The sequence below is a fragment of the Caulobacter sp. DWR3-1-2 genome (assembly GCF_049896225.1).
In the GTDB taxonomy this organism is placed as follows: domain Bacteria; phylum Pseudomonadota; class Alphaproteobacteria; order Caulobacterales; family Caulobacteraceae; genus Caulobacter.
The window spans coordinates 1-55,911 of record NZ_JAFCTW010000002.1; the positions used below are offsets into that span (position 1 = coordinate 1).

Genomic DNA, 55,911 nt, shown 5'->3' on the forward strand with positions numbered 1-55,911 from the left:
TCTGACGATGTCAAGGACGGCGCGAAGCGCCGCCGCGACGCGGCCGCCAGAGGCGGTCCTTGACATCGTCAGACGCCAGAGCAAGCTCGCCATCAAGGTTTTAAGGCGCGGCCTCGCCGATGCGGGCGGTTTGGGAAGGGGCTGGACGTTTCAAGCACGTTGGCGACCCGGCAGTGCTTGGCGCCCGCTGCGGTGCGCGCCAGCCTGTCGGCGCCTTCGCGCACCGGAAGTCCTCCCCCTTTGGGGGAGGTGTCGGCGAAGCCGACGGAGGGGGGAGTGATTAGCAGGTGGCCGAACCTCCGGATCGGAGACCCCAAAACTCCCCCCACCGATCGCTGCGCGATCGCCTCCCCCACGGGGGGAGGCGTTCTAGGCCGCCTCCGTGACCTTCGCCTTGGCCTTCGCCTTGCTGAACACCATCGTCCCGTCGTCCACCTTGCCCAGCCGCAGGGTTACCAGATCGAGCGCGTAGTTCTGGTAGGCCTTCCAGGGCTTTTGCGCGCCCTGCTTGGGGAACTTGCCGATGCCGCGCTGGACGTAGCCGGAGCTGAAGTCCAGCCACGGCTCGACCGGCATGTCGGGGTCGGTGACACGCGGGGTGCATTGGACGGTGCCGGTGCGGTCCATGTGGTTGATCAGCCGGCAGACATATTCGGCGGTCAGGTCGGCCTTCAGGGTCCAGCTGGCGTTGGTGTAGCCGAAGGTCGAGGCGAAGTTGGGCACATCGCTGAACATCATGCCCTTGTAGGACAGGCTCTGCGACAGGTCGGCCGGTTGGCCGTCGACCACCACCTTCATGCCGCCCGCCAGCTGCATCACCAGGCCCGTGGCGGTGACCACGACGTCGGCGTCCAGGGTCGCGCCCGAGGTCAGTTTCAGGCCGGTCGGGGTGAAGGCCTCGATATGGTCGGTGACCACCGACGATGTCCCGGCCTTCAGCGAGGCGAACAGGTCGGCGTCGGGCACCAGGCAAAGGCGCTGGTCCCAGGGGTTGTAGCGGGGCGTGAAGTGGGTGGCGACGTCGTAGTCGGGCCCCAGATGTTCGCTGACCAGGCCGATCAGCTGGGCCTTGGTCTTTTCCGGCTTCTTGCGGGCGATGTTGAAGAACAGCATCTGCATCAGCACGTTCTTCCAACGCGTGATGCGGTAGGCCAGCATGATCGGCAGCTTGGCCCGCAGCCAGTTGGCCAGGGCGTCCTCCGCCGGACGTGAGACCACATAGGTGGGTGAGCGCTGCAGCATGGTGACGTGGCTGGCGGTCTTGGCCATCTCCGGCACCAGGGTGACGGCGGTGGCCCCGCTGCCGATCACCACGACCTTCTTGCCGGTATAGTCGAGGTCGGCCGGCCAGTGCTGCGGGTGGACGATGCGGCCGCCGAACGTCTCGACACCCTCCCAGGGCGGCGTGTAGCCGGCGGCGTAGTCGTAATAGCCGCTGCACATCAGCAGGAAGTTGCAGGTCAGGGTGACGACCCGGCCGTCATGCTCGGCCTCGACGGTCCAGGTGGCGGTCTCCGAGGACCAGCTGGCTTGCTGGACCTTGTGATTGAAGCGGATCTTGCGGTCGACGCCGTGGTCCTTGGCCGTCTCGCGGACATATCTCAGGATCGACGGGCCGTCGGCGATGGCCTTGGCTTCGCGCCAGGGCCGGAACGAATAGCCCAGGGTGTACATGTCGCTGTCGGAGCGGATGCCGGGATAGCGGAACAGGTCCCAGGTGCCGCCGATGGCTTCGCGGCCCTCGAGGATTGCATAGGTCTTGCCCGGGCAGTGGGTTTGCAGGTGATAGCCCGCGCCGACGCCCGACAGGCCCGCTCCTACGATCAGGACGTCGAAATGCTCGATGGCCATGCGCTCGCTCCGCTCCCCGATGTGGTCCGGCGTGCCCGGACGTCTTGGTTATCTTATCGACGTTCATATAGAGGCGACCATTTTGACCGTCGGTCAACCGGTGGCGTACCGTCCTTTCGATTTCCGGCGGGTTTTCGTTTGCGCACCGCGGCTTTGGCCGCGTATTCGATCCGGCATGAACTTGCGCGATTTCGGTCTGCTGGTGCTGGTCTGCCTGGTCTGGGCCTGCAACAACATCATCTCCAAGATCGTGGTCGCCCACTGGGGCGTGCCGCCGTTGTTCTATGCGGCGGTGCGGTTCGCGATCGTCGCGGCGGTGACCCTGCCGTGGCTGCTGCCCGCGCCCCGGCCGACCTGGCGGATCGTGGTGGTCGGCCTGCTGATGGGCGTCGGCAACTTCGCCCTGCTGTTCATGGGCTTCAAGACGGCCTCGCCCTCGGCGGCGGCGGTGGTCATCCAGGTCGCCGTGCCCTTCACCACCATCCTGTCGGTGCTGCTGCTGGGCGAGAAGGTGCGCTGGAAGCGCGGGCTGGGCATCGCCCTGACCCTGTCGGGGGCGGTGGTGGTGATGTGGAACCCGCACGGCCTTCAGCTGTCGCCGGGCCTGTGGTTCATCGTCGGCTCGGCCTTCACCGGCTCGCTGGGCGCGGTGATGATGAAGCAGATCGAGGGGGTCAAGCCCCTGCAGTTCCAGGCCTGGGTCGGCTTCACCGCCGTCGCGCCCCTGGCGGCGCTGAGCGGGGTGTTCGAGCCCGGCGGCCTGGGCCTCGCCGCCCATGCCGGCTGGCCGTTCGTGGCCGCGGTGCTGTTCTCGGCCCTGGTGGTGTCGGTGCTGGGACACACGACCTATTATGGCCTGATCCAGCGTCACGAGGCCAATCTGATCGCGCCGCTGACCCTGATGACCCCGTTGATGACCATTGGCCTGGGCGTGCTGATCACCCACGATCACTTCGACATCCGAATGGGAATCGGCACGGCGCTGGCGCTGGTCGGCGTGCTGATCATCGCCCTGCGCAAGAACCAGGTCATGCCGCTGATCCTGCTGATGAGGAACCGTTTCCAATGACGCCCTCCCCTCTGAAGTTGGCCGACGCGCCGTCGCCGAACTTCGATGCCCGCAAGGCCATCCCCGACAGCGTGATCCTTCACTACACCGGCATGGAGACCGGCCCGGCGGCGCTGGAGCGTTTGTGCGATCCGGAAGCCAAGGTCTCGGCCCACTACCTGGTCGAGGAAGATGGCCGGGTGTTTCGCCTGGTGCCCGAGGAGCGCCGCGCCTGGCATGCCGGGGCCGCCTTCTGGAAAGGCGTCAAGGACATCAACTCGGCCTCGATCGGGATCGAGATCGTCAATCCGGGACACGAGTTTGGCTACCGCGCCTTTCCCGACGCGCAGGTCGCCGCCGTGATCAACCTGCTGGCCGACATCCGTTCGCGGTGGACCATCGACGATGACCGCGTCCTGGGCCATTCCGACATCGCCCCCGGCCGCAAGATCGACCCGGGCGAGCTGTTCCCCTGGAAGCGGCTAGCCGAGGCCGGCCACGGTCTTTGGGTCGAGCCGCCGCCGTCGCCCGGCGCGCCGCTGGGCGAGGGCGAGGAGGGGACCGGCGTCTTCGCCCTTCAGGCCGGCCTGACCCGCCTGGGCTACAACTGCCCGCCGTCCGGCAAGTACGACGCCTGGACCACCACCATCGTGGCCGCCTTCCAGCGCCACTGGCTGCAGACCCGCTTCGACGGCGTCGCCGACGGCGAGACCCGGGCAAGGCTGGTGGCCCTGCTGCGGGCCGCCGGCTGATGCATCCGGCCCAGCCGTTCCGGGTCGAGGATCGCGCGACCCTGCTGGGCTTCATCGCCGCCCATCCGTTCGTGACGCTGGCGGCGGCGGTGCGCGGCCGGCCGTTCACAGCCCAGGCGCCGGTGGTGATCCGCCATCTCGGTGACGGCGAGGTGGCCCTCGACTTCCACCTGTCGCGCGGCAACGTGCTATCGCCGTACATCGTCCAGGGCTTTCGTGCGGTGGCGCTGGCCACGGGTCCCGACGCCTATGTCAGCCCGGACTGGTACGCGGGCGAAGACCAGGTCCCGACCTGGAACTACCTGTCGGTCGAGGCCGAAGGCTCGGTCGCCGGGCTCAACGACGTCGAGCTGGTGGCCCTGCTCGACGACCTCTCCGCCCAGGAGGAGGCGCGCTTGCTGCCCAAGCCGCCCTGGACCCGCCACAAGATGAGCCCTGGCCGCTTCGAGGCCATGACCCGCGCCATCATCGGCGCGCGGTTGGTCGTCGATCGCCTGGAGGGGACGTTCAAGCTGTCGCAGAACAAGAGCGAAGCGGATCGGGCTGGGGTGGTCGCGGCGCTGGGGGAGCATCCGATCGCGGGATTGATGCGGAGCTAGGGTCGAATCTCGGGATTGGCCGTTTGGCTTCCGACCCTGGGCGGACATTGGGTTGCGCCTTAAAAAGCCCTCTCTCTTGGAGAGAGGGAGGGGCCCATGGCGAAGCCATGGGAGGGTGAGAGGTTACATTCTCACCGAATAGGGCATGGTCATCCAGCAGGTTGGGGCAGCTGCCAGATCCAGGATTTGTTGCCGTTGTGTGCTCCTCCGGACCTTCGAAGGCGGCTGGACGGATTCGGATTTTCCGGCCAGCGGTGAAACCTCTCACCCTCCCACCGCTTCGCGGCGGGCCCCTCCCTCTCTCAAATAGAGAGGGTTTTTCGCGTCCGCCAACCACCCTAAGCTGACGTGAGCAATGGCGGCTCCGGGGCGTTGCGCCGATCGATCGCATTTCGCTTCGGTGCGAAAGCGCGAGCGATGAAAGGACAGTGGGGGCTTTGTCTTCCCGACCTCCGTCGGAAACAGCAGACCGTCTTCAAGCATCGCGCGGATTTCATCCGCATCCATCGTGTCGAACTCGTCGGGAATGGCCAATTCGCCGTCCAGGAAGCCAAGGCGGCGTAGCTGACCGGGATGGTCCTCCGGGCGGTCGGGTGCGGCATGGAATTTCTCCGCCGAGCTAGGCGGTGAAGTCAGTCTACCTCATCGTGCCTCGATCTCCGATTGACCCGCCGTCACGGACCCGTCAAACACCCCCTCGGACCAGATGGTCGGGCGGCCGCGGTCTTCGCAAGAAGGTCGAGGAAAGTCCGGGCTCCACGGTGACAAGGCGGCGGGTAACGCCCGCCGGGAGCGATCCCAGGGATAGCGCCACAGAAAGCAAACCTCCTCCCCTCGGGGCGGGAAGGGTGAAAGGGTGGGGTAAGAGCCCACCGCGGACCTGGCAACAGGGACGGCATGGCAAGCCCCGCCTGGAGCAAGACCGAATAGGGACCCCGCGCCGGCCTCGCGTCGGATAGGCCGTCACTGGCTGAGAGGGTCCGGGTAGGTCGCGAGAACCGTCCCGCGAGGGGCGGTCCAGAGGAATGGCCGTCTCGCGGTCGTCTTTCTTTCGGGAGGGGCGGACGTCAGACAGAACCCGGCTTACAGACCATCTGGTCCATTTCGCGCGCCAGAATGGGGACCGGCGCATGCGCTGGTCCCCAGCCGCCACCTTTCGCGAAAGTGGGTTTTACCCCCGCTTGTCCACCGCGCGAGCCGGGTCGATGCGCTCATTCCCGTGTTCGCAAGGCGTTCAGCGAGTCTAGCGCCAGCCGAAGTCTTAACATGTTCTGTGTATGTTCTGTTGATAGATTCACGGGCTCTGTGAACACCCGCCGCGACACCTTTGTTTTCGCGGCGAAACGCCTGTTGGTGTCATTGTCTCCCAATCAATCCCATGTTAACCCAGTTCTGCCGGAGCGAGCGTGTCAGGGCGTCCGGCGGCGGGCTTTTCGATAGGGGTAGTGGGGTGTTTCTCTCGACGTTCGAGAAGCAGCTGGACAGCAAGCGGCGCATCGTTGTGCCGCAGGATTTCCGCGCCACGCTCTCGGGCCCGTTCGACGGGATCTTCTGCTTTCCTTCCATCGAAGCCGATTGCCTTGAAGCTGGCGGGAAAAGCTTGTTTGACCGTTACCAGGGCGTGATCGAGGAGCTGCCTTTCGGCGACCCGCTGCGTTCGGCCCTCGAGGTCAGCGTGCTGGGCGGCATGGCCAAGCTGTCGTTCGACACCGCCGGCCGCATCACGCTTCCCGACACCCTGTGCGAGATGTTCGGCCTGACCGACTGGGTCGCCCTGGTCGGCCTGGGCGAGCGGTTCCAGATCTGGTCGCGCGAGGCCTTCCAGGCCCACCGCGCCGAGCAGCGCGAACTGGCCCGCGACGGCTTGGCCGCCATGCGCGCCCAGCAGCGCACCGCGCGGATCGGCGGCGTCGCATGACCGAGCTTTCCGACACCCCTCCCGAGGTCGCGCCGCACGTCTCGGTGTTGCTGGGCGAAGTGGTCGGCGCCCTGGCGGCAGGCCCTGGCGACGTGGTCATCGACGGCACCTTCGGGGCTGGCGGCTACACCCGCGCCATCCTGGCCACCGGCGCGACGGTCATCGCCTTCGACCGCGATCCCAGCGTCCAGCGCTTCACCGCCGAATTCACCGCGACGGCCAATTCCGCGACGGCCAATTCCGCGACGGATAGTCGCTTTCGGCTGATCGAGGACCGTTTCTCGCAAATCACGGCGTATCTGGAGGATGCGTCGGTTGACGGCGTAACCCTGGATCTTGGCGTGTCTTCCATGCAGCTCGACGAGGCCGAGCGCGGCTTTTCCTTCATGCGCGACGGTCCGCTGGACATGCGCATGGGCGCCGACGGCCCCACGGCCGCCGACCTCGTCAACGACCTGGACCAGGTCGAGCTGGCGCGCATCCTCTACGTCTATGGCGAGGAGCACGCCTCGCGCCGCATCGCCAGCTTCCTGGTCAAGCGCCGGGCCGAGCGGCCCTTCACCCGCACCCTGGACCTGGCCCATGTGATCGAGCGCGCCCTGGGCGGACGCAAGGGCGCCAAGGCCCATCCGGCCACCCGCTCGTTCCAGGGCCTGCGGATCGCCGTCAACGCCGAGCTGGAAGAGCTGGAGGCCGGGCTGGTCGCCGCCGAGCGGGTGCTGAAGCCGGGCGGCCGGCTGGCCGTGGTCACCTTCCATTCGCTGGAAGACCGCATCGTCAAGACTTTCCTGGCCGAGCGGGCCGGGCGCACGCCCGGTGGCTCGCGCCACGCCCCGCCGGTCGAGGTGGGCGCGCCGGCCAGCTTCCAGCTGATCTCGTCCAAGGCCATCGCGCCGGGCGAGGCCGAACTGGCCGTCAATCCGCGCGCCCGCTCGTCGAAGCTGCGCGCCGCCGTGCGGACGCAGGCTCCGGTGTGGAGTGACGCCCGATGAGCCTGTCGAGCATGTTCGATCGGCGCATACGGGGCTTCCGGGTGGTGGAGCTGGTTTGCCTGTGCCTGCTGATCGCCTTGGTGTTGGGCGTCTACATGGCCAAGACCTTCGCCGGCCGCGAGCGCGCCGAGATCGCCTCGGTCGAGCAGCAGATCGTCGATGAGAAGGTCCGGGTTCGGTTGCTGAAAGCCGAGGTCGCCTACCTCGAGCGCCCGGGCCGCATCGAGCAGTACGCCGCGAGCCGAAACCTCGGGCCAATCAAGCCTGAGCACGAAACCACCGAGGACGCCCTGATCGACCTCGCGCGCAATGCGCCCGTCGCCCACGCCCCGGCCGCGCCGTCGGTCAGCGCGGCCGGGGCGGCGGCCACCGCCGAGGCGCCCGAGGCGACGCCCGACGACTATCCGCCGCCCCAGCTCTCGTCTCAGCCGGCTCCCGCAGAGGCTCCGCGATGAGCCTGTCCAATCTCGCCCCCGGCGGCGCACCCCGCGCCTGGCGCTGGCTGATCGAGCGGGTCTGGCGGCTGGAGCACGCCTTCGAGCGCTCGCGCGCCGCAGCCCGCCCGGAAGACGACACCCGCATCCGCATCTTCTTCGTCATGGCGATCTTCGGCCTGGCCTTCACCGTCCTGGCCCTGGGCGCGACCTGGGCGGCGGTGTTCTCCAAGGTCGGCGGCAACAGCTATCTGGCCTCGACCGCGGGCGCGCGCGGCGACCTGGTCGATCGCAACGGCCAGCTCCTGGCGGTGGATCTGACCCACTACGCGCTCTATGTCGATCCCAAGGAAGTCTGGGACGCCAAGGCCACCCGCGTCACGCTCGCCAAGGCCCTGCCGCAGGTGCCGGTCAAGCGGATCAACGAAGCCGTCTCGGGTCCGCGCCGCAGCTTCGTGCTGGGCGGCATGACGCCCGCCGAGAAGGGCGCGATCTTCGACCTGGGCCTGCCGGGCGTGCAGTTCGAGGAACAGGCGCGCCGGGTCTATCCGCTGGGCGCCAGCGCCGCCCACTTCATCGGCTTCGTCGACAAGGGCGGCCTGGGCCTGTCCGGGGCCGAGAAGGCGCTGGACAAGACCGTGCGCGACGCCGCCGCCAAGGGTCCGGACGGCGCCACGGCGCTGTCGATCGACCTGCGCGTCCAGGCCGCCCTGGAGGACGAGGTCCGCAAGGCCGCGATCGAGTTCCAGGCCAAGGACGCGGTCGGCATCGTGACCAACATCCATACCGGGGAGATCCTCGGCATGATCAGCTATCCGGATTACGACCCCAACCAGCTGAACCAGGCGTCCAGCGAGCAGATGACCAACCACGCCGCGGCCTCGGTCTATGAGATGGGTTCGACCTTCAAGGCCTTTACCGTGGCCATCGGCCTGGACACCGGGGCGGCGACGCCGGCCTCGACCTTCGACGCGCGCGAGCCGTTCAAGCTGGGCTACCGGACGATCCACGACTTCCACGCCGCCAAGAAGATCCTGACCCTGGTCGAGGTGTTCCAGCACTCGTCCAACATCGGCACCGCCATGCTGGCCGAGCGGATCGGCGGCGAGCGCCTGAGCCGTTATTTCAACGCCTTGGGCCTGACCAAGCCGGCCAAGGTGGAGCTGCTGGAATCGGCCCGCCCCCTGACCCCGAAGAAGTGGGACGACGACGCGGTGGCCTCCACCTCGTTTGGCCACGGCATCAATGTGTCGCCCCTGGCCCTGGCCCAGGCGATGGGGGCGCTGCTGAACGGCGGAACGCTTCAGCCGCTGACCATCCTGAAGCGCGCGCCGGGCGTGCGCCCCGAGGCGCCGCGCGCGATCTCGGAGGAGACCTCGCAACAGATGCTGCGGATCATGCGCGCCAACGTCACCGGCGGCAGCGGCAAGTCGGCCAACATCCCGGGCCTGACGGTGGGCGGCAAGACCGGCACGGGCGAGAAGTACGATCCCGCGCTCAAGGGCTATAACCACCAACGCCAGGTCTCGTCGTTCGCGGCGGTTTTCCCCACCGAGGGCCCGCTCGAGGCCGATCGCTATTTCGTGCTGGTCCTGCTGGACGAGCCCAAGGGCAACGCCAAGACCTCGGGCTTCTCGACCGGCGGCTGGGTGGCCGCGCCGGCCGCCGGCCGGGTCATCGACCGCATCGCGCCGTTCCTGGGCGTCAAGCGCCAGGCCGACATCTTCACTGTGGCCCAGTCGCCGAAAGCTGCACCGGAGGCGGGACTTTGAGCAAGACCCTTTCCCAGATCCTCAACCGGCCCTGCGTGGTCGATCCCGTCATCACCGGGGTCACCGCCGATAGCCGCAAGGTGGCCGACGGGTTCCTGTTCGCGGCCCTGCCGGGCAGCAAGGCGGACGGCCGCAGTTTCATCGACGGCGCCATCGCCTCGGGCGCCGCCGCCATCCTCGCTCCGGACGATGTCGACAGCCTGGCGGTCCCGACCGTCCACGCCGGCGACCTGCGCCGCGCCTATGCCCTGGCCGCCGCCCAGTTCTGGAGCGAGCAGCCGCAAACCTGCATCGCGGTGACCGGCACCAACGGCAAGACCTCGGTCGCCGGCTTCGCCCGTCAGATTTACGCCCGCCTCGGCCACAAGGCCGCGAGCATGGGCACGCTTGGAGTCGTGGTCAGCGCGCCGGGCGTCGCGGACCAGCAACTGACCCCGCCCGGCCTGACCACGCCAGACGCCGCCGATGTCGCCGAGATGATGGCCAGGCTGGCCGGCATGGGCGTGACCCACCTGGCGGTCGAGGCCTCGTCGCACGGCATCGACCAGCGGCGGCTGGACGGCGTGCGCCTGGCCGCCGCCGGCTTCACCAACTTCACCCAGGACCACCTGGACTACCACGGCACCATGGGCGCCTATCGCGCGGCCAAGCTGCGGCTGTTCGAGACCCTGCTGCCGCGCGCCCGCACCGCGGTGCTCAACGCCGACAGCGACGCCTTCCCGGCCTTCGCCTCGGCCGCCGTCACCTCCGGCCAGACGATCCTGTCGGTCGGCCATGATGGACAGGGGCTCAAGCTGGTCTCGCGCACCCCCGTGCCGGAGGGCCAGCGCCTGAGGATCGCCGCCCAGGGGCGGGAGTTCGACGTGCTGCTGCCGCTGGCCGGGGATTTCCAGGCCTCCAACGTGCTGGTCGCGGCGGGCCTCTGCCTTGCGACGGGCGAAGACCTCGAGGCGACGATCGCCGCCCTCGAACATCTCGAAGGCGCGGCCGGCCGGCTGCAGCGGGTCGGGACCGGCGCGCGCGGCGGCGAGGCCTATGTCGACTACGCCCATACCCCCGACGGCCTGGAGACGGTGCTGGCGGCCCTGCGCCCTCACACCCAGGGCAAGCTGATCGTGGTGTTCGGGGCCGGCGGCGACCGCGATCGCGGCAAGAGGCCCCTGATGGGCGAGATCGCCGCGCGCCTCGCCGACGTCGCCATCGTCACCGACGACAATCCCCGCTCCGAAGAGCCGGCCTCGATCCGCGCCGCCATCCTGGCCGCCGCGCCGAGCGCCCAGGAGTTTGGCGACCGACGCGAAGCCATCCGGGCCGGGGCGGCGCTGCTGTCTAACGGCGATGTGCTGGTGGTGGCTGGCAAGGGTCACGAGCAGGGCCAGCTGGTGGCCGGCGTGAACCATCCGTTCGACGACGTCACCGAAACCGCGAAGGCTTTGGAGGCGGCCCATGTCTAACGCCCTCTGGACGGCTGACGAGATCGCCGGCGCGACCCACGGCCAGGTGCTGGGGGCCTTCGAGGCCACCGGCGTATCGATCGACAGCCGCAGCATCGCGCCAGGCGACCTGTTCGTGGCCCTGTCGGGCGCCCGGGACGGTCATGAGTTCATCGTCCAGATCACTGACAAGGGCGCGGCCGGGGCCCTGGTCTCCAAGCCCGTCGCCACCCCGGCCGTGCTGGTCGAGGACACCTTCCTGGCCCTGGAGCGCCTGGGCGTCGCCGCCCGCGAGCGCGCGCCCCAAGTGCGGCGCGGGGCGGTGACTGGCTCGGTCGGCAAGACCAGCGTCACCCGCGCCGTCGAGGCGGGCCTGCGCCGCGCGGGCAAGGCCCACGCCTCGGTCAAGTCGTACAACAACCATATCGGCGTGCCCCTGACCCTGGCGCGCATGCCGCGCGACACCCAGCGCGCGGTGTTCGAGGTCGGCATGAACCACAGCGGCGAGATCATCCCGCTGTCGAACTTCATCCGTCCGCACGCGGTGGCCATCACCACGGTCGGCCCGGTGCATCTGGAGAACTTCGCCGACGGCGAAGAGGGCGTCGCCCGCGCCAAGGCCGAGATCTTCGCAGGTCTCGAGCCCAACGGCGTGGCGGTGCTAAACGCCGACAATCCCTGGTACAGCTTGCTCAAGGCCGAGGCCGAGAAGGCCGGGGCCGAGGTCTGGAGTTTCGGCACGGGCGAGGGCGTCACCGCGCAACTGACCGCGTTCGCCGCCAGCGCCCAGGGCGCGACCCTCACCGCCGTGCTGCGTGGCGAGACGATCCAGTTCCCGATCCTGCAGACCGGCGTCCATTGGGGCCTCAACAGCCTGTGCGTGCTGCTGATGCTGGAAGCTCTGGACGTCGATCGCGACACCGCCCTGGCGGCCCTGGCCGAGTTCGAGCCGATCGAGGGGCGTGGCGCCGAGCGGGTGGTCAAGATCCCGGGCGGAACCTTCACGCTCGTGGACGAAAGCTACAACGCCAACCCGATCTCGATGCAGGCGGCGCTGAAGACCCTGGGCGCGCGCCAGGTGGCCGGCCGACGCATCGTGGTGCTGACCGACATGCTGGAACTGGGCCCGCAGAGCGGTCGTTTTCACAGTGAGCTGGCCACGCCGATCGCCGCCGCCGACATCGATCTGGTGTTCTGCGCCGGACCGTTAATGAAATCTTTATGGGAAGCGCTACCGCCGACTCGACGCGGCGGCTATGCCGAAAGCGCCGCCGAGCTCGCGCCTCTGGTCGTCTCGGCGATGAGGGCGGGCGACGTGGTGATGGTGAAGGGTTCGAACGGGTCGCGCGCGGGGGCCGTGGCGGCCGCGCTCAACGCGCTCGACCTCGAAGGACGGGGCTGATGCTGTATTTCCTCTACGAGTTCCTGTCGCGAGGCGGGCACGAGCATGTGCCGGTCCTGAACCTGCTCAAGTACCTGACCTTCCGCACCGGCATGTCGATGCTGACGGCCTATGTGGTGGCCGTGGCCATGGGCTCGCGCTTCATCCGCTGGATGAAGGCCAAACAGGGCAAGGGCCAGCCGATCCGCACCGACGGCATCGCCCGCCACATCACCGAGAAGGCCGGCACGCCCACCATGGGCGGCTTCATGATCCTGGCCGGCCTGTTCGTCGGCTCGCTGCTGTTCGCCGACCTCAAGAACGTCCATGTCTGGGTCGTGCTGGTGATCACCGGCAGCTTCGGCGTGCTGGGCTTCATGGACGACTACGCCAAGGTCACCAAACAGACCACGGCGGGCCTCTCCAGCATTCAGAAGTTGATCGCCCAGTTCGTCGTCTCGATCATCGCCGCGGTCGTGCTCATCCTGTTCGCCCCCAAGGAGTCGATGACGCCCGGGCTCGAAACCTCGATGGTTTTCCCGTTCTTCAAGGCCCTGGTGATCAATATGGGCTGGTTCTACGTGGCCTTTGCCGCCGTCACGATCGCCGGCTTCTCCAATGCGGTGAACCTGACCGACGGCCTGGACGGCCTGGCCATCGTGCCGGTGATGATCGCCGCCTCGACCTTTGGCCTGATCACCTACCTCGTGGGCAACTACAAGTTCGCCGACTATCTGAACCTGCATTTCGTGCCCGGCGTCGGTGAGTTGGCCGTGGTCTGCGGCGCGATCATCGGCGGGGGCATGGGCTTCCTCTGGTACAACGCGCCGCCCGCCAAGATCTTCATGGGCGACACCGGATCGCTGGCCTTGGGCGGGGCGCTGGGCGCCATTGCCGTTTGCGCCAAGCACGAGCTGGTCCTGGGCATCGTCGGCGGCCTGTTCGTGGTCGAGGCGCTGAGCGTCATGATCCAGGTCGGCTACTTCAAGAAGACCGGCAAGCGTATCTTCCTGATGGCGCCGATCCATCACCATTTCGAGAAGCTGGGCTGGGCCGAGTCCACCGTCGTGATCCGTTTCTGGATCGTGGCGATGATGCTCGGCTTCCTCGGCCTCGCCACCCTGAAACTGAGATAGGAAGGGGCGCGCCATGATCCCGGTCCGCGGTTTCGAGGGCAAGACCGTCGCTGTGTTCGGCTTGGGCCGGACAGGGCTGACGGCTGCTCGCGCCCTGATCGCCGGCGGGGCCAAGGTGGCGCTTTGGGACGAGAAGCCCGAGAGCCGCCAGGCCGCCGTGGCCGAGGGCCTGAACGTCGTCGATCTGTCGACCGGCGACTGGAGCGACTACGCCGCCCTGATGCTGTCGCCGGGCGTGCCGCTGACCCATCCCAAACCGCACTGGACGGTGGGCAAGGCCAAGGCGGCCGGGGTCGAGATCCTGGGCGACATCGAGCTGTTCGCCCGGACGGTCAACGCCGCGCCCGAGCACAAGAAGCCGAAGATCATCGCCATCACTGGCACCAACGGCAAGTCGACAACCACGGCCTTGATCGGCCACATCTTCACACAGGCCGGCCGCGACACCCGCGTGGGCGGCAATATCGGCGAGGGCGTGCTGGGCCTGGAAGACATGCACGGCGGCGCCGTCTATGTGTTGGAACTCTCGTCCTACCAGCTCGACCTGACCACCAGCCTGCACGCCGACGCCGTGGTGCTGCTGAACATCTCGCCCGACCATCTGGACCGTCACGGCGGCATGGACGGCTACATCGCCGCCAAGCGCAAGATCTTCCAGAACCAAGGCAAGGGCGACACCGCGATCATCGGGGTGGATGATCCGTGGTGCCAGCAGATCTGCACCGAGATCACCGCCGCCAACCGCCGCACCATCTGGCCGATCAGCGCCGGCAAGGCCATGGGCCGGGGCGTCTACGCCCTGCAAGGCATGCTGTACGACGCCACGGGTGACCGGGTGACCGAGATGGTCGACCTGTTGCGCGCCCGCAGCCTGCCGGGCCGCCACAACTGGCAGAACGCCGCCGCCGCCTACGCCGCCGCCCGCGCCCTCGGCCTGACCACCCAGCAGGCCTGCGACGGCCTGATGAGCTTTCCGGGACTGGCCCACCGGATGGAGACCGTCGCCAAGATCGGCAAGGTCCGCTTCGTCAACGACAGCAAGGCCACCAATGCCGACGCCGCCCGCCAGGCGATGTCGAGCTATCCGAAGTTCCACTGGATCGCCGGCGGCGTGGCCAAGGCCGGCGGCATCGACGTTCTGGTCGATCTGTTCCCGCGCGTCGCCACGGCCTATCTGGTCGGCGAGGCGGCGGAGGATTTCGGCAAGGCCTTGGAGGGCAAGGCCCCGGTGCGCCAGTCCGGCGACATCGCGACCGCCGTCGCCGCCGCCTATGCCGACGCGGTCGCTAGCGGCGAGGAGGCCATCGTGTTGCTATCGCCCGCCTGCGCCTCGTTCGACCAGTTCGCCGATTTCGAGCAGCGGGGCGAGGCCTTCCGCGTCGCGGTGATGGGCCTGGGCAAGCCGGCCGCCAAGCGGGCCTGACGGCGTCGGCGGAACCAATCACGCCGCTTTACCGTTGCCTGCCGCATGTACCTTTGCGCGCCGGGGGGCGAATAGTGGACCCACAGTCCCACAACATCGCGTCGCAAGACGACGACGGGCGCTATAAGCTTCTCGTCGATGCAATCACCGATTATGCCGTCTACATGCTCGATCGGGACGGCCGCGTCAGTAGCTGGAACCCCGGCCCCGAACGGTTCAAGGGCTACCAGCCGCACGAGGTCATCGGCCAGCACTTTTCCCAATTCTACACCCCCGAGGATCGCGAGGCCGGTGTCCCCGCCCGCGCGCTGCACCAGGCGGCCACCGAGGGGCGGTTCGAGCAGGAGGGTTGGCGCCTGCGCAAGGACGGTGGCCGCTTCTGGGCCCACGTTGTCATCGACCCGATCCGCCTGCCGTCTGGCGAGGTGGTGGGCTTCGCCAAGATCACCCGCGACCAGACGGAACGCAAAGCGGTTGATGAGGCCCTGCGCGGCAGTGAGGCGCAATTCAAGCTGCTGGTCGAAGGCGTTACCGACTACGCCCTTTACATGCTGGATCCGGACGGCCAGGTCGCCAGCTGGAACGCCGGCGCCGCACGGATCACGGGCTACGCCGCCAATGAGATCATCGGTCACCATTTCTCGCGTTTCTACACCGAGGAAGACCGTCTCGCGGAGGGGCCCGAGCTCGCGCTGCGGACCGCCGTCGCTGACGGGAGGTTCGAAAAGGAGGGGTGGCGGCTTCGCAAGGACGGGAGCCGCTTCTGGGCGCATGTGGTCATCGACGCGATCCGTGACGACCGCGGGCGGGTGATCGGATTCGCCAAGAGCACCCGCGACATCACCGAACGGCGTAACACTCAGCGCGCCTTGGACCATGCGCGCGAAGCCCTGTTCCAATCCCAGAAACTGGAGGCGATCGGCCAACTGACCGGCGGCCTGGCGCACGACTTCAACAACCTGCTGATGGCGGTGCTGGGCAGTCTGGAACTGGTGCGCAAGCGATTGCCCGTCGATCCGCGGATCACGCCGCTGATCGACAACGCGATCCAGGGCGCCGAACGGGGCGCGGCGCTGACGCAGCGCATGCTGGCCTTTGCGCGAAAGCAGGAATTACAGCTGCGCGCGGTGGACATCGCGACCCTGGTGCAAGGCATGACGGGGTTGCTACAGCGATCCATAGGGCCGTCCATCCATCTGCAAACCCAGTTCCCGGACGACCTGGCCTGGGCGTTCACCGACGCCAACCAGCTCGAAAACGCTTTGCTGAACCTTGTGGTCAACGCTCGGAACGCGATGCCGACAGGCGGCTTGGTCAGGATCGAGGCCACCAATGAAAGGATCGACCAGCAAGTGCTCGCTGGCCTAGCGCCGGGTGGCTATGTCCGACTGACCGTGACCGACACGGGCGAGGGCATGGACGCCAAGACGGCCTCTCGCGCCACGGAGCCCTTCTATACGACCAAGGGCATAGGCAAGGGCTCGGGCCTGGGGCTTTCGATGGTCTATGGCCTGGTCGAGGAGTCCGGCGGCCGGTTGATCCTCCATAGCCAGCTCGGTGAAGGCACGTCCTTGGAATTGTGGTTGCGGCAAGCCAGCCCCGAAGACCAACAACGCGTCGTCACCGACAATCTGGAAGCGCTTCATCGCGACGAGATCGGCTCCCTGGTCGTTCTGGCGGTCGATGACGACGAACTGGTGCTGATGAACACCTCGGCCATGCTTGAGGAACTCGGTCATCGGGTTCTGAAGGCCTCGTCGGGCGAGGAAGCCTTGGCGACCCTGCAGCGCGAAGCGGTCGATCTGGTGATCACCGACTTCGCTATGCCACACATGACCGGAATCCAGCTGGCTGAAGCGATGCGCGCGCGGAACGCCCACATCCCCGTGTTGCTCACGACCGGATATGCTGAATTGCAGCCGGGAGCCGGGGCCAACCTGCCTCGCCTGGCCAAGCCGTTCGGACAGGACGACCTCGAACGCGCGGTCCGGCAGGCGGCCGGCTCCACAGGGCGCCGGGCGGCGGAATAGTCGCCGCGCGGCGTGGTGTCTCGGCCGATCGAAACACTCGCTTAACCCTAAACTCCGACCTTCCGACGATGACGTTCCAGACCGCCCACGCCTTTGCCCGCACTGACCGTTCGCGGCTCGGCGTCTGGTGGTGGACGACGGATCGCTGGCTGCTCGGCGCCACGGCGCTGCTGGTCACCCTGGGCGTGTTGTTGTCCTTTGCCTCGAGCCCGGCGGCCGCGGCGCGGATCGGCATCGACGACCAGTTCCACTTCGCTGTGCGCCAGTGCGTGTTCGGGGCGGCCTCGGCGGTGATCGTGCTGTCGGTGTCGATGCTGGGGCCAAAGGGTATCCGGCGCTCGGCCTTCTTCATCTACATCGCTGCCATCGGGGTGATGGCCGCCCTGCCGTTCATCGGCCACAGCGCCAAGGGCGCGGCCCGCTGGCTGCTGATCGGCGGCTTCACCTTCCAGCCGTCGGAGTTCATGAAACCGGCCCTGATCGTGCTGGTCTCGTGGATGTTCTCCGAGGGCCAGAAGGGCGAGGGCGTGCCGGGCGTGTCGATCGCCTTCTTCCTCTATTTCATCGCCGTGGGCCTGCTGCTGATCCAGCCCGACGTCGGCCAGACCGTGCTGATCACCATCGCCTTCGGGGCCGCCTTCTGGATGGCCGGGGTGCCGATCTCGTGGATCATGGGCCTTGGAGCGGTGGCCGTCGGCGGGTTGTGCTCGACCTATTTCCTGTTCGACCACGTCCATGCCCGGGTGCAGAAATTCCTCAGCCCCGACCAGGCCGACACCCACCAGATCACCCGCGCCGCCGAGGCCATCCACGCTGGCGGCCTGTTCGGACGCGGTCCGGGCGAGGGCGTGATGAAGCGCCACGTGCCCGACCTGCACACCGACTTCATCTATTCGGTGGCGGCCGAGGAATATGGCCTGGTCTTCTCCCTGGCCCTGGTCGCCATCTTCGCCTTCATCGTGGTGCGCGGGCTCTACAAGGCCATGAAGCTGACCGACACCTTCGAACAGGTGGCCGCAGCGGGCCTGTTCGTGCTGGTGGGCCAACAGGCCTTCATCAATGTGGCGGTGAACCTCAACATGATCCCGACCAAGGGCATGACCCTGCCGTTCATCAGCTATGGCGGCTCGTCGATGCTGGCCATGGGCCTGACCCTGGGCATGGCCCTGGCGTTGACGCGCAAGCGTCCGGGGGCCTATGGCGGGGCGGGAGAGTTCGACCAGGCGGGGGCCTTCGGCTGACGCTCCGGAGACCTGTCTTGCCCATGATCCGCTCGCGTTCTGGAGCCGCCCCGAAATGAGCAAGCTTGTCGTCGTCGCCGCCGGGGGCACCGGTGGACACCTGTTTCCCGCCCAGGCCCTGGCCGAGACCCTGAAGGGCCGAGGCTGGCGCGTGGTGCTGGCCACCGACGAGCGCGGCGCGCTCTATGCCGACAAGTTCCCGGCCGAGGAGCGCCTGGCCCTGTCGGCCGCCACCGCCAAGGCGGGCGACCCGATCGGCATGATCAAGGCCGGTTTCGCCGTCACCCAGGGCGTGCTGCAGGCCAAGGCGGCGTTCAAGCGCCTGAACCCGGCGGTGGTCGTGGGCTTTGGCGGCTATCCCGCCCTGCCGGCCCTGCTGGCGGCGGTGACCGAGGGCCGGCCCACGGTGATCCACGAGCAGAACGCCGTGCTGGGCCGGGTAAACCGCTTCCTCGCCTCGCGCGCCACCGAGGTGGCCTGCGCCTTCCCGACCCTGGAAAAGGCCAAGCCCCGCGTCAAGGCTCGCGCCCATGTGGTGGGCAATCCCGTGCGGCCCGAGATCCGCGCCCTCTACGACGTGCCCTATCTGCCGCCCGAGGTGCAACTGCGGCTGCTGGTCACCGGCGGCAGCCAGGGCGCGCGCCTGCTGTCGGAGCTGGTCCCCGAGGCCATCGCCAAGCTGCCCGAGGAGATGCGCGGCCGGCTGAAGGTGCAGCAGCAGTCGCGTCCAGAGTCGATGGAAAGCGCCCGCCGCATCTACGCCAACGCCATGGTCGATTGCGAGGTCGCGCCGTTCTTCCGCGACATGGCCGGCCGCCTGCGCCAGGCGCACCTGGTGATCGGTCGGGCGGGGGCCTCCACCTGCTGCGAGCTGGCCGTCGCCGGCCGCCCTTCCATCCTGGTCCCCCTGAAGATCGCCGCCGACGATCACCAGCGCTTCAACGCCCAACTGCTAGAGGAGGCCGGCGGCGCGGCGGTGTGCCTGGAAGACGAACTGACCGTCGACGCCATGGCCGGCGCGCTCAACGCCTTGCTGAAGGACCCCGCGCGGCTTGGCCGCATGGCCGTGGGGGCGCGGTCGGTGGCCACGCCGGACGCAGCGGAAAAGCTGGCGGACCTGGTGGAACGGACGGCGCGGTAGGCGCCATTTGCCAATCATCCAAAAAACCTATATCTTCTATAGAAGCTATAGGTTCGCCATGCCCAGCCGATCGACCCATCTCGACGAAGATACAGACCTTCTGGTCGCGGAGACCGCGAAGCTGGAGGATCGCAATCCATCCCAGATCATGGCGGCCGCCGTGCGGTGGTATCTGCATCTGACGCCGGGCGCGCGCGATGCGATGCGCCGCATCGAGGCGATCGGCGCGCCGGCCGTCGAGGAGATCGGCTGGACCTTGAGTCGCGCCCTGCTGGAACGCGAATACGCCACCCTCGTCCGGCAGGGCGCGCGGTCGTTGAAAACGACCCTGACCGCCGAGGCGTCCGAGGCTGAGATCATGGCGGAAGCGACGCGCATGACCCGGCGGCCGGCGCGTGCCGACTAGGCTCTGCCTGGACCTCAACGTCTGGCTCGGCGCGATCCTGTCCGAACGGTTGGAGCGGCGCGGTACGGCGGCCCTGACGCTGGTCGAGGCGGTGCGGTCCGGCCCTAGTGCGCGCGGTCCCGTCGCCCTGGTCATTTCGTGGGGCATGCTGAACCGGCTTCGCGAGGTTTTGATCCGCTTTGATTTTGGCGGCGCGGAGGCCGATCGCCTCATTCAGGTTATCGCGACCCTCGCCCGCGACGGCCCATCCCTGACACTCGGCGGCGTCGGCGTTTTGCCGCTGGACGACGAGGAGGATCGGCACGTGCTGGAGACCGCCTTGGCCGGCGGCGCCGACATGCTCGTCACTCAGAACTTGAGAGACTTCGCGGGCCACGACGTACGGACCTTGATCACGGACCGATGGCACGGTGTCGAAACCTCCGCTGGCAAGCTGCTGATCGCCCACACCTACGCCGCTGCCGCTTGGCTGCGGGGCGAGGATTTCCCCGCCGAAGTGCGGGCGTTCCTGCAGCGCTAAGGCTCCGCACCTGTTGCGATCACGGGCCGACCGAGGGTTACAGCGTCTTCGACGCTGGTCGCCACCGACACGCTCGCATAGGGCCGCCAGCCGTCGCAGACGACCTTGGCCACCGCGTCGTCGGCGCCGCCCGTCGGGATCGCCGCCGCCGGACGCTGGTCGCCGCTGATCGGCCCCTCCTTGCCGCCGACCCGGACGCTGGAGAACCCGGCATGGGCGATGGTGCGGGCGTCGCAGTCGATCACCTCGTAGCGCCAGCCGCCCCAGAAGGCCTCGGTCCCGGCGATGAAGCCGTCCTCGGCCACCTGCAGCACGCGCAAGCGCGCCGTGCGACCCGTCCAGGTGACGCCGCCCATGTCCACGAAGGCGGCGAAGCGGCCGACGTCGGCCAGGCGCAGCTCCAGCGGCGCCTGAGCCAGGGCGGGAGAGGCGAGGGCGATGACGCCTCCCCCGAGCAACGCGGCGAAACGGAGGAGGAGAAGAAAATCCACGGCGCCTGCACCAAACATCCCGTTCCACCCCGTCGCCAAATCGTCTAATCGAGCCGGATGATCCAGCGTCGACGCCCCGTACCCTTCGAACTTGGCCCCGTGCACTTCATCGGCATCGGCGGCATCGGCATGTCCGGCATCGCCGAGATCATGCTGCGCATCGGCTACACCGTGCAAGGCAGCGACGCCAAGGCCAGCGCCAATACCGAGCGGTTGGAAAAGCTGGGCGCGCGGATCTTCATCGGCCAGGACGCGGCCAATGTCGAAGGCGCGTCGGCCATCGTCTATTCCACGGCGATCAAGGCCGACAATGTCGAGATGGCCGCTGGCCGCGACAAGCGCCTGCCGCTGGTTCGCCGGGCCGAGATGCTGGCCGAGTTGATGCGGCTCCAGTTCTCCGTCGCCGTGGGCGGCACGCATGGCAAGACCACCACCACCTCGATGGTCGCGGCCCTGCTGGACGCCGGGGCTCTGGATCCGACCGTGGTCAATGGCGGGATCATCAACGCCTATGGCACCAACGCCAAGGTCGGCGAGGGCGACTGGATCGTGGTCGAGGCCGACGAGAGCGACGGGTCTTTCCTCAAGCTGAAGTCCACCGTGGCCATCGTCACCAATATCGACGCCGAGCACCTGGACCACTGGGGCACCTTCGACGCGGTCAAGAAGGGCTTCCAGGACTTCATCGAGAACATCCCGTTCTACGGCTTCGCGGCGGTCTGCACCGACCACCCTGAGGTCCAGGCCCTCACCGCCCGGATCGAGAACCGCCGGCTGGTGACCTATGGCGTCAACCCCCAGGCCGAGGTCCGGGTCAGCAATATCGAGATGGGTCCCGAGGGCTCGAAGTTCGATATCCTGGTGTCGCCGCTGGTCGGCGAGCCGGTGACCTATGAAGGTCTGAAGATGCCGATGGCCGGGCATCACAATGTGCTCAACGCCACCGCCGCCGTCGCCGTGGCCCGCGAGCTGGGCGTCAGCGCCGACGACATCCGGGCTGGCCTGGCCAGCTTCGGCGGGGTGAAGCGTCGCTTCACCACCACGGGCGTCGCCAACGGCATCCGCGTGGTTGACGACTATGGCCACCACCCGGTCGAGATCGCCGCCGTGCTCAAGGCGGCCCGGGCGGTCACCGAGGGCAAGGTCATCGCGGTGGTCCAGCCGCACCGCTTCACCCGCCTGCGCGACCTGATGACCGAGTTCAGCTCGTGCTTCAACGACGCCGACACGGTGATCGTCGCCGACGTCTACACGGCCGGGGAGGCGCCCATCGAAGGTGTTGATCGCGATCACCTGGTCGAAGGCCTCAAGAAGTTCGGCCACCGCCGCGCCCTGCCGCTGGAAAGCCCCGCCGCCCTCCCGGCCCTGATCGCCGCCGAGGCCCAATCGGGTGACCTGGTGGTGCTGCTGGGGGCGGGGGATATCACGAGTTGGTCCTACGCCCTGCCGGGGCAGCTGGAAGCGCTGGCGACGTGAGCCGACGGGCGTGGACCATCGCCAAGGTGGTGCTGATCGTCCTAGCGATCGGGGACATTGCCTTTGGCGCCTGGCTCTCGAACGTTCTAACGGTGGCCCGACCGCTTAGCCCGCAAGGATCCTTCGTCGTTCCTTTCGCGACACATGGCGGAACGACCTACATTTCGCAGATCGATCAAACCCAGCACCGGATCGCCTTCTTCGGCGGTTTCGTGATCGTGGTTCTGTACCAAATCACGCGACGCCTTTCCGCAAAGCGCTCGCCTGGACCTCGCCTTACGACATGACCTGGAAAACCCAACTCCCCACCGTTCGCGGCAAGCTGTTGTTCGATGAGCCGCTGGGGCCGTTCACCTGGTTCCGGGTCGGTGGTCCGGCCGACGTCTTGTTCCTGCCGGCCGACGCCGACGACCTGCGCGACTTTCTCAGCGCCCTGCCGGACGAGGTGCCGGTCCAGGCGCTGGGCGTCGGCTCCAACGTGATCATCCGCGACGGCGGCGTCGAGGGCGTGGTGATCCGCTGCGCCGGGCGGGCCTTTGGCGAGGTCACCGTCGACGTCGAGGAAAACCTGATCATCGCCGGTCCGGCGGCCTTGGACGCCTCAGTCGCCCGGGCGGCGGCCAAGGCGGGCCTGACGGGGCTGGAATTCTTCGTCGGCATCCCCGGCACGGTGGGCGGCGCCCTGACCATGAACGCCGGCTGCTATGGCCGCGAGACCAAGGACATCCTGGTCAGCGCCTGGGGCTATGACCGGACCGGCGAGATTCGGGTCTGGGACAATGCGGATTTCGGCTTCACCTATCGCCACACCCAGGTGCCTGCCAACAGCATGTTCTGGGTGCAGGCGATGTTCCGGGGCACGCCCGATGATCCGGCCGACGTGCGCGACCGCATGGCGGAAATTACCGCCCGCCGCGAGACCACCCAGCCGATCCGCGAGAAGACCGGCGGCTCGACGTTCAAGAACCCGCCCGGCCACTCGTCATGGAAGCTGGTCGACGAGGCCGGCTGGCGCGGCAAACGCTTTTCCGCGAGCGGGAAAGAGGGGGGCGGCGCGATGTTCAGCCCCCTGCACAGCAACTTCCTGATCAATACCGGCGAGGCCACCGCCGCCGACCTGGAGGGCCTGGGCGATACCGTCCGCGCCGACGTGCTGGCCAAGACGGGGATCCACCTGGACTGGGAAATCAAGCGCATCGGGCGGCCGGGGACTTAAAGGTCCTCCCCCTGTGGGGGGAGGCGGCGCGAAGGCGCCGGTGGGGGGAGTCATCCCACCTCACCAACACTCCCCCCTCCGTCGGCTGCGCCGACACCTCCCCCACAGGGGGAGGACCTTTTAGACTCCCCCCTCAAACGTTACCGATAGTTCATCCGGTTGTTGCCTATTCCCGGCGCGGAGCGATGCTATGAACCCTCCAACGAGGGAGTTTCCATGCGCCTGTTCCGCACGCTGCTGACCGCCGCCGCCACGACCGCCCTGCTGGTCGGTTCCGTTCACGCCCAAGACGCCGTCACCGCCGAAAAGCTGCGCGACAAGGCCCTGTTGGACCGCACCGCCTGGGATATCACCGAGGACCTGACCACCACGATCGGTCCGCGCCTCGTCGGCTCGCCGGCCATGGCCCGGGCCAAGGACTGGAGTGTGGCCAAGTTCAAGGCGCTGGGTTTCACCAACGTCAAGGTCGAGGAGTTCGCCAAGCCGTCCTGGACGCGCGGCGAGGAGTCGGCGCAACTGGTCGCGCCCTATCCGATGAAGCTGAACATCGTCGGCCTGGGCCGCACGGTGGCGACTCCGCCTGAAGGCCTCGAGGCCGAGGTGGCGTTGTTTCGCACCTATGATGAGATGATCGCCGCGCCGGAGGGGTCGCTGAAGGGCAAGATCGTCGTGATCACCCAGCCGATGGTCCGCGCCCAGGACGGCGCCGGTTACGGGGTCGCCGGGATCTCGCGCCGGGCCGGCCCGGTCGAGGCCGCCAAGCGCGGAGCCATCGCCCTCCTGATCCGCTCGATCTCGACCTCCGACTCCACCGTGCCCCACACCGGCGTCACCGCCTTTGGCGACGACGTGGTTTCGATCCCCTCGGCCGCCCTGGGCGTGCCGGAGGCCGAGCAACTGGAGCGTCTGGCCGCCAAGGGCGCGGTGCGCATCAAGCTGAAGCTGGCTTCGACCGTCGACCCCAAGGCAGTGGCCTGGAACATTTCGGGCGAGATCAAGGGCTCGCAGACCCCCGACGAGGTGATCGTCATCGGCGGCCACCTGGACAGCTGGGACGTTGGCACCGGGGCCCTGGACGACGCCACGGGCGTGGCCATCACCACGGCCGCCGCCAAGCTGATCGGCGACCTGCCCAAGCATCCCAAGCGCACCATCCGCGTGGTGATGTTCGGCTCGGAAGAGAGCGGCGGCTCGGCGGAAGCCTATGTCGACGCTCACAAGGCCGAGTTGCCCAAGATCGTCCTGGCCGGCGAGAGCGATACCGGCGCCGATCGGATCTACGCCCTGCAGATCCCCAAGGGTTCGTCCGGCCACCCGGCGATCAAGACCGCCGTCCGCGTGCTGACCTCGCTGAACATCTATCTCGACAGGCTTCCCTCGCCGCACGCCGGCTCGGACATCGAGGGCCTGGAGGCCGCCGGCGTGCCCGTGATCGGCCTCAAACAGGACGCCAGCCGCTACTTCGACTACCACCACACCATGGACGACACCCTCAACAAGGTCCGTCCGGGCGAACTGGCTCAGAATGTCGCGGCCTGGACCAGCTTCATCTACCTGATGGCCGACAGCGACATTGACTTCCGCGTGCTCAGCGCGGCGGCGCCGGCGGCGCCAAGCCATTGATCCAAGGCTGCGGAAGGTTCTCCTCACCCGCCAAGCGGGGGAGGTGGCGCGATGCGAATAGGCATCGTGACGGAGGGGGCGTCCTCCGGCGCCGCTGACGCCCCCTCCGTCACGTCGCTGCTAGCGACGCGCCACCTCCCGCGTTGCACGGGTGAGGACAAGAAGGCCCGCGTCGGACTCTTCGCCCGTGGGTCATTCCCGCGACCAAGTGATGCACGGACGGGCGGCGAAATTTGATCGTCCACAGGTTTCATGACCCCCGCCGCTATCCGACTGGAAAGCGCCTCTGATCACGCGTTTTTCACCCGAATTCCCCTTTGCGCGGGTTTCGCGCCCCGTCGCACCAAGCTTGACCATACCACTCTTGGTTGCCAAGGTGTGACCCGAAGTGACTTCCGTTATGACGACATTAACGACCTTCTGGTGTTGCTAGGGGTCAATACGCACCCCGGCATGACACCCACTTCGCTCGCTCTTGAGCAGGCGGACCAGGTTGGCGTCGCGTTTGATTGTTTAGTGTTCTGGATCGTGGAGGACGCTTATGCCCGCTGTAGTGCGGGGGGGACCGCGCAAGCCAGCGCGCCCCCGGGCCGAAGCGCCCGCAAGTCCGAATAAGGCCAGGCCGGCCGCGCGCAAGCCCGCGCCGCCGGTCGGGAAGCTGCACGCCGCTCGGAGCGGCGTGGGGGTATCGCCGAAACTCGCCCTCGGCGTGGCCGGCGCAGCCCTGGTCATCGCCCTGATCGCCACCCTGGCCACGGGCCACCGCCTCGAGCGCCTCGGTCAGGCCTTTGGCCGCGGGGTCGACGGCGAGTTCGCCGACCTCGGCTTCAAGCTGAAGACCGTGCACATCGAAGGCGCTTCGCCGATGGCTAAGGCCGACATCCTGGCCGCCTCGGCGCTCTATCTCGACCAGCCGACCCTGGGTTTGGACCTGGCGGGCCTGAAGGCGCGCGTCGAGACCGTGGGCTGGGTCAAGTCGGCCAAGGTCGCGCGCCTGTTGCCCGACACCGTGACCATCACCGTCGAGGAGCGCCCGGCCCTGGCCGTGTGGCAGCACTCCGGGTCCATGCGGGTCATCGACGCCGAGGGCCGGATCATCCGCGAGGCCGACGCCGCGCGCTTCCCGCAACTTCCGCTGGTGGTGGGGCAGGGGGCCGACCAGGCAGCCGGCGCCATCCTGCCCGCCGTCAACGCCCGGCCGCGTCTGCGTGACCGTCTTGAGGCGCTGGTGCGCGTCGATGACCGTCGCTGGGACCTGCGGTTGAAAGATGGGTCACTGATCCAGCTTCCAGCCATTGACGAAGAGTCCGCGCTGATTCAATTGGATCAGCTCGACCAAAGACAACGAATCCTCGATCTAGGCTTCGCGCGCATTGATTTGCGCGACCCCGAGATGGTGGCCGTGAGACCTCGCGACTCGGTGCTGCCTGGGCAGCCCGTGGCCGGCGGGGCGTAAAGTAAAAGATGGGCATGAGGTGGCTTTAACGATGTCCCGACTGGATGACCGGAAACAGGCCCGCGAAGGCCTGAAGGCGACGCTCGTGCGCCAGCCGGCGGTCGCTGCCGTCGACCTGGGCGCGTCCAAGGTCACCTGCTTCATCATGAAGCCGGATGGTATTCACCGCGACAACCGCACCCTGACCACGGCCGGCGTTGGCTATGTGCAGTCGCGCGGCGTGCGGGGCGGGGCGATCGTCAATCTGGACGAGGCGGCCCAAGCCATCGCCCAGGCCGTCGAGCGGGCCGAGACCGTGGCCGGCGTCAATGTCCAGGGCGTCAGCGTCTGCACGGCCGGCGGCCAGCTGGCCAGCCACCGCGTCACCACCCAGGTGTCGCTGGGGGCCCGGCCAATCGCTGACGGCGACCTGTCGCGCGCCATTGCTTCGGCCCTGGCGCAGGTTCGCATTCCCGGCCGCAAGCCGATCCACCTGCTGCCGATCGCCTGGTCGGTCGATGGCCAGAAGGGCGTGCGCGATCCCCGCGCCATGTTCGGCCGCGCGCTGGGCCTGGAGCTGCTGGTCGTCTCGATCAACGAGAACGTCTTCCACACCCTGGCCCACTGCGTCGAGCGCGCCCACCTGTCCTTCGAGGGCGTGGTCGCCGCGCCCTTCGCCTCGGCCCTGGCGGCCCTGGAAGAGGACGAGATGGACCTCGGCGCCGTCTGCATCGATATGGGCGGCGGCTCGACCTCAGTCGCCGTGTTCAACCAGGGCGCCCTGTGCCACGTCGACAGCCTGGCGGTCGGCGGCGGACACGTCACGCAGGACATCGCCCGCGGCCTGCAGACCTCGGTCGCCGGCGCCGAGCGCATCAAGACCCTGCACGGCAGCGCCATCGCCTCGGCCAACGAGGACCGCGAGATGATCGAGGCCCCGCCGCGCGGCGATGACCCCGGCGCTGGTCCGGTGATCGCGCCCCGCTCCCTGCTCAAGGGCATTATCCAACCCCGCGTCGAGGAGACGCTGGAACTGCTGCGCGAGCGCCTCAAGGCCTCGGGCGCGCCGGTCGAGCCGGGCGCCGGCATCGTGCTGACGGGCGGCGCCAGCCAACTGGCCGGCGTGCGCGAAGTGGCCGTGCGGGTGTTCGATCGTCCCGTCCGCCTGGGCCGTCCGCGCCGGGTGCCGCACCTGGCCGACGCCGCGTCGGGTCCGGCCTTCTGCGCCGCCGCCGGCGTGCTGCACCGCTCGGCCTTCGGTCCGCGCGAGGTGGTCTCGCCCAAGGCCCTGGCCGGCGCCGCGATCCGCAAGCGCCCGATGGACCCCAACGCCAGCGCCGTCGCCAAGGCGGCCGCCTGGCTGCGGGATAATCTGTAACCCTTAAATCCCTTCATCCCGCCGAAGGTCGGGACCCAAGCGGCTGATCCGGACCGGCGCATGCGCACGGGACTTCCGTGACCTTTATGGCCCGCCCGGCTTGGGTCTCGACTTTTGTCGGGATAAAAAGATAGAGAGTCGAGCGGTTTCAAGCTTCACCGAGCCCCGTTCGCCCGAACACGGCGCGGGCGACTGTAAATTTTTGTGACGGCGTAAATTATTTCGTCTTGTGGATAAGGCCCAAGAAGAACGGCCAAGTCTTACCGGGTCTTAAGCATAAACGTTTACGGTTTCGGCGTCTGAAACACCTAATGGCGTAGTTTCAACGCCTTCTGGAACCGGGTTTGGCAAGCTTTTCGGGTCAGCGTCGTTCCGTCGCATCGCCATTCGGAGCGTCCCCGAGCCCCCGCGAATCCCCTGTGATTCCTTGGGATAACTGGCCTTTTCCCGCGTGTTTGGGCTCGACCAAAGGCCGACTCACATTATGGAGTTAACCAGCGATTAAGGTTGCTGGTTGTTCTGTTAACCCGATCGTCGAGATCACTCCCAGCGTTTGATCTGTTCGGCTGTTGACGAATTCGGCGTTTAAGACGCGAGGCTCCCATGGCAATTTCTCTTTCCGCGCCGCGCACCACTGAACTGAAGCCACGGATCGTGGTGTTCGGCGTGGGTGGCGCAGGCGGCAATGCTGTCAACAACATGATCGAGGCGGGCCTCGAGGGTGTTGAGTTCGTGGTGGCCAACACCGACGCGCAGCAACTCCAGTTCGCCAAGACCGACCGTCGCATCCAGCTGGGCGTGCAAGTGACCCAGGGCCTGGGCGCCGGCGCTCACCCTGAGGTCGGCATGAGCGCCGCCGAGGAGAGCTTCCCGGAAATCGGCGAGCATCTCGATGGCGCCCACATGGTGTTCATCACCGCCGGCATGGGCGGCGGCACCGGCACCGGAGCCGCGCCGATCATCGCCAAGTGCGCCCGCGAACGCGGCATCCTCACGGTGGGCGTGGTCACCAAGCCCTTCCACTTCGAAGGGCGTCACCGCATGCGTCTGGCCGACGCCGGCATCGGTGAGCTGCAACGCTATGTCGACACCCTGATCGTCATTCCGAACCAGAACCTGTTCCGGGTCGCCAACGAGCGCACCACCTTCGCCGAAGCCTTCGGCATGGCCGACCAGGTGCTGCATTCGGGCGTCCGTTCGATCACCGACCTGATGGTGCTGCCGGGCCTGATCAATCTCGACTTCGCCGACGTCCGCACGGTGATGACCGAGATGGGCAAGGCGATGATGGGCACCGGTGAGGGCACCGGCGAAGACCGCGCCCTGATGGCCGCCCAGAACGCCATCGCCAACCCGCTGCTGGACGAGGTTTCGCTGAAGGGCGCCAAGGCCGTTCTGGTCAACGTGACCGGCGGCATGGACATGACCCTGCTGGAAGTCGACGAAGCGGCGAACGCGATCTCGGATCAGGTCGACCCGGAAGCCAACATCATCTTCGGCGCCGCCTTCGACCCGTCGCTGGACGGCGTGATCCGCGTGTCGGTGGTCGCCACCGGCATGGACGGCGCCTCCATCGCCCAAATCGAGCCCAAGCCGGTCTCGCGCAACATCACGGCCCCGCCGTTGGTGGTGGAGACCGCGCGTCAGTCCGCTCCGGCCCCCGCGACCGCCGAATCCACCCGCCCAGGCATGCGCTACGAGCCGCGCCCGATGGAGCGTCAGGCCGCCGCCCAGACCGCGTCCTACGCGCCGGAACCGGCCTATGAAGAGCCCGCGCCGATCGTCGAGGCCCAGAAAGACCTGCGCTTCGAAGAGCCGGTGATGGAAGAGCCCCGCGTCGCCGCCCCGGCCCCGCGCGTCACCCGCATCGTCGACCCGATGGTCGCCGAGGCCGGCGACGAGCCGCTCTACAGCGAAACCTATGACGATCGCCGGGCTCAAAAATCGAGCGGCTGGATGAGCCTGTTCGGTGGGGGTCGCCAGCAGCGTTACGAACCCCCGGCCGCCCCGGCGCCGCGCGCGACCGGCTCGGCCCGACCCGCCCTGCAGCCTCTCGACCAGCCGCAAGCGGAAGCGGGCGAGGATCTGGAGATCCCGTCGTTCCTGCGCCGTTTGGCCAACTAGGCCCACGAAAGTAAGCGTAACAGTAAGCGTAAAACGAAACCCCCGGGGCGCGAGCTCCGGGGGTTTTGCTTTGGGTCACGGATGCTGATGGGGACAGGCGCATGCGCCTGGCCCCATTTGCCGATTTAGTGGGTCTTGGCGGCCGCGTCGGCGGCGGCGTTGGTCTTGCGCTCCGCCGCGCCCACGGCGTCGGAAGCGTTGTCGGCGGCATGGTCGGCGGCTGCGGCGGTGCTGTCAGCGGCCTTGTGGGTGGCGGCGGCGGTGTTGGCGGCGGCCGTGCTGGCGTTGTTGGCGGTGTCCTGGGCGGCCGAGGCGGTGGCCTTGCCGGCCTGGTCGGCGGCGGCGGCGGTGTGGTCCTCGGTCTTCTGCGAGCAGGCCATCAACGACAGGGCGGCGAGCGAGGTCGTGAGGATGAGAGCAAGACGCATGGGGGTGTTCTCCGTGGCGGCGGGATGTGTTTTTCCATCCTCGCGGTGTCCAAGGCTCGGATTGGCGCTTGGGGGGTCAAGGCGATGGCCTCCAGATCCAAACGCACGGCTTGGCTTTAAGCTCCAGCGCGACGGGCGAGGGGTGCGCAAGGCGGGCAAAGCACGCTAGCCTGCCACAATCTGCCAAACCGCCGACGGATTCGGTCACGATGAAGCTCACCCGCGCCGATCGCAAGATCCTGGAGATCCTCCAGCAGGACAGCTCGGTCACCAATGTCGAGTTGGCCGAACGGGTCGGCCTGTCGCCCAGCCCCTGCTTGCGGCGGGTCAAGCAACTGGAGGCCTCGGGCTTGATCGCCGGCTACGTCGCCCTCCTAGACCGCCGCAAGGCGCGGCTCGACCTGCTGGCCTATGTCGAGGTCCAGGTCGATCGCCACAGCGAAACCGCCGCCGAGGCCTTCGCCGAGGCCGTGCGCCGAGAGCCGATGGTGGTCGGCTGCCACGCCATGACCGGCGGCTACGACTACCTGCTGCGGGTGGTGGCGCCCAACCTCGACGCCTATGCCGAGTTCACCATGAAGCGCCTGCTGAAGATGCCGGCGGTCAAGGACATCCGGTCGTCCTTCGTGCTGGAGACGATCAAGGACGCAACGGCCTTGCCGCTGGATTATGTGGAGTAGGGGGCTTTCAGCGCCAGGCGCTCCTACACGGCGCTCCCTGTGTCGGACTGCAGACTGGCGGAATACTATTTTTTCCCAATTCCACAACCAGGGCTAGGACGCGGGTGGAAGGGGCCGTCATGAGTGGGCCTCCATATTTTCCGGCTATGATCGTGAAGCGCCCACCAGATTCCCAAAACCACTCATTGCGGGGTTCGCCCTCAATCAACTCTCCAGCGCTTATCCAGCCGTCAGCCGCGAGGTGCTGTAGATAGCGATCGAATGCTTGAGGATCTCCCTGTACAGCGACGCCACAGCTCTTATCACCGTCTGGACCCTGCAGCGTGATGGTGATCTTGGCGGGACCGAAAGTCGCGGTCATATCTTCGCTGATACCAATCAAGCTCTCTTCTCGTGAAGCTTGATGGAAGCCCAGCCTTCGGGCTTGGTCCAACGCCCTCTCTCTGTTCACACTCGCGTTCCGCATATAGGGCTTGCAGACGTTTTCCACGGCGGCGGCGATCGCGCTGTCAGGGGTGTCGAAGGCTTCCGCCGACCGCGTTGCGCCCAATGAAAGTAGAAGTGCTGCGAACAGGCTGTTCAGCAGGTACCTTCCGCGTCGATGGAAAATGATCATTGGTCTTCATTACCTCTGTTTCGCTTGAAACCAAGTTTTGGCGACCGCTAGCATCCGCCCCGGATGCGGCCACGCCTTAAAGCCTTGGTGGATCGGAGCTCTGGCGTCTGGCCGAGTCAAGGACGACGCTCTCGCGTCGCCGCGCCGCGGCGGCCCTTCGGGCCGTCCTTGACTCGGCCAGACGCCAGAGCTCCGATCCACCAAGGCTTTAAGGCGTGGCCGCATCCGGGGCGGATGCGGGCTTTGTTGGGAAGCGGACGTTCTGAAGGTCAGCTAGGGTTGGTTGCGGTCATTGACGCCGGATCGTTTTGGCGGTCTTGGAGGCCATGTCTTGCTGTGACCGAATGGCTTTCGACCTCAACCAAGTGTGTGCGTTGCACCGCGATCGTGCAGCGTGCCCGAACGCCATGATCGCCGAGGTTCGTGGTGGTTACGGCCTATATGTTCGGACGGGCGAGAACGGTTACGGTTCAAGTGTCATCGAGATCGGCTTCTGTCCGTGGTGCGGAACGGCATTGGCCCCGATCGCACAGACCGACCTATCGCAACTAACTTCAGATGAAGACTAAGGTGCTCGGATGATCAAGCTTGGCCAAAGCGACAAGTTTGCTGACGTACGCTTCTCAAGCGACGAGCTTGCCCTCATCAGCAATGCGCTGAACGAAGTTTGCAACGGTATAGATATCGATGATGCAGAGTTCGCGACACGCTTGGGCGGACAGCGGCAGGAAGTGCGGCAGCTCCTTGACGACCTCGGGTCATTGATCGGATAGGCAACCTCAATGAGCACCACTCTGAAAGTTGAAAACGAGATCGTGCTTCAAGGCATGGCTGCTCGCGGCGACGACCTCAGCAAAGCGCGGGTAGTTGATTACACCGCCGTGTTCGTTGACGAGGCGTCCGCCTTGACCTTCGCCCAGAGGGTTCAAGCCCTAGGCTACACGATCGATATCGAACTGAGCCAAGCTGTCGCTAGCCATCCATGGGACAGCGTCGCTAGTCGCAAAATGATACCCTCGCTAGACGGGATAACCGATGCGGAAGTTAGCCTTAGCATTATCGCTAGAGAGCTGAATGGGAGAATGGACGGATGGGGCTGCCTTAAGCCCGATTAGAGTCCGACTAAGGCCGAAAGCGTCCGCCAATCCAACAGCCGATTTCGGACACCGCATCCCCACCGCAGGCAAAACGCCAGTCGTCGACGCGGACCCAACCCAGGAATAACGACATCCCCGCCCCGACGCGCTAAACCTCACCCATGCCTAAACCGCGCTCGCCCAAATCCTCGAAATTCCCCGCCGCCACCAAGACGGCCAAGCCTCCCGCCGGACTGCCTGATCGCGAGACGCTGATCGCCTTCCTGCGCGACGCCGGCGAGAGCGCCAAGGCCGACATCGCCCGTCACTTCGGCCTCAAGGGCGCCGACCGCCGGGCGTTGCGCGAAATGCTGCGCGAGTTGGAAAGCCAGGGCGCCCTGGGCAAGCGCGGGAGACGTGGTTTCGCGGAAGCGGGGGCGCTGCCCCCCGTCGGCGTGGCCGACGTGGTCGAGACCGACACCGACGGCGACCTGTTCGTCCGCCTGACCAAGGGCGGCGAGGACCTGTCGCTGGTGCGCCTGGCGCCCGGCAAGGGCGACAGCAACGCCGGCGGCGCGCCGGGCATGGGCGATCGCCTGCTGGTCCGCTTCGAGGTGCTTGAGAACGGCGAGACCGAGGCCCGGCTGATCAAGCGCCTGGGCCAGAGCGCCCACAAGATCCTGGGCGTCATCCGCAAGCACCGCCGCGAGACCCGTGTCGAGCCCGTCGACCGCAAGTCCAAGGAAAGCCTGCTGCTCAACGAGCAGGAGGCCAAGGACCTCAAGGACGGCGACCTCGTTCTTGCCCAGGTGGGCACGGCGTCTGGCCGCTACGGTCCCAAGTTCGGCAAGGTGCTGGAGGTGGTCGGCCGCGAGGATCACCCCCGCGCCGCCTCCTTGATCGCCATCTACAGCCACGGCATTCCGACCGGCTTCAGCGAGGAAGCCGAGGCCGAAGCCGCCGCCGCCAAGCCGCCGACCCTGGAAGGCCGCGATGATTTGCGCGACCTGCCGTTCATCACCATCGACCCCAGCGACGCGCGCGACCACGACGACGCCGTCTATGCCCATCCCGATCCGGACGCCGGCAATCTGGGCGGCTGGATCGTCTGGGTGGCCATCGCCGACGTCGCCGCCTATGTGCGCCCGGGCACCACCCTCGACCGCGAGGCCCGCGAGAAGGGCAACAGCGTCTATTTCCCCGATCGGGTGGAGCCGATGCTGCCCGAGGTGCTGTCCAACGGCCTGTGCAGCCTGCGCGAGGGCGAGAACCGCGCCACGCTGGCCGTGCGGATGGTGTTCGACAACCAAGGCCGCAAGAAGAGCCACCGCTTCGTGCGCGGCCTGATGCGCTCGGCCGCCAAACTCTCCTACGAGCAGGCTCAGGCCGCCATCGACGGCGTGGCCCCGCCGGAGGGCCAGGACCCGGACAAGGGCCCGCCCCTGCTGGATCCGATCCTGGCGCCGCTGTGGGCCGCCTTCCGCCTGATGGGCGTGGGCCGCGAGCAGCGCTCGCCGCTGGGCATCGAGAGCGACGAGCGCAAGATCATCATCACGAAAGAGGGCGAGATCGCCTCGATCACCCGCCGTCCCAGCCTCGAGGCCCACAAGCTGATCGAGGAAATGATGATCCAGGCCAATGTCTGCGCCGCCGAGAGCCTGGAAGCCAAGCGCACGCCACTGATCTACCGGGTGCACGATACGCCGAGCCAGGAAAAGGTCATGAGCCTGGTGGAGTTCCTGCAGACCCTGGAGGTCAAGTGGTCGAAGGGCGAGGCCCCAACCACGGCGCGCTTCAACAAGCTGCTGGACGACACGCGCGAGAGCCCGCACGCGGCGATCATCAACGAGGTTGTCCTGCGCACCCAGATGCAGGCGCACTATTCCAGCGACAATCTGGGCCATTTCGGCCTGAACCTGGCGCGCTACGCCCACTTCACCAGCCCGATCCGCCGCTACGCCGACCTGATCGTCCATAGAGCGCTGATCCGCGCCCTGAAGCTGGGCGACGACGGCCTGACCGACCAGGACATCTCGCAGATCAAGGACACCGCCGAGGTCATCACCCACGCCGAGCGCCGGGCCATGGCCGCCGAGCGCGACGCCACCGACCGCTACATCGCGGCCTTCCTGTCTGACCGGGTGGGCGCGACCTTCAGTGGACGGATCACCGGCGTCACCCGCTTTGGCCTGTTCGTGAAGCTGGACGAGACGGGGGCCGACGGCCTGGTGCCGGTCTCGACGCTGGGGGAAGAATATTTCGTCCACGACGACCGCATGCACGCCCTGGTCGGCGAGCGCACCGGGAAGCGCTTCCCGCTGGGACTGCGCGTCGAGGTCAAGCTGCGCGAGGCCACGCCAGTGACCGGCGGCCTGTTGTTCGAGATGTTGACCGACGCCCTGCCGAACGATCCCAAGGCTCCAAAGCCCAGGCTTGGCGTGCGATCGCGCCCGCCGGTCAAGCCGCGCGGGGGACTGCCCAAGGGGGTTCGACGGGGCACGCGGCGGTAGCTCTTCTTCCTTCTCCCCCTTGCGGGAGAAGGATTGCCATTATTTGCGTCCCAGATAATCCAGCGCCATCAGCACCTCGGCCTTCACGCCCGTCTCGAACACCGCTTCGTCCACATCGAAATAGGGCGAGTGGTTGGCCGGCGCCGTCGCCGCCGGCACAGACGCCGGCCGACCGCCCAGTTGGACGAACACCGCCGGGATCTTCTCGCCATAGCGGGAGAAGTCTTCGGCCCCGGTGACCAGGGCCGCCTGGTCGTCGACCTTGCCCGGCGAGGCCTTTTCCAGGCTGGCCTTGATGAAGGCCGACAGGGCCGGGTCGTTATAGGTGACCGGATAGGGCTGGGTGAACACGGCCTGGGCTTTGGCGCCATAGCGCTCGCCGATTGCGGCCACGGTCTTCTGGACCTTGTCGATGACGTCGGCGCGGCGTTGCGGGTTGAAGGTCCGCAGGGTGCCGGTCATCACCAGGTCTTCGGGGATGATGTTATTGCGCACCCCCATGTTGATGGTGGCGACCGTCAGGACGGTGGGCGAGGCGGCGACGTCGATCTGGCGGGCCGACAGCTGGTTGAAGGCCTGGATGATGTCGGCCGCGACGCTGGCCATGTCGACGCCGGCCCAGGGCCGCGCGCCGTGGGTCTGCTTGCCCTTGACGGTGATGGTCATCCGCTCGGACCCGGCATAGAACCCGCCGGCCCGGTAGTTCAGCAGGTTGGCGTCGGCGGGACCGATGTGCAGGCCGAAGATGGCGTCCACCTTGGGATGGTCCAGCGCCCCGTCGCGGATCATCAGCAGGGCGCCGCCCTCTTCGCCGGCTTGCGAACCTTCCTCGGCGGGCTGGAAGATCAGCACCACGGTCCCAGGGATCTCGGCCTTCATGCCGGCCAGCACGGTCGCCGCGCCAAGCAGCATGGCCACATGGGTGTCGTGGCCGCAGGCGTGCATGACAGGCAGGGTCTTGCCTTCCCACTGGGCCGTGACCTTGGAGGCGAACGGCAGGCCGGTCTTTTCCTGGACCGGCAGGGCGTCCATGTCGGCGCGCAGGGCCACCACCTTGCCGGGCTTGCCGCCTTTCAGCACGCCGACCACGCCGGTGCGGCCGACGCCCTCGCGGACCTCGAAGCCCAGGGCCTTCAGTTCCTTGGCCACCAGGGCGGCGGTGCGGACCTCCTGGTTACCCAGTTCGGGGTGTTCGTGGATGTCGCGTCGCCAAGCCACGACCTTCGGCTGGACGGCCTTGGCGGCGGCGGCGACCTGGGCGGTGGAGGGGGCGGCGAAGGCCGATCCCGTCGAGAGGGTGACGACCAGCGCCAGTCCCGAAACACGTGCGAACATGGCCATCCCCCGACTCCTCGATTGCGGCGCGAGATTGAGCGGACGGGGGATGAGGGTCAAGCGCGGGAGATGTTGGTAGGGAAACGCCCACGGGCATGTCCCCAATCCGAACCCTTGCCGCTACGGACGGCTGGCGCCGCGCGGCATCGAGACTAAGCTCCCCATCATGGATGAGCCGATCGAGGCCAAATTCGACACCCGCAACGACGGCGACGTGCGCGACGCGAACGCCGGACCGCTGAAGCCGCGCCACGCCGCGACCCTGATCATTGTCCGCGATGAGGGCCCCAAGCCCCAGCTGCTGATGGGCCGGCGCAATCGCGGCCTGGCCTTCATGGCCGACAAGTGGGTGTTCCCCGGGGGTCGGGTCGATCGCGGCGACTACGCCGCGCCCTCGGCGACCGAACTGGCGCCGGAGGCCGCCGCCCGTCTGACCCTGGAGCCGCGCCACCCCTCGCCGGCCCGCCTGGCCCGCGCCTTGGCCCTGGCGGCGGTGCGCGAGACCTTCGAGGAGACGGGCCTGCTGCTGGCCAAGGCCGCGCCCGCGCGCCCAGGCGCCGGCGCCTGGCGGCCGTTCCTGGCGCAGGGCGCCCTTCCTGACCTAGCCTCCCTGGCCTTCGTGGCCCGCGCCATCACCCCGCCCTATCGCACGCGGCGTTTCGACGCACGGTTCTTCATGGCCCCGGCCTCGGCCCTGCTGAGCCTGGAGCGCCAGCCCGACTGCGGCGAGTTGGACGAGATCGGCTGGTTCGACTTCGACGAGGCCCGGGCCCTGGATCTCCCCAACATCACCCGTTTCGTCGTTCATGAAGTGGAGCAGCGCCTAGTGGATTCTGGCCGCCCGGCCCCGTTCATGCGGTTTCTGCGCGGGGCGCGGCAGCTGACCTATCTGTGATCAAGCCCCTCCCCCGTGGGGGAGGTGGTCGCGCAGCGACCGGCGGGGGGAGTTTCGGGATCGAAGATCCGTAAGCTGGCCATCGTCCGATCACGCCCCACTCCGTCGGCTTCGCCGAAACCTGCCCCACAGGGGGAGGAATTGCCCGCTCACGGCAATTGACTTTGCGCCGCCGGTGAGTATGTTCCGCGCCTCTTATTTCGACCGCGTAGGGACCTGCGCGACCATCGCAGGGATTCGACCATGGCCAAACCGGCTTCCATCAAGATCCGCCTGAACTCGACGGCGGACACCGGCTTCTTCTACGTGACCAAGAAGAACGCCCGCACCAAGACCGAAAAGATGGTGCTGAAGAAGTACGATCCGGTCATCCGCAAGCACGTCGAATTCAAGGAAGGCAAGATCAAGTAGGTCTTGCCACCCTTTTCGATAGGATAGACGCCCGGCCGCAAGGTCGGGCGTTTTTCTTTGCCCCTCTCTTTCGCGACCCGTCTTGTTTTCGCCGCCTGAGGAAGGCCTAGCTGGGCCATGCGCCAACTCCCGCTTCTCGCCGTCTGGCTTGTCGCCACCCTGCTGAGCGCCTGTTCGCCGCAGGCGCGCGCCGCGACTCCAGTCTATGGCTACGCGGTCGTGCGCACCTATCCACACGACCCCCACGCCTTCACAGAGGGCCTCTTCCTGCGCAATGGCTTTCTGTATGAGAGCACCGGCCTGGAAGGCGCCTCGTCGATCCGCAAGCTCGACCTCGAAACCGGCCAGGTTCAGCTGGAGCGGTCGATCGCCAGCCAATTCTTCGGTGAGGGCATCATCGACTGGAAGGATCGGCTGATCTCGCTGACCTGGAAGAACCAGGTCGGCTTCGTCTACGGTCTCGACGATTTTGAGACGCGCGGTGAATTCAGCTATCCCGGCGAGGGCTGGGCCCTGACCCGCGACGATCACCAGATCTACATGAGCGACGGCACCTCCCGCCTGCGGTTCCTGGATCCCGAGACACTCAGGGAAACCGGCGGCGTCACCGTCACCGACGAGGGTCAGCCGGTGGACCAGCTCAACGAGCTGGAATGGGTCAAGGGCGAGATTTACGCCAATATCTGGCAGACCGACCGCATCGCCCGCATCGACCCCCTGACGGGCGAGGTGAAGGGCTGGATCGACCTGACCGGGCTGTTGCCGGTCGCGGATCAGGCCGGTGTCGATGTGCTCAACGGCATCGCCTATGACGCCGAGACGGACCGGTTGATCGTGACAGGGAAATTCTGGCCGCGGCTGTATGAGATCAGGCTGGTGGCGAAGCCTTAATCCAAGGTCGGGGACATGCCCTCGGGCGTGTCCCCGACTGTTAAGCCGCCGCCTTGCCCACCACGGCGTTGCGTCCGGAGGCTTTCGCTTCGTACACCGCCTCGTCGGCGCGCTTGAGCAGGGTCTCGGGCGTGTCGTTGGGGCCAAAGCTGACCGAAACACCGATCGAGATGGTCACCGTCAGTAACTCTGTCCCGTGGGCTACGCGGAAGGGCGAGCCGGCCACGTGCATGCGAATCCGCTCGGCGATGCGCAGGGCGTCTTCCAGCTGGGTGTCAGGCATGATCACCGTGAACTCCTCGCCGCCGTAGCGGCAAGGCAGGTCGATGGCGCGGACATTGGAGGCCAGGCGCAGGGCGAACTCGCGCAGCACCTCGTCGCCGACGTCGTGGCCGAAGCCGTCATTGATCTTCTTGAAATGGTCGATGTCGATCAGCAGGGCCGCGACCGGGTCGCCGCCCAGGGCCGCGCGCTTGACCAGCGAATCGAGCTGACCGGCCATGTAGCGGCGGTTGTGCAGGCCGGTCAGCTGGTCGGTGACCGCCAGTTCAAGGCTGTGGTCGAGGTTCTGGCGCAGATAGTCGGTGTAGCGCTTGCGCTGGATCTGGGTCTTGACCCGGGCCGACAGTTCCTGCGGGTCGATTGGCCGCGGCAGGATGTCGTTGATGCCGATCTCCAGCGCCTTGACCAGGCGCGTCCGCTCATCGGGATCGACCATGGCCAGGATCGGCAGGTGGCGGGTGCGCTCGTCCGACCGCAGGCCGGCGGCAAAGCGCAGGCCGTCGAAGCTCTTGGCGGCGGCGTTGATGATGACGAGGTCGACCGGCCCGCCGGCGCTGATCTGAGCCTTGGCCGGATCGATCTCGATCACCGGGCGGTGCTCGATCGACAGCTCGTTGGCGACGCGCTGGGCCTGGCGTTCATTGTCATCGACGATCAGCACCCGGCCGCCCAGGCCGTCGAGGCGAGAGGCGGCGCCGGCGATCACGCCCATGCGGCGGCCCGAAGCCTCGCGCTGGCGAAGTTCGTCGATCACCAGCTTGAAGCGGGTCAGGCTGCGCACGCGAGCGAAAAGCATGACGTCGTCGATGGGCTTGGTCAGAAAGTCCGAGGCGCCCGCCTCAAGGCCCTGGATACGGTCGGCGCGGCCATCCAGCGCCGTGACCAGCACCACGGGGATGTGCCGGGTGATCGGGTCTTCCTTGAGCCGCTTACAGACAGTGAAGCCGTCCATGCCGGGCATCATCACATCCAGCAGAATGACGTCGGGCAGCTCGGCCGCCGCCATGGCCAGGGCCGTGGTGCCGTCGCTGGCGGTCGAAACCTGATAATATTCAGCCGAAAGCTTAGCCTCGAGCAGCCGCACATTGGCGTCGATATCGTCGACGACGAGAATGCGCGCGCTCACGGGCCTACCTCTCCAGCAACCGGCGGATCGTGTCGAGGAAGTGCGACACCGAGATGGGCTTGGAGATATAGGCCTCGCAACCGCCCTCGCGAATGCGCTCCTCGTCGCCCTTCATGGCAAATGCCGTAACGGCGACGACGGGGATGTGTGACAGATCGTCGTCCTCCTTGAGCCACTTGGTGACTTCAAGACCCGAGATCTCCGGCAGCTGGATATCCATCAGGATCAGGTCGGGACGGTGCTCACGGGCGATCGACAGAGCCTGCAGGCCCTCGCGGGTTTGCAAGATCTCGTAACCCTGGGCTTCGAGCAGATCATGAAACAGCTTCATGTTCAGCTCATTATCCTCCACGATGAGGACCTTCTTCGTCATCCTGACCCCGACCATTCCGGTCCGTGGCGGCGCATGAGGGATTTGCGTCGCTTCTGGGTTCCAGATGCCACGAATATCCTTAAGCCCGCGCTAATCGCGTTCACCAACATCGACCTTGGATCATGGAACCCAGTTCTACCGACCTCCAGACCTGCAAGGTTCGCGCGGATGCGCCGCTCGTCATCGTCGATGTCGATGAGGTGCTCGCCCGGTTCATGCACGGCTTCGGGACCTTCATCGCCCGGCACGGCTTCGAACTGCGGTTCGACCGCTACGCCCTGTTCCAGAACATCTACCGGCCCGGCGAGACCGAGCATCTGGACCTGATCGCCGGGCGGATGCTGTTCGATGATTTCTTCCGCGATGGATCTGGCGATCTGCTGCCGGCGATCGGCGCGGCCGACGCCTTGGCCGACCTGTCGGGCAGGGCCGACGTGGTGATTCTAACCAACGCCCCTGAGCACGGCCGTCAGTCCCGAGCCCGCTGGCTGAAGACCCACGGGTTCGACTATCCGCTGGTGATCAACAGCGGCCCCAAGGGACCGTCGGCGGCCGACCTGGCCAGTCGCACCAGCGGCCCGTCGGTATTCATCGACGATCTGCTGCCGCAGCTCGACTCGGTTGCGACCAGCGCGCCGGCCATCACCCGTTTTCAGATGGTGGCCGACGAACGCCTGCGCCCCCTCGCCCCTGCCGATCCGGAGCGCCACACCCGCATCGATCTCTGGCCGGACCTCAAGACGGCCATCGAGCTAAAGCTTTTCTTGTGAAAGCCCTGTGCCGCGACTGCCTGGCGACGGGCGAGGCCAAGGTCTCGCGCTGTCCGTCCTGCCAGTCGCCGCGGGTGATCTTTCACGAGGAGCTGGGCCAGCTGTCGATGGCCCACCTGGACTGCGACGCCTTCTATGCCTCGGTTGAGAAGCGCGACGATCCCAGCCTGCGCGACAAGCCGGTGATCGTCGGCGGCGGCAAGCGCGGCGTGGTGACCACCGCCTGCTACATCGCCCGGATGAGCGGACCGCGCTCGGCCATGCCGATGTACAAGGCGTTGAAGCTGTGCCCCGACGCCGTGGTCATCAAGCCCAACTTCGCCAAGTACAAGCACGAGAGCGCGCGGATCATGGCCAAGCTGGAGGCCCTGACGCCCCTGGTTCAGCCCCTGTCGCTGGACGAGGCCTGGATCGACCTGTCAGGCACCGAGCGCCTGCACGGCGCCCCGCCGGCGGTGATGCTGGCCAAGGTTCAGCGGGAGATCGAGGCCGAGGTGGGGATCACCGTCTCGATCGGCCTGGCGCCCAACAAGTTTCTGGCCAAGATCGCTTCGGAGCTCGACAAGCCGCGCGGCTTTTCGGTGATCGGCGCCGTAGGAGTCGAGGCCTTCCTGGCGTCGCGTCCGGTGTCGATCCTGCCCGGCGTGGGTCCCGTCACGGTCACCAGCCTTGCCTCGGAGGGCCTGCGCACGGTCGGCGACATCGCGGCGGCCGACCTGAAGTGGCTGGTCAAGGTGCTGGGCTCCAGCGGCCTGCGGCTGCATCACCTGGCCCATGGCCGCGACGTGCGGTCGGTCGATCCCGAGCAAGAACGCAAGACGATCAGCGCCGAGACCACCTTCAATGACGACCTCTACAAGCGCGACGACCTCGAGGACGAGCTGTGGCCGCTATGCGAGAAGGTCGCCCGCCAGGCCCGGGCCGGCGGGGTGGCCGGCCGGGTCATTACCCTCAAGCTGCGCACGCCGGACTTCAAGATCCGCACCCGTCGCCGCACTCTGCCGGTGCCGATCCAGACGGCCCGGACGTTGTTTCAGGTGGCGCGTGAGCTGTTGGCCGCCGAGCCGGGTGGCTTGCACTATCGCCTGATCGGCGCGGGGCTGACGGACTTCGTGCCGGCCGAGGGGGCCGCCGACGACTTCTTCGCGGGAGACGAGCGCAAGGCGTTGAAAAGCGAGACGGTGATCGACGGGCTGCGCGGGAAGTACGGGGCGGGGGCGGTGATGACCGGGCGGGCTTTGAAGGGAAAGTAGGTGGCTCACCCACTTGCCCCCACCTGACGGCTTCGCCGTCTGTCGCGGCGAGGGGGCGGAGCTTCGCGCCAGCGCCGGCGCCTGAGCTCTTCCCCCTCTGGGGGAAGACGATCGCGAAGCGATCCTTAGGGGGCAAGTGATCGCCCCCCTAGATCCTACATCAACGAACCCTTGCCGCTGGTCACCTCGGTATAGCGGTGCACCCGCACGGCCTGGACCAGCCCAAACCCGACCATCACCGTCAGCATGACCGTGCCGCCGTACGACAGCATCGGCATCGGCACGCCCACCACCGGGGCCATGCCCATCACCATGGCGCCGTTGATCAGCACATAGAGCGCGAAGGTCGCGGTGACGCCCGCCGCCGACAGCCGGCCGAAGTGGCTGTGGCTGATCGAGGCGATGCGCAGGGCCATGAAGATCGCCACGCCGTACAGGAACAGCACGCTGAAACAGCCGATGAAGCCGAATTCCTCGGCCAGGGTGGCGAAGATGAAGTCGGTCTGTTTCTCGGGCAGGAAGTTCAGCTGGCTCTGCGAGCCCAGGCCAAAGCCCTTGCCCATCAGCCCGCCGGAACCCAGGGCGATCTTCGACTGCATGATGTGATAGCCGTTGCCCGACGGGTCGTTTTCCGGGTGCAGGAAGGTCAGGATGCGGTTGCGCTGATAGTCGTGCAGCACGAAGAAGATGAACGGCGGCAGGGCCGCGAGCCCCAGCACGATCCCGCCGATGATCAGGCGCAGCGACAGGCCGGCCAGCACCATCACCGCCAGGCCCGGCAGGGCGATCAGCACAGCGGTCCCCAGGTCGGGTTGGTGAGCGACGAGCAAGGTGGGCAGACCGATCAACACCACCGGCACCAGCAGCTTCCACGACAGCCGGGCGCTGTCGGCCGAAAGGCCGTGATAATAGCGAGCCAGGGCCAGGACGACGCCGATCTTCATCACCTCGGACGGCTGAAACCTCAGGGGGCCTAGCTGCAGCCAACGCTGGGCTCCCAACGAGACGTCGCCGATCAGTTCGACCAGCACCAGCAGGATCAGGCCCGCAGTATAGATGGGATAGGCCAGGCTGAACCAGACCCGCAGGTCCAGCATGGCCAGGCCGATCATGAACACGAAATAGATCCCGAAGCGCAGCAGGTGCTTGTCGGCCCAAGGCTCCCACGAGCCGCCTGCGATCGAGAACAACATCAGCGCGCCGGTGCCTGCGATCAGGCAAAGGACCAAGCACAGGGTCCAGTCGATCTCCATGAACTTGATGATCGGCCGGTCGCGTTCGCCGGGCCGGCTGAGGCCGCCGCTGAGGGTCATCGGGGTGTTCCAGGAACGGGGGCGGGAACGGGAGGCGGCGGAGGCGCGCCCTCGGTGGGATCTTCGGGCGCCGCGCCTTCGACCGCGCCGTCGGCGGCCTCGACCGGCGCGTCAGGCAGCGGCGCGGGGCGTTCGATGCGGGCGCGGATTTCGGGATCCTTCAGCAGCGCCACGCGCATCACCTCGCGGGCCCGCGGGGCGCCGGCGGTGGCGCCGCCCATGCCGCCATGCTCGATGATCACGGCGACGGCGTAGCGCGGGTCATCATAGGGCGCGAAGGCCACGAACAGGTTGTGGTCCTTGAGCTTCCAGGCGACGCTGTCGCTCTTGCGGTTGGCGACCTTGTCATAGCTGCGGACCTGGGCGGTGCCGGTCTTGCCGGCCATCTTGACGTCGCCCAAACCCAGCTGGCTCTGGCGATAGGCCGTGCCGCGCACGTCATTGGCGACCGCCTCCATGCCGCCGCGCACATAGGCCAGGTGCTCCATCGTGAACGGCAGGTCGGGCACGGCCGCGCCGCTGGGCTGCTCGACGCCGCCGACTGACTTGATAAGCCGCGGGTTCAGCGCCTTGCGACCGTTAGCCAGACGCGCGGTCATCACCGCCAGCTGCAGGGCATTGACGTTCAGAGCCCCCTGCCCGATCCCATAGCTGGGAGTCTCGCCCGGAAACCAGGTCTGGTTCGGGGGATTTTTGACGTTTGCCCGCTTCTTCCAGGCACGATCAGGCACCAGCCCCTTCTTCTGGCCGGGAATGCCGATATCGAAGGTCTGGCCAAAGCCCATGGCCCGGGCGGTCGTCGCGATGGCGTCGGGGCCGACCTTCAGCGCCGTCTGGTAGAAATAGATGTCGCAGGAGTTCTTGATGGCCTCGTGCATGTTCTGCGAGCCGTGCCCGCGCTTCTCCCAGCACCGCCAGGTGCGGTTGCCATAGTACCAGCTGCCGCCGCAATTGACCCGCGCCTCGGGGTCCACGCCCGCAGTCAGAGCGGCCAGACCAACGGTCGGCTTGAAGGTCGAGCCGGGCGGGAAGGTGCCGTTCAGCACCTTGTCCAGCAGCGGCTTGCGCTCATATTCGGCCAAGGCGCGATATTCGGGACCCGACAGGCCCTTGACGAAGCGGTTGGCGTCGAAGCTGGGGGCCGAGACCATGGCCAGCAGGTCGCCGTTGCGGATATCGATCACGACGATCGCGCCGCTTTCCTCACCCATCACTTCCAGCGCGCGGTTCTGGATGTCGGCGTCCAGCGTTAGCCGCACTTCCTTGCCGGCGGTCGGCAGGATGTCGCCCTCGGGATCCAGGCGCACGACGCGGCCCTGGGCGTCGACCTCGGCCTTGGTCGCGCCGGGACGGCCGCGCAGGTCGCGGTCGAGGGCCTTTTCGATCCCCGCCTTGCCGATCCGGAACCCCGGATGGTGCAGCAGGTCCTGGTCGGGCTCGTCCTTGGCCTTTTCCAGGTCGCGATCCGAGACCTTGGCCACATAGCCGATCACGTGGGCGAAGGCCCCGCCGAACGGATAGACCCGCACCTCGCCCATGTCGGCGGTGACGCCCGGCAGCTCAGGGGCGCGGATGTTGACGCGGGAGAACTCCTCCCAGGTCATGTCTTCCATCACCGCCACCGGAGCCTTCTTGGGCGCGCGGGCGATGTCCTTGATCAGGCGCGACCGGCGCGTACCGTCGATCGGCACCAGAGTGGCCAGGTCGTCGAGGGAGGCCTCGACGTCGAAATCCTTGGAGTCCTTGGTGATCAGCAGCCGGAAATTGGGCCGGTTCGAGGCCAGGGCCACGCCGTTGCGGTCGAGGATTAGGCCGCGGGGCGGCGGCACCAGGCGGTAGTTGAACTGGTTGCCGGCCGAGAGCTTCTGATAGCGCTGGGCCTCGACCAACTGCAGCTGCGCCAGCCGTCCGCCCAAGGCAAGCAACCCGCCGCCAGCCAGGCCGCCCATCAGAAACGCCCGGCGGTGGAAGACCCCCTGCCGCTCATTGACCTCGAAGAAGAAGATGGACGGTTCGCTCATGGCGTCACCGGAACCGAACGTCCGCGTCCTCGAACCGGTCGATCAGCCGGTGGGCGAACGGAAACAGCAAGGCGGTCACCAGGAATTGCCAGAACACGGCCAGCAGACTGGGCATGGCCAGACTGTCTAGCATGGTGAACAGGAAACCGCCGATCATCGCCACGGCAGTGACTCCGGAAAACCAGGCCCACATGATTGGCCGGCTCTGGCCGGTCATCATGTTGCGGCCGGCCAGGGCGGTGGCGTAGGCCACCAGCAGCGACAGCGCCCACAGGCCCGAAGGCCCGCCCCAGAACACATCCAGGAACAGGCCCAGAACCAGCAGGGCGAAGGGCGCCAGGATCGACGGGCGGATCAGGGCCCAGGCAAAGGCGGGGACCATGGCGAACACGGGCTCCGGAAGTTGCAGGCCATAGAGGCGGATCGGCGCGGCGAAGACGACGGTCGCCAAGATCGACAGCAGCAGCGGCACGCCCAGCCAGCGCGCGGGATGCAGAGGCCGCGCGCCGCCCATGCTCATAGCGCGCCGCCTGGCGGCTGGGCCGCCGCGGGAACCGTGGCCGGCGGCTTGGGCGCGGCCGGCTTTGAAACCGCAGGCTTCGGCGGCGCGGTTGCGGGCTTGGGTGTGGCCGAGGTTGTCGCCGGCGGCTTGGCTGAGCCGGCGGTAGCCGGCTTGGGCGAGGTCGCTGGCGCGGTCGTCGCTGGCGTGGTCGTCGCTGGCTTGGGCGCCATGGCTGGGCCGAGGATCGAGACGTTGGGGTCTTCCGTCGTCACCGGCGGCAGGCTGCGGGTCAGTAGCGCTTTCTGGTCGGCCAGCTGCGAGAAGTCCGTGAACAACAGGATACGGACATAGTCGATGGCGGTGTCGTCGGCGAACAGCACCACGCGCCAGCGGCCGTCCAGGCCCTTGACCGCCGCGCCTACCGGCAAGCCGCGCGGCACCACGCCGCCATCGCCCGAGGTGACGACACGGTCGCCCTCCTTGATCGGATCGGCGCCGCGCAGATAGTCCAGCTTGGGATTGGGACCGCCGTCGCCGGTCAGGATGGCGCGGGCGTTGGTGCGGTCGATCATCACCGGCGTCCGCGAGGCGATGTCGGTCAGCAGCAGCACCCGGCTGGCGCCATTGGCCACGCCCACCACACGGCCGACCAGGCCGCGCTCGTTCATGACTGGATTGCCCACAACCACGCCGCGCTCGGCGCCGGCGTCGGCCAGGCGAGTGTTGGCGAAAGGGCCGCGGGTGTCGATGACCACGCGGGCGGCGACCATCGGGATCGGCGGATCTGTGCGCAGGCCCAGCAGCGAGCGATAGCGGTCGTTCTTGTCGACTTCGGCCAGATACTGGTCGCGATAGCCGCGCATGTCCTTGAGCTCGGCCTTCAGTCGGCGGTTTTCGGACGCCGTGAAGAAGTAGCTGCTGACGAAATCGACGCCCAGGCCGGTCCAGCGCCCTGGAGCGGCGATGGCGCCGCTGACCGGCTTGGATACCGTGTCCATGGTCTGGCGGGTCACGCCATAGGCCTGCTGCTGAAGGCTCTCCCGCCGGTCGGCCAGCAGGAACGCCACCGCGATCACGACGGCGACGATCAACGCCACGGCCGCGGTCCAGGTCAGCGGCACTTTCAGGTCACCGAGCGGACCTTCGCGAAAGGGCACGTACGAGTTCTCCCGACGCCCCCCGCGGCGTCCAGATTAAATTGACGCCTAGGCGAGAGTCGATTCAAGAACGCCCTTCATCCACTTGGGATGTTCGAGCACCTTGCCGCAGCCCAAGGCCACGCACGACAACGGATCGTCGGCCACGGTGACCGGCAAGCCGGTGTGGTCGCGGATCTCGGCGTCCAGGCCGCGCAGCAGCGCGCCGCCGCCGGTCAGCATGATGCCCTTGTCGGCGATGTCGCTGGCCAGTTCCGGCGGGGTGGCTTCCAGAGCCACCTTCACGGCCTCGACGATCTGCCCGACCGGCTCGGCCAGGGCGTCGGCGGCCTGCTTTTCGCTAATGCGCACCTCGCGCGGCACGCCCTGCATCAGGTCGCGGCCCTTGACGTCGATCGACAGGCCTTCGCCGTCGGCCGGGGCGCGGGCGGTGCCGATTTCCTTCTTGATGCGCTCGGCGGTGGTCTCGCCGATCAGCAGGTTATGGTGACGGCGCATGTAGCTGATGATCGCCTCGTCCATCTTGTCACCGCCGACGCGGACCGAACGCGAATAGACGATGCCCGACAGCGACAGCACGGCTACCTCGGTGGTGCCGCCACCGATGTCGACGACCATCGAGCCAGTCGGCTCGTGAATGGGCAGGCCGGCGCCGATCGCGGCGGCCATCGGCTCGTCGATCAGGCCCACGCGACGGGCGGACGCATTGAGGCAGCTGTCGTTGATCGCCCGGCGTTCGACGGCTGTGGCGCCCGACGGCACGCAGACGATGACCTTGGGGTTCACGAAGCCCTTGCGGTTGTGAACCTTGCGGATGAAGTATTTGATCATCTCCTCGGCGACTTCGAAGTCGGCGATGACCCCGTCACGCATGGGGCGGATGGCTTCCATGTGGCCCGGCGTGCGGCCCAGCATTTGCTTGGCCTCGATACCCACGGCGTGAACGATCTTTCGGCCGCCGACATTGCGCAACGCCACGACGGACGGTTCGTTCAGCACGATGCCCTTGCCCTTCATGTAGATGAGCGTGTTGGCGGTGCCCAGGTCGATGGCGATATCGTTGGAAATGACGCCGAAGAGGGAAGAAAACATTGAAAGCCCTGACTGAGGGGATAGGGGGGCGAAGCGGTACGACGGACAGGTAGGACGGGGCGGGCGAGATCGGTAGGCGAAGCGGAGCCATTTGCGGCGTATTGACGACGAAGGCGAAGGGAAAAGATGGCTCCTACTTCAATTCCCCCCGAGGACAACATGATTCCCGCATTTGCGGGCTTTCGTCCCAGTGATGACCGCTCGCCGCGCGACGGGAGCGCGAGCCTCTGCCGCGCCGTCGTCCAACTGCCGTAAAGCGTATCGACGATGCCCGTTTGCCCTGCGAAAGCGTTGATTTCAAGGTCTATTAAAACGCTTGGCTCACCTCATTTCGCAGAACGGCGACGCCGGGAGGTTCAACCCAGAAACATGGCGTTTTCTAGCCGAGCGCCGCCATGACCACGCCGACCGCCGCGATCAGTCCGAAGACCATCTGAGCGGGGCTCAGCCGCTCGGCGAACAGCCGGCGTCCGGCCAAGGCGGCCATCGGCATTTCGACCACCCCGACCGCTCGTACGGGTCCCACGGGGCTCAGCGCCATGGCGGTGAACCACAGGCCCGAGGCGACCGCGCCGCAAAACCCCGCCCCCAGCGACCGCCGCCAGGCCTTGACCACCGCGACCAGAGCGTCGGGATTGCGAACCGCCAGGAAGGCCGTCAGGGCGACGGTCTGGATGGCTTGGACGATCATCACCGTCACCAGGGCCGAGACCGGCGGATGGGCCGGATCGAAGGCCAGAGCGGCCTGACGGAAACAGTTGGCGCACAAGGCGAAGGCCGCGCCGGAGGCCAGTCCCGCCAGCACCGCGCCGCGTCGCATCGGCGGTCCGCCGCGCGGCCAGGTCAAGGCGGCGAGGCCGATGGTGGCGATCAGCCCGCCGATCCAGGTGACGGCCGAGATCTTGTCGCCGAACAGCAGAGCGCCCCAGACGAGAGCGAACGGCAGGCCGCTCTGCTGCAAGGCCGTGCCCAAGGCGAAGGACGAGCGGTGCATGGCGGTCAGCAGCGCCGCGGTGGCGCCGATCTGCAGGGCCGCCCCGGCCACGCAAGCCAGCCAGAACCACACCGTGGCGTGGGCGCTGGCGCCCGGCGTCACGGCCCAAGCAATGGCTGCGAATAGCGTTGCGAAGGGCAGGCCGAACAGGAACCGCACCAGCGTCGCGCCCCAGGGCCCCGCCCCGCCCATGAGCGAGCGCTGGGCCGCATTGCGGGCCACCTGGAAGCCAGCGGCGGCGATGGTGATGGGAATCCAGATCATGGCCGTCTCGCCGCGATGACCAGGCCCGACGCCCAGCCCAGGGCCACGGTCGCCAAGTCGGGATGGGATTTCAGCCGCGCCGCCAGGGCGTCAACGCGAGGTTGATGGCCTGGCGGCCAGTTGGGTTGGCGGCTCATGTCGTCGATCACATAGAACCCGCCGGGCCTTAGCAGCGCCAGCGTCTCGTCCAGCCCCTCGTACTTGCCCGGCCACGCGTCGGCGAAGATCAGATCGAACGCGGCCGGGGGATGAGCGCGCACATAGTCCAGCCCGTCGCCAATCGCAAACGTCACGCGTGGGTCGCCGCCCAACACATCGCGGGCCACGGTCTGGACCGCTGGATCACTGTCCACGGAGACCAGCGACGCCCCCTGCCCCATCCCGGCCAGCAGCCAAGCGGTCGCGAGGCCCGTGCCGGTTCCCAACTCCAGAAGCCTGCCGCCCGGCTTTGAAGCCGCGAGGAAGCGTAGCATGGCTCCGGTGTCGGGCTCCGACGGCATGTCGAAGCCCAGGGCGCGGGAACGGCGGTCGATCTGTCGCCAGACGGGCGGCGCGGCGGCGGCGTTGTCGTCGAACATCGGCTGATCCTTATGCCGCCCTTATGCGGACGGCGGGTTTCGGAATGGAGGCCTTAGGTCCCCTTGGCGCAGTTTGCGGCGGTCGGCGCGTCTGGTGATGCATCCGACCAGCCCAGAGGTTTCGACATGTCGTCCCACCCATTTCGTCAGGCCGCGCAGTTCCTGCTGGGCGTTCCGACCGGTGGCATCCACCACACGCTAGGGCGCATGCTCACCCTCGCCCAGGCCACGCCGCTGTGTTTCGTGGCGGTGACCGGACCCGAGGCGGGCGAGGCGATGAGCGTGCTTTGGCGCAAGGGCTACGACCGGGTGGAGGCCGCTCGCCGCGCCACCTGTCGCGCCGCCGACGAACAGAGCGACGTGCTGCTGGTGGTCGGCTGTTCCACGCTCGCCGATGCCCGGGCCGCCGCAGCCTCGACCATGACCATGCTGCGCCCCGGCGGGGTGCTGGTCATCGACGCCGGCGCGTTCCTGGAACAGGAGCCGCGTCGGGCGCTGTGCGAGGACTTGCGGACGCTGGGCCTGGACGTCGAGGCGCAGGCCTATCTTTCGGCGGAAGTTCTGGCGACACGACCCTTTTCGAAGCGGGCGGCGGCCTAGCTCAAACGGTCGTCATCCCGGACAAGCGAAGCGCCGATCCGGGATGACAATCGTTGTTGACTAGAACCCGCTGGCGATCGCCGTGTCTGGCCGGCTCTTTTCCTTGCGCGCCATGAGGTTGTTCAGGGCGTTGACATAGGCCTTGGCCGAGGCGGTCAGGGTGTCGGTATCGGCGGCCTGGCCGGTTGCGATGCGACCGTCCTCTTCGAGCCGGACCGAGACCTGGGCCTGGGCGTCGGTGCCCTCGGTGACCGCGTGGACCTGGAACAGGCGCAGGGCGGCGTCGTGCGGCACGATCTGCTGGATGGCGTTGAACACCGCGTCCACCGGACCGTCGCCGGAGGCTTCCGAGGTCTTGACCTCGCCGTCGACTTCGAGGGTCAGCTCGGCCGACTGTCCGTCGGTGCCGGCCACTACCCGCAGGCGCTGGACGCGGATCCGTTCGGAGCCGCGCGCCAGGGCGTCGTCGACCAGGGCGATGATGTCGTCGTCATAGACGTGCTTCTTGCGGTCGGCGAGATCCTTGAAGCGGCCGAAGGCCTCCTTCAGGGCGTTCTGGCCCAACTCGTAACCCAGGTCCTTCAGCTTGGCGCGGAAGGCGTGGCTGCCCGAATGCTTGCCCATGACCAGGCTGGACGGCGCTTGGCCAACCGATTCCGGGGTCATGATTTCATAGGTCTCGCGGTTCTTCAGCATCCCGTCCTGATGGATGCCGCTCTCATGCGCGAAGGCGTTCTTGCCGACGATAGCCTTGTTGTACTGCACCGGGAAACCGGTGATGGCCGAAACGTAGCGGCTAGCGCGGGTGATATGGGTGGTGTCGATCTTGGTCTCGTAGGGCAGCTTGTCGGCGCGCACCTTCAGGGCCATGACGATCTCTTCTAGCGCCGCGTTGCCGGCCCGCTCGCCCAGGCCGTTGATCGCGCACTCGATCTGGCGCGCCCCGCCCTGCACGCCCGCGAGGCTGTTGGCGACGCCCAGACCCAGGTCGTTGTGGCAGTGGGTCGAGAAGATCACTCGGTCGGCGCCCTCGACGTTCTGGGTCATCCAACTGAACAGGTCGGCATATTCCGACGGATAGGTGTAGCCCACCGTGTCGGGCAGGTTGATTGTCGTCGCCCCCGCCTTGATGGCCGTCTCGATGGCGCGGCGCAGGAACTGGCGGTCGCTGCGGGTGGCGTCCTCGGCCGACCACTCGACATCGTCGCGCAGATTACGCGCGTGAGTGACCGACCGGGCGATCACGTCGATCACCGCCTCGGGCTCCATCTGCAGCTTGTGCTTCATGTGCAGGTCGCTGGTGGCGATGACCACATGAATGCGGCCACGCTGGGTGCCCTTCAGGGCCTCCGCACATCTATCAATATCGACCTGGTGGGCGCGGCACAGGCCGGCGATGGTGCTGTTCTTGACGATCTTGGCGACCTCACGGACCGCCTCGAAGTCACCGTTCGAGGCGATCGGGAAGCCGGCCTCAATGACGTCGACCCCCATCTCCTCGAGGATCTTGGCCAGTTCAAGCTTTTCGTCATGCGACATCGAGGCGCCGGGCGATTGCTCGCCGTCGCGCATGGTGGTGTCGAAGATGACGACGTTGTCGCGCTTGTCAAAAGCGCCGGCGGCTACGCCAGGAGAAATCGGGGATGTCATGGATCTACTCGTCGGAAGGTGTCTGCGTGCGGGGCGGCGGCGGGTCGGTTATCCCCTGCGCGCCCGGCCACGACGATGCGCGGCCCCTAGAGCGCCCAGGGGGTGATAAGCCGAAGGCGAAGCAGTTGGCGCGCGACGTTCATGCAGACTTTCTACACAGCGGCCTAAATTCGAGCAAGCATTTTGCGCCAAAGGCTGATTTTGCCGCACACGGAGCAAGTTCCATCCCTCCTCCTGGCTAATCGTGGCTTGACGATTGGCAAATAGGGAAGAAAGACGTCAAAACCGCCTCGCTAGCCGCGGCATCGAGAGGCGATCTGCCTTCACTGGCCTTGGCTACTCAGCCGTCTCGCGCTTCTTGAGCCAGGCGCGGGCCACCAAGCCGCAGACGATCCACACCGCCACCGCGATCACCAGCATGACAATGTGCCGCTGCCCCCCGCCCTCCAGCGCCTGGACGATGGAATTGCCGGCGAAGGCGGTCAGGGCGATCTTCGGGATGATGCCGATGGCTGTGCCAGCGGTGAAGTCGCGAATCTTCATCGGCGTGACGCCGGCGGCCATGTTGACGACGATGAATGGCGCCGAGGGCACCAAGCGGACGATCAGGCTGGCCAGGAAGCCGTTCTTGCCGATCAGTTTCATGAACTTGGCCACGCCGTCGCCGGCCAGGTCCTTGAGCAGTCGCCCGCCGAACGCGCGCCCCACCCAGAACCCGACCAGGGACGAGACCAGGGTGCCGATCCAGCTATAGGCGAAACCTGTCCAGGGCCCGAAGGCCACCACCGCCGCGGCGATCAGCACGAACTGCGGAACGCCGATGAAGGCTAGCGCCGCGAAGGCCGCCACCGCCACGGGAAGTGCCCAGGGTCCGTGCGCCGCGCTCAGCCAGTGCTCCACCGCAGCCTCGCCATTCAAGCCCAGCATCTGGGCTCCGAACAGGAAGACGACCCCTACCCCGCCGAACAGCACGAACGACACCGCCACCGTGCGCCAGGCGCGGCGGTCCATATTGGTGAAGAATTCGATCAGCCGGGCTATCACGTCCCTGCCTCGCCCATGGTCTCCGTTGGGTCAAGCCCCACCTCACGCGCCACATGGGTGCAAAACGTCCGCCGATCGCCCACTTTATTGTCACGCTTCCGCGCCGTCTCGTCGCGGTACGGTTAAGATTCCCGCGCCACGACAATTCCGTTGCGAAGCTGTCTCACCGCGCGGCTAAGTTATCCACAGGCGCCGCTGCGGAAAGCGAGCGTTCTTGGGGAGTGCGTCGGACGTGAAGACCCTGGCTGTGATTTCCCGCAAGGGCGGGGCGGGTAAGACCACCCTGTCGATTAACCTCGCCCTGGCCTCCCACCTCGGTGGCTGGCGAACCATGCTCGCCGACATCGATCCGCAGCGTTCGGCGTCGGACGTCATGCGCGCCCGCACCGAGCCGGGCCCCACCCTGGCCGAGATCAACGCCGGCAAACTTTTTCAGACCCGGTCTCACGCGATCCACGACGCCTATGACGTGATGCTGATCGACACCCCGGCCGCCCCGGACTCCGACGTGGCCGTGGCCGTGAACTCCGCCGATCTCTGCGTGCTGGTGTGCCGGCCTACCTTCCTGGACATCGCCTCGGTGGCGCGCTCGGCCGAGATGGTCCGCCGGCTGGGCAAGGCCGCGGTCATCGTGCTCAGCCAGGCTCCGCCCAAGCGTGGCGCGCTGGAACCGGTGGCCGTGCAAAAGGCGGTCGAGGCCTTGCGCTTCTGCGGCCTGCCGGTCGCGCCGGTCGGGCTGCGCTCGCGGGCCATCTACCAGCAGTCGATCGCCCATGGCCGCTCGGTCGGCGAGTGGGATTCGGCCAGCCCCGCCGCCCAGGAGATTTCGCGTCTCTGGGACCATCTGGCCGCGCAATTGACCCTGGACCAGCAGGCGCGCGGCGCCCGCGCGGTTTAAGCTCGACAAGGATTCCCAGGAAAAACAAGCTCTTGAGGCTGGCGCTAAACCTGCTTGCAAGATATTCCGCAAGTTGAAGTTCTGTTCACACCTGAACCATAACAGTTGTCGCAATCGGTGATCTTGCGGCGCTGACAAGAGGCCGCGCTTATGGGGCGGAGACACCAGATCATGAAGACGATTACAGTGCTTTCTCGCAAGGGCGGGTCGGGCAAGACGACACTGGCCGTGAACCTAGCCCTGATGGCCTTTCTGGCCGGGCGCAAGGTCATGCTGGCCGACATCGATGCCCAGCGTTCGGCCTCCGACTCCCTGCGACGTCGCGTCGAGCCTGGCCCTACTCTGGTCGACGGCGTAGCGGGCAAGCTGTTCCACGCCCGGTCCACCGCCATGCGCGAGGACTACGACTACCTCTTCATCGACACCCCCGCCTCGCCCGAGACCGATGTCGCCCAGGCGGTGAACCTCTCGGACCTCTGCCTGGTGGTTGGACGTCCCTCGTTCCTGGACCTGGCCCCGATCGTGCGCTCGGCCGAGGCCGTGCGGCGGCTCGGCAAGAGCGGCTTCGTTGTGCTCAACCAGGCCCACACCAGCAAGGCCGAGGTGGCGCCGGTCGCCTATCCGGACATCCTCGAGGCCCTGCGCTTCTGCGGCCTGCCCTTGGCGCCGTACGGCCTGCGGGCGCGCGACGTCTTCCAGACGGCCATGGCGAACGGCCGCTGCGTGCCCGAGTGCGAGGGCGCTGGCCCGGCCGCCCGCGACCTGGAACGGCTTTGGGTCTTCGTCGAAGCGCACATGGTCGCCAGCCGCGCACAGCCGGCCAGGACCGCATTGGCCAGTTGATCTCGCCTTTCACGATCGACCGATCGCTGGCTAGAGCATTTTTCGAGCGAAGGGGTTCCGGTTCGCGTGAAGAAAAATGCGTCAAAACCAAAGATTAGAGCTCACGGCCTGACGCAGTCAGGTCGGGAAATGCTCTAGCGGTCGCCGCCTGTTCAGTTGAGTGCTGAAGGACGCCATCGACTGGGCCTCGCGCGGCCCTCCCTCGGCCTTGGACGGCAAGCTCGCCTGCATCATCGGCGCCTCGCCCGGTGTCACCGGCACAGTCCGCGCCCAGGACGCCCTGCGCCAGTCGCTGCGCATGGTCTCGGCCCAATGCTGGCCGCTCAGCGAGATGCTGGTCGGCCAAGCCCACACCAAGATTGAGGCCGCCGTACTTATGGACGAGAATACCACCGCCTATCTCGGCCGGCGCCTGGCGGCGTTCGTGTAGCGTGTGCGGAATGTGGGTGGCTTTACTCAAACTTCTTCGGGTCGTAGTCGGCCCCGAAG

53 protein-coding genes, 1 other RNA gene and 2 pseudogenes (1 of these 56 only partly in view) are annotated in these 55,911 nt (G+C 67.1%); 38 read left to right on the forward strand and 18 right to left on the reverse strand.

Annotated elements, in window-relative coordinates; genetic code table 11:
- Positions 1-369: 369 nt before the first annotated feature.
- On the reverse strand, positions 370-1,851 hold the full coding sequence (locus ACP696_RS02180; RefSeq protein WP_426043423.1) for a flavin-containing monooxygenase: 1,482 nt from the start codon (positions 1,849-1,851) through the stop codon (positions 370-372).
- Between the two features lie 175 nt (positions 1,852-2,026).
- Between ACP696_RS02180 and ACP696_RS02185 the strand changes: the two genes are divergently transcribed.
- The 3 genes from ACP696_RS02185 to ACP696_RS02195 are packed head-to-tail and all read left to right on the forward strand — an operon-like array spanning position 2,027 to position 4,250.
- A complete protein-coding gene (locus ACP696_RS02185) occupies positions 2,027-2,920 on the forward strand; it encodes a DMT family transporter (RefSeq protein ID WP_426014205.1) in 894 nt (297 codons plus the stop codon).
- Positions 2,917-3,651: an N-acetylmuramoyl-L-alanine amidase gene (locus ACP696_RS02190; protein ID WP_426014204.1), complete on the forward strand. Its 735-nt coding sequence runs from the start codon at positions 2,917-2,919 to the stop codon at positions 3,649-3,651. The genes ACP696_RS02185 and ACP696_RS02190 overlap by 4 nt, the downstream gene beginning before the upstream one ends.
- Positions 3,651-4,250: an FMN-binding negative transcriptional regulator gene (locus tag ACP696_RS02195; RefSeq protein WP_426014202.1), complete on the forward strand. Its 600-nt coding sequence runs from the start codon at positions 3,651-3,653 to the stop codon at positions 4,248-4,250. Before ACP696_RS02190 ends, ACP696_RS02195 begins: the two co-directional genes overlap by 1 nt.
- A gap of 264 nt (positions 4,251-4,514) precedes the next feature.
- On the opposite strand, the gene ACP696_RS02200 is transcribed toward ACP696_RS02195, so the two are convergent.
- Positions 4,515-4,784 carry a hypothetical protein gene (locus ACP696_RS02200; protein WP_426014200.1) on the reverse strand — a complete coding sequence of 90 codons (270 nt, stop codon included), beginning with the start codon at positions 4,782-4,784 and terminating at the stop codon, positions 4,515-4,517.
- A gap of 168 nt (positions 4,785-4,952) precedes the next feature.
- Between ACP696_RS02200 and rnpB the strand changes: the two genes are divergently transcribed.
- The 14 genes from rnpB (at position 4,953) to ACP696_RS02270 (ending at position 20,077) form a co-directional block, all read left to right on the forward strand.
- Positions 4,953-5,352, forward strand: an RNA gene (gene rnpB / locus ACP696_RS02205) — RNase P RNA component class A.
- Between the two features lie 348 nt (positions 5,353-5,700).
- Positions 5,701-6,168, forward strand: coding sequence for a division/cell wall cluster transcriptional repressor MraZ (locus ACP696_RS02210; protein ID WP_426014198.1), 468 nt, complete (start codon positions 5,701-5,703; stop codon positions 6,166-6,168).
- Positions 6,165-7,160, forward strand: a complete 996-nt coding sequence (gene rsmH / locus ACP696_RS02215) for a 16S rRNA (cytosine(1402)-N(4))-methyltransferase RsmH (RefSeq protein WP_426014196.1) — start codon at positions 6,165-6,167, stop codon at positions 7,158-7,160. The genes ACP696_RS02210 and rsmH overlap by 4 nt, the downstream gene beginning before the upstream one ends.
- Positions 7,157-7,615, forward strand: a complete 459-nt coding sequence (ftsL, locus tag ACP696_RS02220) for a cell division protein FtsL (RefSeq protein WP_426014193.1) — start codon at positions 7,157-7,159, stop codon at positions 7,613-7,615. Before rsmH ends, ftsL begins: the two co-directional genes overlap by 4 nt.
- On the forward strand, positions 7,612-9,366 hold the full coding sequence (locus tag ACP696_RS02225; protein ID WP_426014192.1) for a peptidoglycan D,D-transpeptidase FtsI family protein: 1,755 nt from the start codon (positions 7,612-7,614) through the stop codon (positions 9,364-9,366). The genes ftsL and ACP696_RS02225 overlap by 4 nt, the downstream gene beginning before the upstream one ends.
- Entirely contained in the window at positions 9,363-10,820 is a 1,458-nt protein-coding gene (locus tag ACP696_RS02230; RefSeq protein ID WP_426014190.1) for a UDP-N-acetylmuramoyl-L-alanyl-D-glutamate--2,6-diaminopimelate ligase, read from the forward strand. Before ACP696_RS02225 ends, ACP696_RS02230 begins: the two co-directional genes overlap by 4 nt.
- The gene (locus ACP696_RS02235; RefSeq protein WP_426043424.1) at positions 10,813-12,201 is read left to right on the forward strand and encodes a UDP-N-acetylmuramoyl-tripeptide--D-alanyl-D-alanine ligase; all 1,389 of its coding nucleotides are present in this window, start codon (positions 10,813-10,815) and stop codon (positions 12,199-12,201) included. Before ACP696_RS02230 ends, ACP696_RS02235 begins: the two co-directional genes overlap by 8 nt.
- Positions 12,201-13,316: a phospho-N-acetylmuramoyl-pentapeptide-transferase gene (mraY, locus tag ACP696_RS02240; protein WP_426014186.1), complete on the forward strand. Its 1,116-nt coding sequence runs from the start codon at positions 12,201-12,203 to the stop codon at positions 13,314-13,316. The genes ACP696_RS02235 and mraY overlap by 1 nt, the downstream gene beginning before the upstream one ends.
- 13 nt (positions 13,317-13,329) lie before the next feature.
- Complete coding sequence (gene murD / locus ACP696_RS02245; protein WP_426032118.1) at positions 13,330-14,739, forward strand: UDP-N-acetylmuramoyl-L-alanine--D-glutamate ligase; 1,410 nt, start codon at positions 13,330-13,332, stop codon at positions 14,737-14,739.
- A gap of 74 nt (positions 14,740-14,813) precedes the next feature.
- A complete protein-coding gene (locus ACP696_RS02250) occupies positions 14,814-16,769 on the forward strand; it encodes a PAS domain S-box protein (protein WP_426043425.1) in 1,956 nt (651 codons plus the stop codon).
- Positions 16,770-16,837: 68 nt separating this feature from the next.
- Positions 16,838-18,010, forward strand: coding sequence for a putative lipid II flippase FtsW (gene ftsW, locus ACP696_RS02255; RefSeq protein ID WP_426014181.1), 1,173 nt, complete (start codon positions 16,838-16,840; stop codon positions 18,008-18,010).
- A gap of 55 nt (positions 18,011-18,065) precedes the next feature.
- Complete coding sequence (gene murG / locus ACP696_RS02260; RefSeq protein WP_426014178.1) at positions 18,066-19,151, forward strand: undecaprenyldiphospho-muramoylpentapeptide beta-N-acetylglucosaminyltransferase; 1,086 nt, start codon at positions 18,066-18,068, stop codon at positions 19,149-19,151.
- A gap of 58 nt (positions 19,152-19,209) precedes the next feature.
- Positions 19,210-19,557, forward strand: a complete 348-nt coding sequence (locus ACP696_RS02265; protein WP_426014177.1) for a hypothetical protein — start codon at positions 19,210-19,212, stop codon at positions 19,555-19,557.
- Positions 19,547-20,077, forward strand: a complete 531-nt coding sequence (locus tag ACP696_RS02270) for a PIN domain-containing protein (RefSeq protein ID WP_426014176.1) — start codon at positions 19,547-19,549, stop codon at positions 20,075-20,077. The genes ACP696_RS02265 and ACP696_RS02270 overlap by 11 nt, the downstream gene beginning before the upstream one ends.
- Here ACP696_RS02270 and ACP696_RS02275 read toward each other — a convergent pair.
- A complete protein-coding gene (locus ACP696_RS02275; RefSeq protein ID WP_426014248.1) occupies positions 20,074-20,535 on the reverse strand; it encodes a hypothetical protein in 462 nt (153 codons plus the stop codon). The two genes, ACP696_RS02270 and ACP696_RS02275, sit on opposite strands and share 4 nt — an antisense overlap.
- 90 nt (positions 20,536-20,625) lie before the next feature.
- Here ACP696_RS02275 and murC point away from each other — a divergent pair, with 90 nt between their 5' ends.
- The 3 genes from murC (at position 20,626) to ACP696_RS02290 (ending at position 24,883) form a co-directional block, all read left to right on the forward strand.
- Positions 20,626-22,044, forward strand: coding sequence for a UDP-N-acetylmuramate--L-alanine ligase (murC, locus tag ACP696_RS02280; protein ID WP_426014173.1), 1,419 nt, complete (start codon positions 20,626-20,628; stop codon positions 22,042-22,044).
- A 283-nt stretch (positions 22,045-22,327) separates the two neighbouring features.
- Positions 22,328-23,260: a UDP-N-acetylmuramate dehydrogenase gene (murB, locus tag ACP696_RS02285; protein WP_426043426.1), complete on the forward strand. Its 933-nt coding sequence runs from the start codon at positions 22,328-22,330 to the stop codon at positions 23,258-23,260.
- A 216-nt stretch (positions 23,261-23,476) separates the two neighbouring features.
- Positions 23,477-24,883 carry a M20/M25/M40 family metallo-hydrolase gene (locus tag ACP696_RS02290; RefSeq protein ID WP_426014171.1) on the forward strand — a complete coding sequence of 469 codons (1,407 nt, stop codon included), beginning with the start codon at positions 23,477-23,479 and terminating at the stop codon, positions 24,881-24,883.
- Positions 24,884-24,982: 99 nt separating this feature from the next.
- On the opposite strand, the pseudogene ACP696_RS02295 reads toward ACP696_RS02290, so the two are convergent.
- Positions 24,983-25,110, reverse strand: a pseudogene (locus ACP696_RS02295) (hypothetical protein); the annotation flags it as partial.
- A 118-nt stretch (positions 25,111-25,228) separates the two neighbouring features.
- Here ACP696_RS02295 and ACP696_RS02300 point away from each other — a divergent pair.
- The 4 genes and pseudogenes from ACP696_RS02300 to ftsZ all read left to right on the forward strand — a co-directional run.
- A pseudogene (locus ACP696_RS02300) lies at positions 25,229-25,498 on the forward strand (D-alanine--D-alanine ligase); the annotation flags it as partial.
- A complete protein-coding gene (locus ACP696_RS02305) occupies positions 25,425-26,339 on the forward strand; it encodes a cell division protein FtsQ/DivIB (protein ID WP_426032104.1) in 915 nt (304 codons plus the stop codon). The pseudogene ACP696_RS02300 and the gene ACP696_RS02305, both read left to right, overlap by 74 nt.
- A 31-nt stretch (positions 26,340-26,370) precedes the next feature.
- Entirely contained in the window at positions 26,371-27,696 is a 1,326-nt protein-coding gene (ftsA, locus tag ACP696_RS02310) for a cell division protein FtsA (protein ID WP_426014167.1), read from the forward strand.
- 603 nt (positions 27,697-28,299) lie between these two features.
- Positions 28,300-29,820: a cell division protein FtsZ gene (gene ftsZ, locus ACP696_RS02315; protein ID WP_426043427.1), complete on the forward strand. Its 1,521-nt coding sequence runs from the start codon at positions 28,300-28,302 to the stop codon at positions 29,818-29,820.
- Between the two features lie 125 nt (positions 29,821-29,945).
- On the opposite strand, the gene ACP696_RS02320 is transcribed toward ftsZ, so the two are convergent.
- Entirely contained in the window at positions 29,946-30,248 is a 303-nt protein-coding gene (locus ACP696_RS02320) for a hypothetical protein (RefSeq protein ID WP_426014163.1), read from the reverse strand.
- A 209-nt stretch (positions 30,249-30,457) separates the two neighbouring features.
- On the opposite strand from ACP696_RS02320, the gene ACP696_RS02325 reads away from it, so the two are divergent.
- The 5 genes from ACP696_RS02325 (at position 30,458) to rnr (ending at position 35,130) form a co-directional block, all read left to right on the forward strand.
- Positions 30,458-30,928 (forward strand): Lrp/AsnC family transcriptional regulator, encoded by a 471-nt coding sequence (locus ACP696_RS02325; RefSeq protein WP_426014161.1) that lies wholly within the window; start codon positions 30,458-30,460, stop codon positions 30,926-30,928.
- 942 nt (positions 30,929-31,870) lie between these two features.
- Entirely contained in the window at positions 31,871-32,113 is a 243-nt protein-coding gene (locus tag ACP696_RS02330; RefSeq protein WP_426012589.1) for a DUF6980 family protein, read from the forward strand.
- A 9-nt stretch (positions 32,114-32,122) separates the two neighbouring features.
- Positions 32,123-32,317: a hypothetical protein gene (locus ACP696_RS02335; protein WP_426012515.1), complete on the forward strand. Its 195-nt coding sequence runs from the start codon at positions 32,123-32,125 to the stop codon at positions 32,315-32,317.
- A gap of 9 nt (positions 32,318-32,326) precedes the next feature.
- Complete coding sequence (locus ACP696_RS02340; RefSeq protein ID WP_426012517.1) at positions 32,327-32,659, forward strand: ribonuclease E inhibitor RraB; 333 nt, start codon at positions 32,327-32,329, stop codon at positions 32,657-32,659.
- 143 nt (positions 32,660-32,802) lie between these two features.
- Entirely contained in the window at positions 32,803-35,130 is a 2,328-nt protein-coding gene (gene rnr, locus ACP696_RS02345; RefSeq protein ID WP_426012519.1) for a ribonuclease R, read from the forward strand.
- A gap of 39 nt (positions 35,131-35,169) precedes the next feature.
- On the opposite strand, the gene ACP696_RS02350 is transcribed toward rnr, so the two are convergent.
- Complete coding sequence (locus tag ACP696_RS02350) at positions 35,170-36,465, reverse strand: amidohydrolase (protein WP_426012591.1); 1,296 nt, start codon at positions 36,463-36,465, stop codon at positions 35,170-35,172.
- Positions 36,466-36,631: 166 nt separating this feature from the next.
- Here ACP696_RS02350 and ACP696_RS02355 point away from each other — a divergent pair, with 166 nt between their 5' ends.
- The 3 genes from ACP696_RS02355 to ACP696_RS02365 all read left to right on the forward strand — a co-directional run bounded on the left by ACP696_RS02355 (position 36,632) and on the right by ACP696_RS02365 (position 38,662).
- A complete protein-coding gene (locus ACP696_RS02355) occupies positions 36,632-37,360 on the forward strand; it encodes an NUDIX hydrolase (RefSeq protein WP_426012521.1) in 729 nt (242 codons plus the stop codon).
- A gap of 243 nt (positions 37,361-37,603) precedes the next feature.
- Complete coding sequence (gene rpmG / locus ACP696_RS02360) at positions 37,604-37,771, forward strand: 50S ribosomal protein L33 (RefSeq protein WP_007673017.1); 168 nt, start codon at positions 37,604-37,606, stop codon at positions 37,769-37,771.
- A 117-nt stretch (positions 37,772-37,888) separates the two neighbouring features.
- On the forward strand, positions 37,889-38,662 hold the full coding sequence (locus ACP696_RS02365; RefSeq protein WP_426012522.1) for a glutaminyl-peptide cyclotransferase: 774 nt from the start codon (positions 37,889-37,891) through the stop codon (positions 38,660-38,662).
- Between the two features lie 40 nt (positions 38,663-38,702).
- Here ACP696_RS02365 and ACP696_RS02370 read toward each other — a convergent pair whose 3' ends face one another.
- Together ACP696_RS02370 and ACP696_RS02375 are read right to left on the reverse strand one after the other, a co-directional pair.
- Complete coding sequence (locus ACP696_RS02370) at positions 38,703-40,070, reverse strand: PleD family two-component system response regulator (protein WP_426012524.1); 1,368 nt, start codon at positions 40,068-40,070, stop codon at positions 38,703-38,705.
- A 4-nt stretch (positions 40,071-40,074) separates the two neighbouring features.
- The gene (locus ACP696_RS02375; protein WP_426012525.1) at positions 40,075-40,443 is read right to left on the reverse strand and encodes a response regulator; all 369 of its coding nucleotides are present in this window, start codon (positions 40,441-40,443) and stop codon (positions 40,075-40,077) included.
- A 122-nt stretch (positions 40,444-40,565) separates the two neighbouring features.
- Between ACP696_RS02375 and ACP696_RS02380 the strand changes: the two genes are divergently transcribed.
- Entirely contained in the window at positions 40,566-41,213 is a 648-nt protein-coding gene (locus tag ACP696_RS02380; protein ID WP_426012527.1) for a hypothetical protein, read from the forward strand.
- Positions 41,210-42,466: a DNA polymerase IV gene (locus tag ACP696_RS02385; protein WP_426012528.1), complete on the forward strand. Its 1,257-nt coding sequence runs from the start codon at positions 41,210-41,212 to the stop codon at positions 42,464-42,466. Before ACP696_RS02380 ends, ACP696_RS02385 begins: the two co-directional genes overlap by 4 nt.
- Before the next feature lie 155 nt (positions 42,467-42,621).
- On the opposite strand, the gene rodA is transcribed toward ACP696_RS02385, so the two are convergent.
- The 7 genes from rodA to ACP696_RS02420 all read right to left on the reverse strand — a co-directional run bounded on the left by rodA (position 42,622) and on the right by ACP696_RS02420 (position 50,387).
- The gene (rodA, locus tag ACP696_RS02390; RefSeq protein ID WP_426012530.1) at positions 42,622-43,779 is read right to left on the reverse strand and encodes a rod shape-determining protein RodA; all 1,158 of its coding nucleotides are present in this window, start codon (positions 43,777-43,779) and stop codon (positions 42,622-42,624) included.
- A complete protein-coding gene (mrdA, locus tag ACP696_RS02395; RefSeq protein WP_426012532.1) occupies positions 43,776-45,800 on the reverse strand; it encodes a penicillin-binding protein 2 in 2,025 nt (674 codons plus the stop codon). The genes rodA and mrdA overlap by 4 nt, the downstream gene beginning before the upstream one ends.
- Before the next feature lie 4 nt (positions 45,801-45,804).
- Complete coding sequence (locus tag ACP696_RS02400; protein WP_426012534.1) at positions 45,805-46,320, reverse strand: hypothetical protein; 516 nt, start codon at positions 46,318-46,320, stop codon at positions 45,805-45,807.
- Positions 46,317-47,459 carry a rod shape-determining protein MreC gene (gene mreC / locus ACP696_RS02405; RefSeq protein ID WP_426043428.1) on the reverse strand — a complete coding sequence of 381 codons (1,143 nt, stop codon included), beginning with the start codon at positions 47,457-47,459 and terminating at the stop codon, positions 46,317-46,319. Before mreC ends, ACP696_RS02400 begins: the two co-directional genes overlap by 4 nt.
- A 48-nt stretch (positions 47,460-47,507) precedes the next feature.
- The gene (locus tag ACP696_RS02410; protein ID WP_004623009.1) at positions 47,508-48,551 is read right to left on the reverse strand and encodes a rod shape-determining protein; all 1,044 of its coding nucleotides are present in this window, start codon (positions 48,549-48,551) and stop codon (positions 47,508-47,510) included.
- A gap of 379 nt (positions 48,552-48,930) precedes the next feature.
- Positions 48,931-49,809, reverse strand: coding sequence for an EamA/RhaT family transporter (locus tag ACP696_RS02415; RefSeq protein WP_426012538.1), 879 nt, complete (start codon positions 49,807-49,809; stop codon positions 48,931-48,933).
- On the reverse strand, positions 49,806-50,387 hold the full coding sequence (locus tag ACP696_RS02420; protein WP_426012540.1) for an O-methyltransferase: 582 nt from the start codon (positions 50,385-50,387) through the stop codon (positions 49,806-49,808). The genes ACP696_RS02415 and ACP696_RS02420 overlap by 4 nt, the downstream gene beginning before the upstream one ends.
- Positions 50,388-50,513: 126 nt before the next feature.
- On the opposite strand from ACP696_RS02420, the gene ACP696_RS02425 reads away from it, so the two are divergent.
- Positions 50,514-50,987, forward strand: a complete 474-nt coding sequence (locus ACP696_RS02425; RefSeq protein ID WP_426012542.1) for a hypothetical protein — start codon at positions 50,514-50,516, stop codon at positions 50,985-50,987.
- Positions 50,988-51,047: 60 nt separating this feature from the next.
- On the opposite strand, the gene ACP696_RS02430 is transcribed toward ACP696_RS02425, so the two are convergent.
- Together ACP696_RS02430 and ACP696_RS02435 are read right to left on the reverse strand one after the other, a co-directional pair.
- Positions 51,048-52,637 carry a 2-isopropylmalate synthase gene (locus tag ACP696_RS02430; RefSeq protein WP_426012594.1) on the reverse strand — a complete coding sequence of 530 codons (1,590 nt, stop codon included), beginning with the start codon at positions 52,635-52,637 and terminating at the stop codon, positions 51,048-51,050.
- A gap of 336 nt (positions 52,638-52,973) precedes the next feature.
- Entirely contained in the window at positions 52,974-53,681 is a 708-nt protein-coding gene (locus ACP696_RS02435; protein ID WP_426012595.1) for a TVP38/TMEM64 family protein, read from the reverse strand.
- Between the two features lie 232 nt (positions 53,682-53,913).
- Between ACP696_RS02435 and ACP696_RS02440 the strand changes: the two genes are divergently transcribed.
- The 3 genes from ACP696_RS02440 (at position 53,914) to ACP696_RS02450 (ending at position 55,852) form a co-directional block, all read left to right on the forward strand.
- Positions 53,914-54,579: an AAA family ATPase gene (locus ACP696_RS02440; protein ID WP_426012597.1), complete on the forward strand. Its 666-nt coding sequence runs from the start codon at positions 53,914-53,916 to the stop codon at positions 54,577-54,579.
- 171 nt (positions 54,580-54,750) lie between these two features.
- Positions 54,751-55,422 carry an AAA family ATPase gene (locus ACP696_RS02445; protein WP_426012598.1) on the forward strand — a complete coding sequence of 224 codons (672 nt, stop codon included), beginning with the start codon at positions 54,751-54,753 and terminating at the stop codon, positions 55,420-55,422.
- 160 nt (positions 55,423-55,582) lie between these two features.
- Complete coding sequence (locus ACP696_RS02450) at positions 55,583-55,852, forward strand: NADPH-dependent FMN reductase (RefSeq protein WP_426012599.1); 270 nt, start codon at positions 55,583-55,585, stop codon at positions 55,850-55,852.
- Between the two features lie 22 nt (positions 55,853-55,874).
- Here the strand turns inward: ACP696_RS02450 and ACP696_RS02455 are convergent, their stop codons facing one another.
- Positions 55,875-55,911, reverse strand: partial view of a hypothetical protein gene (locus ACP696_RS02455; RefSeq protein WP_426012600.1) — the final stretch only. 542 nt of this gene lie beyond the right edge of the window; only the last 37 of its 579 coding nucleotides appear in the window; its start codon lies off the right edge, out of view; its stop codon occupies positions 55,875-55,877.

Excerpts from the sequence above, each read along its gene's own strand:
- ACP696_RS02180 (WP_426043423.1), bottom strand. The coding sequence starts at position 1,851 with ATGGCCATCGAGCATTTCGACGTCCTGATCGTAGGAGCGGGCCTGTCG.
- ACP696_RS02185 (WP_426014205.1), top strand. The coding sequence starts at position 2,027 with ATGAACTTGCGCGATTTCGGTCTGCTGGTGCTGGTCTGCCTGGTCTGG.
- ACP696_RS02190 (WP_426014204.1), top strand. The coding sequence starts at position 2,917 with ATGACGCCCTCCCCTCTGAAGTTGGCCGACGCGCCGTCGCCGAACTTC.
- ACP696_RS02195 (WP_426014202.1), top strand. The coding sequence starts at position 3,651 with ATGCATCCGGCCCAGCCGTTCCGGGTCGAGGATCGCGCGACCCTGCTG.
- rsmH (WP_426014196.1), top strand. The coding sequence starts at position 6,165 with ATGACCGAGCTTTCCGACACCCCTCCCGAGGTCGCGCCGCACGTCTCG.
- ftsL (WP_426014193.1), top strand. The coding sequence starts at position 7,157 with ATGAGCCTGTCGAGCATGTTCGATCGGCGCATACGGGGCTTCCGGGTG.
- ACP696_RS02225 (WP_426014192.1), top strand. The coding sequence starts at position 7,612 with ATGAGCCTGTCCAATCTCGCCCCCGGCGGCGCACCCCGCGCCTGGCGC.
- ACP696_RS02235 (WP_426043424.1), top strand. The coding sequence starts at position 10,813 with ATGTCTAACGCCCTCTGGACGGCTGACGAGATCGCCGGCGCGACCCAC.
- mraY (WP_426014186.1), top strand. The coding sequence starts at position 12,201 with ATGCTGTATTTCCTCTACGAGTTCCTGTCGCGAGGCGGGCACGAGCAT.
- murD (WP_426032118.1), top strand. The coding sequence starts at position 13,330 with ATGATCCCGGTCCGCGGTTTCGAGGGCAAGACCGTCGCTGTGTTCGGC.
- ftsW (WP_426014181.1), top strand. The coding sequence starts at position 16,838 with ATGACGTTCCAGACCGCCCACGCCTTTGCCCGCACTGACCGTTCGCGG.
- murG (WP_426014178.1), top strand. The coding sequence starts at position 18,066 with ATGAGCAAGCTTGTCGTCGTCGCCGCCGGGGGCACCGGTGGACACCTG.
- ACP696_RS02265 (WP_426014177.1), top strand. The coding sequence starts at position 19,210 with ATGCCCAGCCGATCGACCCATCTCGACGAAGATACAGACCTTCTGGTC.
- murC (WP_426014173.1), top strand. The coding sequence starts at position 20,626 with ATGATCCAGCGTCGACGCCCCGTACCCTTCGAACTTGGCCCCGTGCAC.
- murB (WP_426043426.1), top strand. The coding sequence starts at position 22,328 with ATGACCTGGAAAACCCAACTCCCCACCGTTCGCGGCAAGCTGTTGTTC.
- ACP696_RS02290 (WP_426014171.1), top strand. The coding sequence starts at position 23,477 with ATGCGCCTGTTCCGCACGCTGCTGACCGCCGCCGCCACGACCGCCCTG.
- ACP696_RS02305 (WP_426032104.1), top strand. The coding sequence starts at position 25,425 with ATGCCCGCTGTAGTGCGGGGGGGACCGCGCAAGCCAGCGCGCCCCCGG.
- ftsA (WP_426014167.1), top strand. The coding sequence starts at position 26,371 with ATGTCCCGACTGGATGACCGGAAACAGGCCCGCGAAGGCCTGAAGGCG.
- ftsZ (WP_426043427.1), top strand. The coding sequence starts at position 28,300 with ATGGCAATTTCTCTTTCCGCGCCGCGCACCACTGAACTGAAGCCACGG.
- ACP696_RS02320 (WP_426014163.1), bottom strand. The coding sequence starts at position 30,248 with ATGCGTCTTGCTCTCATCCTCACGACCTCGCTCGCCGCCCTGTCGTTG.
- ACP696_RS02325 (WP_426014161.1), top strand. The coding sequence starts at position 30,458 with ATGAAGCTCACCCGCGCCGATCGCAAGATCCTGGAGATCCTCCAGCAG.
- ACP696_RS02330 (WP_426012589.1), top strand. The coding sequence starts at position 31,871 with ATGTCTTGCTGTGACCGAATGGCTTTCGACCTCAACCAAGTGTGTGCG.
- ACP696_RS02335 (WP_426012515.1), top strand. The coding sequence starts at position 32,123 with ATGATCAAGCTTGGCCAAAGCGACAAGTTTGCTGACGTACGCTTCTCA.
- ACP696_RS02340 (WP_426012517.1), top strand. The coding sequence starts at position 32,327 with ATGAGCACCACTCTGAAAGTTGAAAACGAGATCGTGCTTCAAGGCATG.
- rnr (WP_426012519.1), top strand. The coding sequence starts at position 32,803 with ATGCCTAAACCGCGCTCGCCCAAATCCTCGAAATTCCCCGCCGCCACC.
- ACP696_RS02350 (WP_426012591.1), bottom strand. The coding sequence starts at position 36,465 with ATGTTCGCACGTGTTTCGGGACTGGCGCTGGTCGTCACCCTCTCGACG.
- ACP696_RS02355 (WP_426012521.1), top strand. The coding sequence starts at position 36,632 with ATGGATGAGCCGATCGAGGCCAAATTCGACACCCGCAACGACGGCGAC.
- rpmG (WP_007673017.1), top strand. The coding sequence starts at position 37,604 with ATGGCCAAACCGGCTTCCATCAAGATCCGCCTGAACTCGACGGCGGAC.
- ACP696_RS02365 (WP_426012522.1), top strand. The coding sequence starts at position 37,889 with ATGCGCCAACTCCCGCTTCTCGCCGTCTGGCTTGTCGCCACCCTGCTG.
- ACP696_RS02375 (WP_426012525.1), bottom strand. The coding sequence starts at position 40,443 with ATGACGAAGAAGGTCCTCATCGTGGAGGATAATGAGCTGAACATGAAG.
- ACP696_RS02380 (WP_426012527.1), top strand. The coding sequence starts at position 40,566 with ATGGAACCCAGTTCTACCGACCTCCAGACCTGCAAGGTTCGCGCGGAT.
- rodA (WP_426012530.1), bottom strand. The coding sequence starts at position 43,779 with ATGACCCTCAGCGGCGGCCTCAGCCGGCCCGGCGAACGCGACCGGCCG.
- mrdA (WP_426012532.1), bottom strand. The coding sequence starts at position 45,800 with ATGAGCGAACCGTCCATCTTCTTCTTCGAGGTCAATGAGCGGCAGGGG.
- ACP696_RS02400 (WP_426012534.1), bottom strand. The coding sequence starts at position 46,320 with ATGAGCATGGGCGGCGCGCGGCCTCTGCATCCCGCGCGCTGGCTGGGC.
- ACP696_RS02410 (WP_004623009.1), bottom strand. The coding sequence starts at position 48,551 with ATGTTTTCTTCCCTCTTCGGCGTCATTTCCAACGATATCGCCATCGAC.
- ACP696_RS02415 (WP_426012538.1), bottom strand. The coding sequence starts at position 49,809 with ATGATCTGGATTCCCATCACCATCGCCGCCGCTGGCTTCCAGGTGGCC.
- ACP696_RS02420 (WP_426012540.1), bottom strand. The coding sequence starts at position 50,387 with ATGTTCGACGACAACGCCGCCGCCGCGCCGCCCGTCTGGCGACAGATC.
- ACP696_RS02425 (WP_426012542.1), top strand. The coding sequence starts at position 50,514 with ATGTCGTCCCACCCATTTCGTCAGGCCGCGCAGTTCCTGCTGGGCGTT.
- ACP696_RS02430 (WP_426012594.1), bottom strand. The coding sequence starts at position 52,637 with ATGACATCCCCGATTTCTCCTGGCGTAGCCGCCGGCGCTTTTGACAAG.
- ACP696_RS02445 (WP_426012598.1), top strand. The coding sequence starts at position 54,751 with ATGAAGACGATTACAGTGCTTTCTCGCAAGGGCGGGTCGGGCAAGACG.